The sequence below is a fragment of the Deltaproteobacteria bacterium genome (assembly GCA_028818775.1).
GTDB lineage: Bacteria > Desulfobacterota > Binatia > UBA9968 > JAJDTQ01 > JAJDTQ01.
Genome location: JAPPNE010000054.1, coordinates 1 through 56,952 on the forward strand (window position 1 = coordinate 1; position 56,952 = coordinate 56,952).

Annotated in this window: 55 protein-coding genes and 1 pseudogene (1 of these 56 only partly in view); 39 read left to right on the forward strand and 17 right to left on the reverse strand. The window is 67.0% G+C overall.

Going from position 1 to position 56,952, the window contains the following annotated elements; all coding sequences use genetic code 11:
* From sufB to OXU42_06705, 21 genes are all read left to right on the forward strand, one after another.
* Positions 1–1,100 (forward strand): Fe-S cluster assembly protein SufB (gene sufB, locus OXU42_06605; GenBank protein MDE0029050.1); only part of this gene is annotated, 1,100 nt, incomplete at its 5' end.
* Between the two features lie 30 nt (positions 1,101–1,130).
* Entirely contained in the window at positions 1,131–1,895 is a 765-nt protein-coding gene (sufC, locus tag OXU42_06610) for a Fe-S cluster assembly ATPase SufC (GenBank protein MDE0029051.1), read from the forward strand.
* Positions 1,892–3,289: a Fe-S cluster assembly protein SufD gene (gene sufD, locus OXU42_06615; GenBank protein MDE0029052.1), complete on the forward strand. Its 1,398-nt coding sequence runs from the start codon at positions 1,892–1,894 to the stop codon at positions 3,287–3,289. Before sufC ends, sufD begins: the two co-directional genes overlap by 4 nt.
* 143 nt (positions 3,290–3,432) lie before the next feature.
* Positions 3,433–4,698: a cysteine desulfurase gene (locus tag OXU42_06620; GenBank protein MDE0029053.1), complete on the forward strand. Its 1,266-nt coding sequence runs from the start codon at positions 3,433–3,435 to the stop codon at positions 4,696–4,698.
* Positions 4,691–5,143, forward strand: coding sequence for an SUF system NifU family Fe-S cluster assembly protein (locus OXU42_06625; protein MDE0029054.1), 453 nt, complete (start codon positions 4,691–4,693; stop codon positions 5,141–5,143). The genes OXU42_06620 and OXU42_06625 overlap by 8 nt, the downstream gene beginning before the upstream one ends.
* A gap of 29 nt (positions 5,144–5,172) precedes the next feature.
* Positions 5,173–5,496, forward strand: a complete 324-nt coding sequence (locus tag OXU42_06630; GenBank protein MDE0029055.1) for a DUF59 domain-containing protein — start codon at positions 5,173–5,175, stop codon at positions 5,494–5,496.
* A gap of 39 nt (positions 5,497–5,535) precedes the next feature.
* The gene (gene lysS, locus OXU42_06635) at positions 5,536–7,011 is read left to right on the forward strand and encodes a lysine--tRNA ligase (GenBank protein MDE0029056.1); all 1,476 of its coding nucleotides are present in this window, start codon (positions 5,536–5,538) and stop codon (positions 7,009–7,011) included.
* A gap of 2 nt (positions 7,012–7,013) precedes the next feature.
* Positions 7,014–8,258: an ABC transporter permease gene (locus tag OXU42_06640; GenBank protein MDE0029057.1), complete on the forward strand. Its 1,245-nt coding sequence runs from the start codon at positions 7,014–7,016 to the stop codon at positions 8,256–8,258.
* 6 nt (positions 8,259–8,264) lie between these two features.
* Positions 8,265–8,948 carry an ABC transporter ATP-binding protein gene (locus OXU42_06645; protein MDE0029058.1) on the forward strand — a complete coding sequence of 228 codons (684 nt, stop codon included), beginning with the start codon at positions 8,265–8,267 and terminating at the stop codon, positions 8,946–8,948.
* A gap of 203 nt (positions 8,949–9,151) precedes the next feature.
* Positions 9,152–11,455, forward strand: a complete 2,304-nt coding sequence (bamA, locus tag OXU42_06650) for an outer membrane protein assembly factor BamA (GenBank protein ID MDE0029059.1) — start codon at positions 9,152–9,154, stop codon at positions 11,453–11,455.
* A gap of 50 nt (positions 11,456–11,505) precedes the next feature.
* Positions 11,506–12,033 carry an OmpH family outer membrane protein gene (locus OXU42_06655; GenBank protein ID MDE0029060.1) on the forward strand — a complete coding sequence of 176 codons (528 nt, stop codon included), beginning with the start codon at positions 11,506–11,508 and terminating at the stop codon, positions 12,031–12,033.
* Complete coding sequence (gene lpxD / locus OXU42_06660; GenBank protein MDE0029061.1) at positions 12,030–13,085, forward strand: UDP-3-O-(3-hydroxymyristoyl)glucosamine N-acyltransferase; 1,056 nt, start codon at positions 12,030–12,032, stop codon at positions 13,083–13,085. The genes OXU42_06655 and lpxD overlap by 4 nt, the downstream gene beginning before the upstream one ends.
* A 4-nt stretch (positions 13,086–13,089) precedes the next feature.
* Positions 13,090–13,533 (forward strand): 3-hydroxyacyl-ACP dehydratase FabZ, encoded by a 444-nt coding sequence (gene fabZ / locus OXU42_06665; GenBank protein MDE0029062.1) that lies wholly within the window; start codon positions 13,090–13,092, stop codon positions 13,531–13,533.
* The gene (gene lpxI, locus OXU42_06670) at positions 13,530–14,366 is read left to right on the forward strand and encodes a UDP-2,3-diacylglucosamine diphosphatase LpxI (GenBank protein MDE0029063.1); all 837 of its coding nucleotides are present in this window, start codon (positions 13,530–13,532) and stop codon (positions 14,364–14,366) included. Before fabZ ends, lpxI begins: the two co-directional genes overlap by 4 nt.
* A complete protein-coding gene (locus OXU42_06675) occupies positions 14,363–15,295 on the forward strand; it encodes a Gfo/Idh/MocA family oxidoreductase (GenBank protein MDE0029064.1) in 933 nt (310 codons plus the stop codon). The genes lpxI and OXU42_06675 overlap by 4 nt, the downstream gene beginning before the upstream one ends.
* Complete coding sequence (gene lpxB, locus OXU42_06680; protein ID MDE0029065.1) at positions 15,295–16,476, forward strand: lipid-A-disaccharide synthase; 1,182 nt, start codon at positions 15,295–15,297, stop codon at positions 16,474–16,476. Before OXU42_06675 ends, lpxB begins: the two co-directional genes overlap by 1 nt.
* Positions 16,473–18,224 (forward strand): ABC transporter transmembrane domain-containing protein, encoded by a 1,752-nt coding sequence (locus OXU42_06685; GenBank protein ID MDE0029066.1) that lies wholly within the window; start codon positions 16,473–16,475, stop codon positions 18,222–18,224. The genes lpxB and OXU42_06685 overlap by 4 nt, the downstream gene beginning before the upstream one ends.
* A gap of 54 nt (positions 18,225–18,278) precedes the next feature.
* Entirely contained in the window at positions 18,279–19,571 is a 1,293-nt protein-coding gene (locus OXU42_06690; GenBank protein MDE0029067.1) for a 3-deoxy-D-manno-octulosonic acid transferase, read from the forward strand.
* A 16-nt stretch (positions 19,572–19,587) separates the two neighbouring features.
* The gene (gene lpxK / locus OXU42_06695; protein ID MDE0029068.1) at positions 19,588–20,655 is read left to right on the forward strand and encodes a tetraacyldisaccharide 4'-kinase; all 1,068 of its coding nucleotides are present in this window, start codon (positions 19,588–19,590) and stop codon (positions 20,653–20,655) included.
* A 110-nt stretch (positions 20,656–20,765) separates the two neighbouring features.
* The gene (locus OXU42_06700) at positions 20,766–21,029 is read left to right on the forward strand and encodes an RNA-binding protein (GenBank protein ID MDE0029069.1); all 264 of its coding nucleotides are present in this window, start codon (positions 20,766–20,768) and stop codon (positions 21,027–21,029) included.
* Positions 21,030–21,099: 70 nt separating this feature from the next.
* Complete coding sequence (locus OXU42_06705) at positions 21,100–22,449, forward strand: amidohydrolase (protein ID MDE0029070.1); 1,350 nt, start codon at positions 21,100–21,102, stop codon at positions 22,447–22,449.
* 63 nt (positions 22,450–22,512) lie between these two features.
* Here the strand turns inward: OXU42_06705 and infA are convergent, their stop codons facing one another.
* Positions 22,513–22,734: a translation initiation factor IF-1 gene (gene infA / locus OXU42_06710; protein MDE0029071.1), complete on the reverse strand. Its 222-nt coding sequence runs from the start codon at positions 22,732–22,734 to the stop codon at positions 22,513–22,515.
* A gap of 170 nt (positions 22,735–22,904) precedes the next feature.
* Between infA and OXU42_06715 the strand changes: the two genes are divergently transcribed.
* The 4 genes and pseudogenes from OXU42_06715 (at position 22,905) to OXU42_06730 (ending at position 26,161) form a co-directional block, all read left to right on the forward strand.
* Positions 22,905–23,279 carry a DUF423 domain-containing protein gene (locus OXU42_06715; protein ID MDE0029072.1) on the forward strand — a complete coding sequence of 125 codons (375 nt, stop codon included), beginning with the start codon at positions 22,905–22,907 and terminating at the stop codon, positions 23,277–23,279.
* 23 nt (positions 23,280–23,302) lie between these two features.
* Positions 23,303–24,439, forward strand: coding sequence for an amidohydrolase family protein (locus tag OXU42_06720; protein MDE0029073.1), 1,137 nt, complete (start codon positions 23,303–23,305; stop codon positions 24,437–24,439).
* A gap of 16 nt (positions 24,440–24,455) precedes the next feature.
* Positions 24,456–25,634: pseudogene (locus tag OXU42_06725) on the forward strand (MFS transporter).
* A 224-nt stretch (positions 25,635–25,858) separates the two neighbouring features.
* Positions 25,859–26,161, forward strand: coding sequence for an RNA-binding protein (locus tag OXU42_06730; protein ID MDE0029074.1), 303 nt, complete (start codon positions 25,859–25,861; stop codon positions 26,159–26,161).
* 9 nt (positions 26,162–26,170) lie between these two features.
* Here OXU42_06730 and rpiA read toward each other — a convergent pair whose 3' ends face one another.
* Positions 26,171–26,863, reverse strand: coding sequence for a ribose-5-phosphate isomerase RpiA (rpiA, locus tag OXU42_06735; GenBank protein ID MDE0029075.1), 693 nt, complete (start codon positions 26,861–26,863; stop codon positions 26,171–26,173).
* Between the two features lie 132 nt (positions 26,864–26,995).
* On the opposite strand from rpiA, the gene OXU42_06740 reads away from it, so the two are divergent.
* The 3 genes from OXU42_06740 to OXU42_06750 all read left to right on the forward strand — a co-directional run bounded on the left by OXU42_06740 (position 26,996) and on the right by OXU42_06750 (position 31,334).
* Entirely contained in the window at positions 26,996–27,814 is an 819-nt protein-coding gene (locus tag OXU42_06740) for a M48 family metallopeptidase (GenBank protein ID MDE0029076.1), read from the forward strand.
* Positions 27,815–27,931: 117 nt separating this feature from the next.
* Entirely contained in the window at positions 27,932–29,044 is a 1,113-nt protein-coding gene (locus OXU42_06745; GenBank protein ID MDE0029077.1) for an S-(hydroxymethyl)glutathione dehydrogenase/class III alcohol dehydrogenase, read from the forward strand.
* Positions 29,037–31,334: a xanthine dehydrogenase family protein molybdopterin-binding subunit gene (locus OXU42_06750; GenBank protein MDE0029078.1), complete on the forward strand. Its 2,298-nt coding sequence runs from the start codon at positions 29,037–29,039 to the stop codon at positions 31,332–31,334. Before OXU42_06745 ends, OXU42_06750 begins: the two co-directional genes overlap by 8 nt.
* A gap of 332 nt (positions 31,335–31,666) precedes the next feature.
* Here the strand turns inward: OXU42_06750 and OXU42_06755 are convergent, their stop codons facing one another.
* The 5 genes from OXU42_06755 to OXU42_06775 form a co-directional block, all read right to left on the reverse strand.
* Positions 31,667–32,101 carry a DoxX family protein gene (locus OXU42_06755; protein ID MDE0029079.1) on the reverse strand — a complete coding sequence of 145 codons (435 nt, stop codon included), beginning with the start codon at positions 32,099–32,101 and terminating at the stop codon, positions 31,667–31,669.
* A 23-nt stretch (positions 32,102–32,124) separates the two neighbouring features.
* The gene (locus tag OXU42_06760) at positions 32,125–32,928 is read right to left on the reverse strand and encodes an alpha/beta fold hydrolase (GenBank protein MDE0029080.1); all 804 of its coding nucleotides are present in this window, start codon (positions 32,926–32,928) and stop codon (positions 32,125–32,127) included.
* A 19-nt stretch (positions 32,929–32,947) separates the two neighbouring features.
* Entirely contained in the window at positions 32,948–34,396 is a 1,449-nt protein-coding gene (locus OXU42_06765; protein ID MDE0029081.1) for a chlorohydrolase family protein, read from the reverse strand.
* Positions 34,397–34,491: 95 nt separating this feature from the next.
* Positions 34,492–36,729 carry an ATP-dependent RecD-like DNA helicase gene (locus OXU42_06770; GenBank protein ID MDE0029082.1) on the reverse strand — a complete coding sequence of 746 codons (2,238 nt, stop codon included), beginning with the start codon at positions 36,727–36,729 and terminating at the stop codon, positions 34,492–34,494.
* Between the two features lie 37 nt (positions 36,730–36,766).
* Positions 36,767–37,975, reverse strand: a complete 1,209-nt coding sequence (locus tag OXU42_06775; protein ID MDE0029083.1) for an AsmA family protein — start codon at positions 37,973–37,975, stop codon at positions 36,767–36,769.
* A gap of 126 nt (positions 37,976–38,101) precedes the next feature.
* On the opposite strand from OXU42_06775, the gene OXU42_06780 reads away from it, so the two are divergent.
* A complete protein-coding gene (locus OXU42_06780; GenBank protein ID MDE0029084.1) occupies positions 38,102–38,515 on the forward strand; it encodes a thioesterase family protein in 414 nt (137 codons plus the stop codon).
* Entirely contained in the window at positions 38,515–39,717 is a 1,203-nt protein-coding gene (locus OXU42_06785; protein MDE0029085.1) for an MFS transporter, read from the forward strand. Before OXU42_06780 ends, OXU42_06785 begins: the two co-directional genes overlap by 1 nt.
* Positions 39,718–39,722: 5 nt before the next feature.
* Here OXU42_06785 and OXU42_06790 read toward each other — a convergent pair whose 3' ends face one another.
* The 3 genes from OXU42_06790 to OXU42_06800 form a co-directional block, all read right to left on the reverse strand.
* Entirely contained in the window at positions 39,723–40,664 is a 942-nt protein-coding gene (locus OXU42_06790; protein MDE0029086.1) for an LLM class flavin-dependent oxidoreductase, read from the reverse strand.
* Positions 40,665–40,668: 4 nt separating this feature from the next.
* The gene (locus tag OXU42_06795; GenBank protein MDE0029087.1) at positions 40,669–41,637 is read right to left on the reverse strand and encodes an alpha-ketoacid dehydrogenase subunit beta; all 969 of its coding nucleotides are present in this window, start codon (positions 41,635–41,637) and stop codon (positions 40,669–40,671) included.
* An 84-nt stretch (positions 41,638–41,721) separates the two neighbouring features.
* The gene (locus tag OXU42_06800; protein ID MDE0029088.1) at positions 41,722–42,741 is read right to left on the reverse strand and encodes a thiamine pyrophosphate-dependent dehydrogenase E1 component subunit alpha; all 1,020 of its coding nucleotides are present in this window, start codon (positions 42,739–42,741) and stop codon (positions 41,722–41,724) included.
* A 144-nt stretch (positions 42,742–42,885) separates the two neighbouring features.
* Here OXU42_06800 and OXU42_06805 point away from each other — a divergent pair, with 144 nt between their 5' ends.
* The 5 genes from OXU42_06805 to grxC all read left to right on the forward strand — a co-directional run bounded on the left by OXU42_06805 (position 42,886) and on the right by grxC (position 45,960).
* Entirely contained in the window at positions 42,886–43,632 is a 747-nt protein-coding gene (locus tag OXU42_06805; GenBank protein ID MDE0029089.1) for a 3-oxoacyl-ACP reductase FabG, read from the forward strand.
* A gap of 47 nt (positions 43,633–43,679) precedes the next feature.
* Positions 43,680–44,831 (forward strand): thiolase family protein, encoded by a 1,152-nt coding sequence (locus tag OXU42_06810; GenBank protein ID MDE0029090.1) that lies wholly within the window; start codon positions 43,680–43,682, stop codon positions 44,829–44,831.
* Positions 44,831–45,238 carry an OB-fold domain-containing protein gene (locus tag OXU42_06815; GenBank protein ID MDE0029091.1) on the forward strand — a complete coding sequence of 136 codons (408 nt, stop codon included), beginning with the start codon at positions 44,831–44,833 and terminating at the stop codon, positions 45,236–45,238. Before OXU42_06810 ends, OXU42_06815 begins: the two co-directional genes overlap by 1 nt.
* Positions 45,235–45,639, forward strand: coding sequence for a DUF805 domain-containing protein (locus OXU42_06820; GenBank protein MDE0029092.1), 405 nt, complete (start codon positions 45,235–45,237; stop codon positions 45,637–45,639). Before OXU42_06815 ends, OXU42_06820 begins: the two co-directional genes overlap by 4 nt.
* Positions 45,640–45,702: 63 nt before the next feature.
* Entirely contained in the window at positions 45,703–45,960 is a 258-nt protein-coding gene (grxC, locus tag OXU42_06825) for a glutaredoxin 3 (protein MDE0029093.1), read from the forward strand.
* A gap of 79 nt (positions 45,961–46,039) precedes the next feature.
* Here the strand turns inward: grxC and OXU42_06830 are convergent, their stop codons facing one another.
* From OXU42_06830 to OXU42_06845, 4 genes are all read right to left on the reverse strand, one after another.
* Positions 46,040–46,558 (reverse strand): nuclear transport factor 2 family protein, encoded by a 519-nt coding sequence (locus tag OXU42_06830; GenBank protein ID MDE0029094.1) that lies wholly within the window; start codon positions 46,556–46,558, stop codon positions 46,040–46,042.
* A 77-nt stretch (positions 46,559–46,635) separates the two neighbouring features.
* Positions 46,636–47,592: an alpha/beta hydrolase gene (locus tag OXU42_06835; protein MDE0029095.1), complete on the reverse strand. Its 957-nt coding sequence runs from the start codon at positions 47,590–47,592 to the stop codon at positions 46,636–46,638.
* A 107-nt stretch (positions 47,593–47,699) separates the two neighbouring features.
* Positions 47,700–48,458 carry an AraC family transcriptional regulator gene (locus OXU42_06840; GenBank protein MDE0029096.1) on the reverse strand — a complete coding sequence of 253 codons (759 nt, stop codon included), beginning with the start codon at positions 48,456–48,458 and terminating at the stop codon, positions 47,700–47,702.
* Positions 48,459–48,512: 54 nt separating this feature from the next.
* Entirely contained in the window at positions 48,513–50,018 is a 1,506-nt protein-coding gene (locus OXU42_06845; GenBank protein MDE0029097.1) for a GMC family oxidoreductase N-terminal domain-containing protein, read from the reverse strand.
* 529 nt (positions 50,019–50,547) lie between these two features.
* Here OXU42_06845 and OXU42_06850 point away from each other — a divergent pair.
* Positions 50,548–50,889, forward strand: coding sequence for a 4,5-dioxygenase (locus tag OXU42_06850; GenBank protein ID MDE0029098.1), 342 nt, complete (start codon positions 50,548–50,550; stop codon positions 50,887–50,889).
* A gap of 17 nt (positions 50,890–50,906) precedes the next feature.
* Here OXU42_06850 and OXU42_06855 read toward each other — a convergent pair whose 3' ends face one another.
* Both OXU42_06855 and OXU42_06860 read right to left on the reverse strand, forming a co-directional pair.
* Positions 50,907–51,371, reverse strand: coding sequence for a TerB family tellurite resistance protein (locus OXU42_06855; protein MDE0029099.1), 465 nt, complete (start codon positions 51,369–51,371; stop codon positions 50,907–50,909).
* On the reverse strand, positions 51,371–51,955 hold the full coding sequence (locus OXU42_06860) for an NUDIX hydrolase (protein ID MDE0029100.1): 585 nt from the start codon (positions 51,953–51,955) through the stop codon (positions 51,371–51,373). Before OXU42_06860 ends, OXU42_06855 begins: the two co-directional genes overlap by 1 nt.
* Before the next feature lie 153 nt (positions 51,956–52,108).
* Between OXU42_06860 and OXU42_06865 the strand changes: the two genes are divergently transcribed.
* The 3 genes from OXU42_06865 (at position 52,109) to OXU42_06875 (ending at position 55,923) form a co-directional block, all read left to right on the forward strand.
* The gene (locus OXU42_06865) at positions 52,109–53,557 is read left to right on the forward strand and encodes a TldD/PmbA family protein (protein MDE0029101.1); all 1,449 of its coding nucleotides are present in this window, start codon (positions 52,109–52,111) and stop codon (positions 53,555–53,557) included.
* Between the two features lie 64 nt (positions 53,558–53,621).
* Positions 53,622–54,947, forward strand: a complete 1,326-nt coding sequence (locus OXU42_06870) for a metallopeptidase TldD-related protein (protein MDE0029102.1) — start codon at positions 53,622–53,624, stop codon at positions 54,945–54,947.
* A gap of 124 nt (positions 54,948–55,071) precedes the next feature.
* Complete coding sequence (locus OXU42_06875; GenBank protein MDE0029103.1) at positions 55,072–55,923, forward strand: VOC family protein; 852 nt, start codon at positions 55,072–55,074, stop codon at positions 55,921–55,923.
* Positions 55,924–55,938: 15 nt separating this feature from the next.
* On the opposite strand, the gene ligD is transcribed toward OXU42_06875, so the two are convergent.
* Positions 55,939–56,952: the 3' portion of a DNA ligase D gene (gene ligD, locus OXU42_06880; GenBank protein MDE0029104.1), read on the reverse strand. It continues 1,527 nt past the right edge of the window; the window shows 1,014 of its 2,541 coding nt (coding positions 1,528–2,541); its start codon lies off the right edge, out of view — the gene reads right to left on this strand; it ends in the stop codon at positions 55,939–55,941.

A 56,952-nucleotide genomic window follows, 5' to 3' on the forward strand; every position in this document is an offset into this window, starting at 1 on the left:
TGCACGAGCGCGAGGCGTTGGCCGGGGTGGCGGTGGACGCCGTGTTCGACAGCGTGTCGGTGGCCACCACCTTCAAGGACAAGCTGGCGGAGATGGGCATCATCTTCTGCTCGTTCTCCGAGGCGGTGCGGGAGCATCCGGAGCTGGTGCGGCAGTACCTGGGCTCGGTGGTGCCCTACAGCGACAACTTCTTCGCATCGCTCAACTCCGCGGTCTTCAGCGACGGGTCGTTCTGCTACGTGCCCAAGGGCGTGCGTTGTCCCATGGAATTGTCCACCTACTTCCGCATCAACGCGGCGCAGACGGGGCAGTTCGAGCGCACCCTCATCGTCGCCGACGCCGGAAGCTACGTGAGCTACCTGGAGGGGTGCACCGCGCCCATGCGCGACGAGAACCAGCTTCACGCCGCGGTGGTGGAGCTGGTGGCGTTGGAGGACGCGCAGATCAAGTACTCGACGGTGCAGAACTGGTACCCGGGCGACAAGGACGGCAAGGGCGGGATCTACAACTTCGTCACCAAGCGCGGCAAGTGTGCCGGGCGGAACTCGAAGATCTCGTGGACCCAGGTGGAAACGGGCTCGGCCATTACCTGGAAGTATCCGAGCTGCATCCTGCAGGGAGACGACTCGGTGGGCGAGTTCTACTCGGTGGCCGTGACCAACAACCGCCAGCAGGCGGACACCGGCACCAAGATGCTCCACGTGGGCCGCAACACCCGCAGCACCATCATCTCCAAGGGCATCTCGGCCGGTCACGGCCAGAACAGCTACCGGGGCCTGGTGAAGGTGCTCAAGGGCGCGGACAACGCGCGCAACTACTCCCAGTGCGACTCCCTGCTCATGGGCAGTGAGTGCGGCGCGCACACGTTCCCGTACCTGGAGGTGAAGAACAACTCGGCGCACATCGAGCACGAGGCCTCCACCTCCAAGATCGGCGAGGACCAGATCTTCTATTGCCGGCAGCGCGGCATCAAGGAAGAGGACGCGGTCTCGATGATCGTCAACGGCTTCTGCCGCGAGGTCTTCCGCGAGCTGCCCATGGAGTTTGCCGTGGAGGCCCAGCGCCTGCTGGACGTGAGCCTCGAGGGCAGCGTCGGCTGAAGCCGGCACAGACCATTTCGGATGTAGAGAATGCTTGAAGTACGCAACCTGCATGCGCGCGTGGAGGGGAAGGAGATCCTCCGCGGCATCGACCTGACGGTGAAGGCGGGCGAGGTGCACGCCATCATGGGTCCCAACGGCTCGGGCAAGAGCACCCTGGCCCAGGTGCTGGCAGGGCGGGACACCTACGAGGTCACCGAGGGAGAAGTCCTTTACAAGGGCGAGGACCTGCTGGAGATGGCGCCGGAGCTGCGCGCGGTCGAGGGCGTGTTCCTGGGCTTCCAGTATCCGGTGGAGATTCCGGGCCTCAACAGCCTCTATTTCCTTCGGGCGGCGGTGAACGCGGCGCGCGCCCACCGCGGCGAGGAGGAGCTGGACGCGGTGGACTTCATGGCCCTGGCCAAGGAGAAGATGAAGGCGGTGGAGATGGGCGAGGACCTGCTGCGGCGCCCGGTCAACGCGGGCTTCTCCGGGGGCGAGAAGAAGCGCGCCGAGATCTTCCAGATGACCGTCCTGGAGCCCACCCTGGCGATCCTGGACGAGACCGATTCCGGTCTCGACATCGACGCGCTGAAGGTCGTGTCCCAAGGCATCAACCTGTTCCGCGGCCCGGAACGCGCCATCATCCTGGTGACCCACTACCAGCGGCTGCTCAACTACGTGGTGCCCGACGTGGTCCACGTGATCCACAACGGGCGGCTGGTGAAGTCCGGCGGCAAGGAGCTGGCGCGGGAGTTGGAGGACACGGGCTACTCCTGGGTGGAGGAGACGGCCGGCCGGGGGACCGGAACATGAACGGGGCGGCGTCCGACCAGCAGGGCTACCTCGAGGACTACGAGAAGCTCGCGGCGCGGGCCTCGCGCAACGGCGGCGCCTGGGTCGGCGACCTGCGCCGCAGGGCCATGGACCGCTTCCGCTCCCTGGGGTTTCCCACGACTCGCGACGAGGAGTGGAAGTACACGAGCCTGGAGGGGCTGCGGCGGGCGCGTCTGCGTACCATCGACACGGCGACGGGCGGGGCTCGAGGGCGCGATCCGTTCGAATCGGGCGACTGGGAGCGCTACGAGTTGATGTTCCCGTGGACCGGCGAAGGAAAAACCGGCCCGGGAGTGCGTGAGGGGCGTGAACGAGGCAGCGACGCCGGGAACGCGAACGTGGCTGAGAAGGGGTCGAACCGGGTCGCCGCGGCCGCGGGTGCGCGCGATGGGGATGTCTTCATCGGCCGTCTGGCGGACGCCGTGGAACTGGGTTTGCCTTGGGTGAAAGCCAACCTCGGGCGTCACGCCGACTATGATGGACACGCGCTCCGTGCGCTCAACACGGCCTTCGTGGAGGATGGCGGCGCGGTCCGGCTGGGACGCGGAGTCGACCTCGACCGGCCCGTCCACATGGTCTTCCTCGCCGACGCCGGGCAGGAATCCAACCGCATCGTGCATCCGCGCACCCTGGTGGTGGTGGGCGCCGGCAGCCGGCTGACGCTGGTGGAGGCCTACGCGGGCTCCGGCGACGCGGTCCACTGCACCAACGCCGTCACCGAGATCGTGCTGGAGGACGACGCCGAGCTGGACCACTACCGTCTGGTGCGCGAGGGCGGCGGGACGTTCCACCTCGGCACGGTGCAGGTGCACCAGTCGCGCAACAGCCGCTACCGTTCGCATTCGGTGACCACGGGCGGCGCCATGACGCGCGTGGAACTGAACGCGCTGTTCGACGGCGAGGGCGCCGACTGCCTGCTCCAGGGACTCTACGTGGCCGGCGGCTCGCAGCACGTGGACAGCCGCACGGCCATCGAGCACGCAAAGCCCCACGGCACCAGCAGCGAGCTGTACAAGGGCGTGCTCAACGACCGGGCGCGGGCGGTGTTCAACGGCAAGATCGTGGTGCGCAAGGACGCACAGAAGACCGACGCGCGGCAGTCCAACCGGAACCTGATGCTGTCCAGGGACGCGGAGATCGACAGCAAGCCGCAATTGGAGATCCTGGCCGACGACGTGCGTTGCGCCCACGGCACCACCATCGGCCAACTGGAAGAGGACGAGATGTTCTACCTGCGCTCCCGCGGGCTGGACGCGGCGCTGGCCCGGAAGCTGCTGGTGCACGGCTTCGCCAGCGAGATCCTCGACGGCGTCGCCATCGAGCCCCTGCGGGACGGACTGACGAGCCGGGTGCTGGCGGAGTTGGGAGCATGATGGCAATGGAGCTGGCGTCCTTCGACTTCGCTTCGCTACGCTCAGGACGAACGTTTTTCGGTCCCCTTTCCCGTTCGTCCTGAGCGTAGCGAAGCGAAGTCGAAGGACGCCAGCACAATCGATCAGACTCTTCGAGAAGGACGATGGGACAGGTCAGGACCACAGGTTGGAACGGGACGGAGAACGGCTTCGACGTGGCGCGGGTGCGCGAGGATTTCCCGATCCTCGGCGAGAGCGTCCACGGCAAGCCCTTGGTGTACCTCGACAACGCCGCCACGGCGCAGAAGCCGCGCTCCGTCATCGAGCGCGTGGCGGGCTACTATGAGACCGAGAACTCCAACATCCATCGAGGCGTGCACCGCCTGAGCGAGCTGGCCACCCGGGCCTACGAGGATGCGCGCGGCGCCGTGCGGCGGTTCCTCAACGCGGCGCAGGACCGGGAGATCGTGTTCGTGCGCGGTGCCACCGAGGCCATCAACCTCGTGGCCCGGTGCTACGGCGGTGTTCACCTCGAGGCGGGGGACGAGGTGGTGATCTCCGCCATGGAGCACCACTCCAACATCGTGCCGTGGCAGCTCATCTGCCAGGAGAAGGGCGCGGTGCTCCGGGTCATTCCGGTGGACGACCGCGGCGACGTCGTCATGGAGGCCTATCACCGGCTGCTGGGACCGCGCACCCGCATCGTGGCGTTGCCGCACGTGTCCAACGCCCTGGGCACGGTGAACCCCATCAAGGAGATGATCGCGGACGCGCACCGGGCAGGCATCCCGGTGCTCATCGACGGCGCCCAAGGGGCGCCCCACGCCGCCGTGGACGTGCAGGACCTGGACTGCGACTTCTACGCCTTCTCCAGCCACAAGCTCTACGGCCCCACCGGCGTCGGCGTGCTCTACGGAAAGGCCGGGCTGCTGGAGGCCATGCCGCCCTACCAAGGGGGCGGCGACATGATCCTCACGGTTAGCTTCGAGGCCACCGAGTACAACGATCTGCCGTACAAGTTCGAGGCCGGCACCCCGAACATTGCCGGGGTCATCGGCCTGGGCGCGGCCGTCGAGTACCTCGCCGGTCTCGGCATCGAGGCGGTGGCGGCCCACGAGGACCGGGTGCTCGCCTATGCGGTGGAACGGCTCACGCACGTTCCCGGCCTGCGGCTCATCGGCACCCCGGCTCGCCGGGCATCGCTGGTCTCGTTCATCTTCGGAGACGTGCACGCCCACGACATCGGCACCATCCTGGACCAGGAGGGCATCGCCGTGCGCACCGGACACCACTGTGCCATGCCCGTGATGGACCGGTTCGGGGTGCCGGCCACCGTGCGCGCCTCGTTCGCGTGCTACAACACCGAGGCCGAGGTGGACGTGCTGGCGGAGGGACTCGAAAGGGTAAGGAGGCTGTTCGACGGTGTCTGACCTGAGGGACCTTTACCAGGAGCTGATCCTGGACCATAACCGCAAGCCGCGGAACTTCGGGCCGCTGGCCGGTGCCAACCGCAGCGCCCGGGGTGTCAACCCGCTGTGCGGCGACAAGGTCACGGTCCACCTGCACGTGGAGGACGACCGCGTGACGGGCGTGAGCTTCGAGGGCACGGGCTGCGCCATCTCCATCGCCTCCGCCTCGGTCATGACCGAGAGCCTGAAGGCGCGGAGTTGCGACGACGCCCGGGAGATGTTCGAGCGGTTTCACCAGATGGTGGCGGCCGACGACGGCGGTGGCAACAACGGCGCCGGCATGGGCAAACTGGCGGCCTTCGCGGGCGTGCGCGACTATCCGGCGCGGGTGAAGTGCGCTACCCTGGCATGGCACACGTTGCGCGCGGCCTTGGACGGCGACGGCAAGGCCGTGAGCACCGAGTAGGGCCGCGAAGACGGACCGGGAGACATTCCGTGGAAAGCGTTGCGGAGCAGAAGGACATCGAACGGCGCGCCATCGAGGCGATACAAACCTGCTACGACCCCGAGGTGCCGGTGAACATCCACGAAATGGGCCTGATCTACGGGGTGGAGGTGGACCCCCTCGGCCTGGTGACGGTCACTATGACCCTCACCGCCCCCAACTGTCCGGCGGCCCAGTCGCTTCCCGCGGAGGTGGAGGAGAAGGTCCGGGCGGTGGACGGCGTCACGGACGTGCACGTGGACATCGTCTGGGAGCCGCCCTGGGACCCCAGCCGCATGTCGGACGCGGCCAAGCTGCAGCTCGGCATGCTGTAGCCGTTCCGATCATCGTCATACGCACCCGACCGAAGACACATGGATGAAGCCAACGAGCAGATGGCGGTGCGCCGCCAGAAGGTGGCGCAGCTCCAGGCGCAGGGTCTCCCTGTCTACCCCAACGACTTTCGTCCCAGTCACACGGCGGAGGACATCCGCGAACGCCACGGCGACCTCGACCCAGACGGGCTGGAAGCGTTGACGGAAGAGTTCGCGCTGGCGGGCCGCATCCGCGCGCACCGGCCCCACGGCAAGGCGGCCTTCTTCGAACTGGAGGACCGGAGCGGCCGGCTCCAGGTCTACGCGCGCAAGGACAAGCTGGGGGACGAGGCCTACGCGCGCGTGCGCGCGGCGGACGTGGGCGACATCGTCGGCGTGGCCGGCCGTCTGTTCCGCACCCGCACCAACGAGCTGACCATCGAGGCTCGTGAAGTCCGCCTGCTGAGCAAGTGCATCCGCCCGCTGCCGGAGAAGTGGCATGGCTTGAAGGATGTGGAGACCCGCTACCGGCAGCGCTACGTGGACCTGATGGTGAACCCGGAGGTGCGCGAGGTTTTCCGCCACCGCTCGCGCATCATCTCGCTCATCCGCCGCTTCCTGGAGCAGCGCGGCTTCCTCGAGGTCGAGACCCCCATGATGCAGCCCATGGCGGGTGGCGCGGCGGCCAAGCCCTTCGTGACGCACCACAACGCCCTGGACCTGGACCTCTACCTGCGGGTGGCGCCGGAGCTGTTCCTCAAGCGCCTACTGGTGGGAGGGCTGGAGCGTGTCTTCGAATTGAACCGCAACTTCCGCAACGAAGGGCTGTCCACGCGCCACAATCCCGAGTTCACCATGGTGGAGTTCTACCAGGCCTACGCTGACTACCGTGACATGATGGAGCTCACCGAGGAGCTGTTCGTGGAGTTGGCCCAGGCGGTGCGCGGGAGCCTGCGCATCCCGTGGGGCGAGCACGAGGTGAACCTGGGGCGGCCCTGGCAACGGCTCTCCCTGGTCGAAGGCGTGGCGCGCCACGCCGGCGTGGACGAGTCGGAGCTGGGCAACGCGGAGTCCCTGCGCAAGCTCGCCGAGCGGCACTCCCTCAAGGTCGACCCCAAGCTCGGCCGCGGCAAACTCCTGGTGGAGTTGTTCGAGCATCTGGTGGAGCCCGGCCTGATCCAACCCACGTTCGTCACCGGCTATCCCCTGGAAGTATCGCCGCTGGCGCGCCGGAACGATGCGAACCCCGCATTCGTCGACCGCTTCGAGCTTTTCATCGGCGGCAGGGAGCTGGCCAACGCCTTCTCCGAGCTCAACGACCCGGCCGACCAGCGGCGTCGCTTCGAGGAACAGGCGGCGGCGCGGCGCGCCGGCGACGACACCGCCTGCGAGGTGGACGAGGACTATGTGCGCGCCCTGGAGTACGCCATGCCGCCGGCGGCGGGGGAGGGCATCGGCATCGACCGCCTGGTGATGCTCCTGACCGATTCCCCCTCGATCCGCGACGTCATCCTCTTCCCGTTGCTGCGTTCCTGACCATGCCGTACGAGTTGTTCGTAGGGCTGCGCTATCTGCGCGCCCGGCGCAGCGAGCGGTTCATCTCCCTGCTCACCGTCATCTCCGTGCTCGGAGTGATGATCGCGGTGGTTACCCTCAACGTGGTGATCGCGGTGATGACCGGCTTCGAAGAGGTGCTGCGCGACCGCCTCCTGGGCCTCAACGCCCACGTGCTCCTGGTCCGGCCGGCCAGCTACCTGCGGGGTTACGACGACCTCGCCCGGCGCGTCGGCGAGCGCGAGGACGTGGTCTCGGCCGCGCCCATGCTCACGGGGCATATCATCCTCACCTCCCGAAGCCGGGTCTCGGGCGTGGTCGTACGCGGCATCGACCCGGACCGTTCCAGCGTGGAACTCCAGGAACATCTTCGGGAGGGACGCCTGGACGGTCTCAAGACGCGCACCCCGGCGACCGTGGACGGCCGGGAACTGCATCTCCCGGGCATCATCATCGGCGACAGGCTCGCGGAGCAGCTCCGGGTGGGCCTGGGCGATGCGCTACAGGCGGTGTCCCCCATCGGCAGCCCCACCGCCGTCGGCATCATCCCGCGCATCCGGCGTTTCGCGGTGGTCGGCATCTTCGATTCGGGCATGCGCGAGTACGACAGCGGGTTGGCGTTCCTCGGTCTCCCGGCGGCCCAGGACTTCTTCGGCGTGGGCAAGGTCGCCACCAGCATCGAGGTCACCGTCACCGACGTGGGCGACGCCCAAGCCATCGCCGCGGGCATCCAGGAGGACGTCGGCGACCGTTACCGGGTGGAGGACTGGACGCGCCTGTGGCCCAACCTCTTCGCCGCGCTGCGCCTGGAGAAGACGGTGTATTTCCTGGTGCTCCTGCTCATGGTGCTCATCGCGGCTTTCAACATCGTCTCGACCCTGATCATGGTGGTGATGGAGAAGCGCAAGGACATCGCCGTGCTGCGCTCCATGGGGGCGTCCCGCGGCAGCATCCGCTGGATCTTCCTGCTGAAGGGGTGGATCATCGGCGCCGCCGGCACCCTGTTGGGCGTGGTGTTCGGCTACGTGCTCGCACGGCTCATCGAGCGGTACCAGTTCATCGATCTGCCCGAGGACGTCTTCGTGGTCTCCACCGTGCCTGTGAGCATCTCGCCGCTCTACTTCGCCCTGGTGGCGCTGGCCTCCCTGGTCATCTGCTGTCTCGCCAGCATCTACCCGGCGCGGCAGGCGGCGCGGCTCCATCCGGTGGACGTCATCCGTTACGAGTAGGCGGACATGGCGGCGCTCATCGAGATACGCGGGCTCGTCAAGTCCTACATCGCCGGCGACCGGCGCGTGGACGTGCTCGCGGACCTGGATCTGGCACTGGAGCAAGGCGAGCGGCTCGCCATCATCGGCGACTCCGGGGTGGGCAAGAGCACACTGTTGTACATCATCGGTACTCTCGACCGGGCCGACGGCGGTACGCTGCGTTACGAGGGACGGGACGTCACCGGCTGGAGCGACGACGAGATCTCCGCGCTGCGCAACCGCACCATCGGCTTCGTCTTCCAGTTCCACCACCTGCTCCCCGACTTCAACGCCCTGGAGAACGTCATGATGCCGGCCCTGATCGCGCGCTGGGACCGGCCCCGCGCGCGGGAGTCCGCCTTGGAGTTGCTGGACATCGTGGGTCTGGCGCACCGGCTGACGCACCGGCCCGGGGAGTTGTCCGGCGGGGAGCAGCAGCGGGTGGCCATCGCGCGCGCGCTGATCCTCGGCCCGCGGCTCATGCTGGCCGACGAACCCACGGGCAACCTGGATCCGGGGACCGCGGGCGAGATCGAGGACCTGCTCTGCGGCCTCAACGAGGAGCGCGGTTTGGGTCTGATCGTCACGACCCACAACCGGCACCTCGCGGGCCGCATGAATCGCCGGCTCGAACTGCGCGAGGGGCGCCTGTTCGCGTTCGCGGAATAACCGGTAAGGAACCGTACGTAGGGGTACCCGCGCGTGCGCGGAACGGGTTTCGGCTGTTTCGATACGCTTTACAACGGCGTGTGAACTTGGTAGCAATACCTTCCTTTTCAGCGTATTGACTCATGCGAGCTACAATTTGCCGAAGAATCGCCGCGGTTCTTCTGACCGGGATGTGCTGTATTGTCGGTTGGCATGGTCTGGCCGTGGCACAGTCGCTGGTCAGCGAGGTTCGCGTCGCGGGCAACCTGAGGGTGGAGGAGGATGCCATCCGGTTGAGCATCCAGGCCCAGCCGGGGGAACCGTTCGACGCCGAGATGGTGAACCGTGACGTCAAGGCCATCTACCGCATGGGTCTCTTCGATGACGTCAGCGCGGACTTCTCCGCCACCGGCGTTCTGACCTACACGGTCAAGGAACGCCCGTACGTGAGGGAGGTCCGGATCGCGGGCAACGACAAGGTGTCCACGGAGGACATCGAAGCGGCCCTGGGGGTCCAGTTGCGCACGGCTCTGGACACCGCGCGTTTGCAGGAAGGATTGCAGCGGGTGCTGCGCCTCTACGGCGAGGCCGGCCACGTCAATACCCGGGTCGACTACAACCTGACCCCGGCCGAGAACAACCAGACCATCGTGACCCTGAGCGTCTTCGAGGGCGAGACGCTGCTGATCCACAGGATTGCCTTCGAAGGCAACCGCGCCTTCTCCGACGACGAGTTGAAGGACGTCATGGATACGAAGGAGCGGTGGTTCATTCCCTTCACCAGCCGCGGCCGCCTGGATCCGGACGTCCTTACCAACGACACCGCGCAGTTGTCGTCGTTGTACTACGACAACGGGTTCGTGGACCACAAGATCGACGAGCCCATCGTCCTGCCGCGGGGCGAAGGCCTGGAGGTCGTGATCCGCATCCAGGAAGGCGAACGCTACCGCGTCGGAGAGGTGAAGGTCGGCGGGGATATCGGCCGGACGCCGGAGCGGCTGCTGGAACGGGTCAGCCTCACCTCGGGGCAGGTTTTTCGCCGGAGCCGTCTGCTCAACGACGTGAACGCGCTGCAGGAACGCTACGCGGACCGCGGCTACGCCTTCGTCGAGGTGACCCCTCGGACACGCTTCAACGTCGAAGAGCGGCTGGTGAACGTCAGCTACGTGGTCAAGCAGGGGCCGCTGGTCTACTTCGACGAGGTGAGGATCGCCGGCAACGTCAAGACCCGGGACAAGGTGATCCGGCGGGAGCTCGAAGTGGCGGAGGAGGCACGGTTCTCCTCGGCGAGAGTCCGGGAGAGCCGCAACGCCTTGTTGCGCACGGGCTTCTTCAAGGACGTGACCGTGTCCACGGAGAAGGCCGACCGGGATGACCGGATCAACCTGGTGGTGAACGTGGAGGAAGCGCCCACCGGTACCTTCAGCGTCGGCGCGGGCTACAGCACCGCCAGCGGGTTCTCCTTCCGAACCTCCCTGGAAGAACGCAACCTCTTCGGCACCGGACGGCGGGTGTCCGCGGACCTCACGCTGAGCAAAACCGACCAGGACATCGTCCTGGGCTTCGTGGAACCGCGCATTTTCGATACCCGCGCGGATCTCGGTTTCGACGTTTTCCACACCACCGCGGAGTACGCCACGTGGACGAACCGGCGCAGCGGTTTCTCCACCCGGATCAGCGTTCCGTTGCGATACCTTCGCCTGCCGTACCTCGGACGCCGCGCCGATGTCTGGCGCAGCGATGATCCGGACCTGGAGCCCGGGTTCTCCATCCTGGATCACCTTAACGGCGGCATCGGCTACACCTTTTTTCGTTCCAAGGTAACGGACGTGGACAACGACGCGCCGCTGAGTATCGAGCCGGGAGCATCCACCACGAGCGCGGTCACGCCGAGGCTTTCCTACGACACGCGCAATCACTTCTTCTCCCCCACCGCGGGCACGCGCTCCACGCTGTCCGTCAAGCTGGCCGGGCTTGGGGGAGACAACCGCTTCATGCGCAGCGACTTCTCCATAGCCTGGTACTATCCCATTCTCGCGAATTTCGACTGGGGCAAGAGCTTTGCCCTGATGCTCGGAGGCCGGATCGGCTACGCGGACTCCTGGACGGAACGGCAATTGCCGCTGTTCGAACGCTACTTCGCCGGCGGCATCAACTCGGTGCGCGGGTACGAGTATCGTACCCTGGGTCCGCGGGAATGCCCGCGGGACGATCCCGATTGCGACGACCCCGCGGCCGACGGCGAGGCCGTGGGCGGCAACAAGCAGCTCATCCTCAAGACCGAGCTGCACTTTCCGATCGCGAATCAATGGGGTTTCCGGGGCTCCCTCTTCTTCGACCAGGGACAGGCGTTCGGCCCTGCCGAGAACATCCGTATCGAGGAGCTGAAGCGTTCGGTGGGGCTGGCGATGCAGTGGCAGTCGCCCATCGGACCGGTCAGACTGAGTTGGGCTTACCCGGTGAACGCGGAGCCGACCGATCAGAAGGAGCTTCTCGGGTTCGCGTTCGGAGCGCTGGGCGGTTTTTGACGGCGCTGGTTGCCGGGCGGTATAATTGAGCTATATTCTTGTTGGAGGTTATGGTGACCCGAGTCTGTGCGGTTCTCTTGTTGACGCTGCTGCTGACCCCCGCGTGGGGCCAGGAGCTCAAGGTCGGGTTCGTCAATCTACAGAGGGCCATAAGCTTGTCCGAGCGCGGCAAGAGCGCGCGCGCCCAGTTCCAGGCCTCGGTCAAGGACAAGCAGGATGCATTGCGGAAGGAGCAGCAGGCCATCGAGAAGGAGCAGCGGGACCTGCAGAAGCAAGGCGTCCTGATGAAGGAGAGCGAGCGGGCCAAGGCACAGCTCCGCTTCCAGCGGCGCGTGCGCGATTACGAGCGCGACAAGCGCGACATGCAGGAGGAATTGGCTCTCAGGGAACGCGAGATCACCGACGGTATCCTGAAGGACCTGCAAAAGATCATCGCGGAGCTGGGCAAGACCGGGAAGTTCACCATGATCCTTGAACGAAGCCAGCTTCTCTACACGGACAAGGGTACCGACGTCACCGATGACGTGATCAAGCTTTACGACGAGCGCTTCAAGAAGACGGCCGACAAGGACAGGTGACCACCTCAGGCAAATCGCTCGCGGAACTCGCCGAGCTCGTCGGCGGACGGGTGGCCGGTGACGCGGACGTGACCATCCAGAGGGTGTCTTCCATAGAGGACGCCGGCCCGGACGACATCACTTTTCTGGCCCATCCGCGCTACCGGGCGCATCTGGCCGCGTGCAACGCCGGCGCTGTCATCGTGGCCCACGATCTGCGCGCGGACGTCGCGCTCAACTTTCTTCACGTCGACGATCCCCACCGGGCGTTCGCGCAAATACACGCGTTGTTCAATCCCCCGGCCGTGCACGCGCCGGGCGTCAGCCCCTTGGCCGCCGTCGATCCGTCCGCCGTCGTGGAACCGGGCGCCAGCCTCTACCCTCAATGCTGCGTGGGAAAAGACGCCCGGATCGGCGAGAGGACGGTGCTCATGCCTGGCGTGTCCGTCGGCGCCGGAGCGCGGCTCGGCCGTGATTGCGTGCTGCATCCCAACGTGACGGTGGCGGATGGCTGCCAGGTCGGCGACGGCGTCGTTCTTCACGCGGGCGTGGTCATCGGCAGCGACGGCTTCGGCTACGCGGGCCACGGTCCGGGGCGTCTCAAGGTGCCGCAGGCCGGGATCGTGGAGATCGGCGATCACGTCGAGATCGGCGCCAACACCGCCATCGATCGGGCCACCATCGGCAGCACCCGCATAGGGGCGGGCACGAAGATCGATAATCTCGTGCAGATAGGGCACAATGTGGTGGTCGGCGAACGGTGCCTGATCATCGCCCAGACGGGCATTGCCGGCAGCGCGGTGGTGGGTGACGACGTGGTGCTGGCCGGACAGGTGGGCGTCAAGGACCACGTGGAGATCGGCTCCCGGTCGGTGATCGGGCCCAAGAGCACCATCGTGCAATCGGTCCCGCCCGGCTCCGTGCTCTCCGGCCTGATCTCGGCCGCGCCGCACAAGGAGTGGCTCAGGGTGATACGGCTCCTGCCGAAACTGCCCGCGCTTTGGCGGCGGGTGGCCGAGATCGAGAGAGCCTTGCGCCTGACGGCCTCTACGGAGGACAAGGAGGTCCGGTAGCGAAATGATGGACGTAATCGAGATACGCAAGCTGATCCCGCATCGCTATCCGTTCCTTCTGGTGGATCGAATCGTGGAGCTCGAGCCCAACAAGCGCATCGTGGGCATCAAGAACGTCAGCATCAACGAGACCTTCTTCCAGGGCCACTTCCCGGACAAGCCCGTCATGCCGGGCGTGCTGATCTGCGAGGCCATGGCGCAGGTAGGCGCGGTCTTCGCGCGGTGCAGCGACCCATCTCCGGACAACGACCCGTGGGACAAGGTTTTCGTCCTTACGGGTCTCGACCGGGTGAAGTTCAAGCACCTGGTGGTGCCGGGCGATCAGTTGCGCATCGAGTTGGAAATCACGCGGCGACGCAAGAACTATTGGCGCCTCGCCGGGCATGCGACGGTGGACGGACGGCGCGTGGCGGAGGCGGAATTGTCCGCCATGGAGATGCCTGCGTGACGCCGGACGTGCCCGCGGACCGGGTCGGCCTGATCGCCGGCAGCGGCCGCTTTCCATTAATATTCGCCCGCAACGCGCGACAGGCCGGGGTACGCGTCATCGCGGTGGCTCACCACGGGGAAACGGACCCGGAGATCGAGCAGTTCGCCGCGGAGGTCACCTGGATCCGGGTGGGCCAGTTGGGGCGGATCATCCGGACCTTCCACAAGGCCGAGGTCCGTCACGCCGTCATGGCGGGCGGCATCCGCAAGGTGCGCATGTTCTCGAACTTCAGGCCCGATCCCAGAGGCTTGGCACTGTTGGCGCGGATGCGGCGCCGCGACGACGACCACCTGTTGCGCGGGGTCGCCGGGGAGCTCGAGGGCGAGGGCATCCGGGTGGTGCCTTCAACGATTTTCCTCGAACGCATCATTCCCGGAACGCCGGGCGTGTTGACCCGCACCGAGCCGAGCGAACAGCAATGGCGGGACGTGCGTCAGGGAATCCCCATGGTGAAGACGCTCGGACGCATGGGCATCGGTCAAACCCTGGTGCTGAAGGAGGGGGTCGTCTTGGCCGTCGAGGCCATCGAGGGCACGGATGCCGCCATCCGTCGCGGTGGCGACGCTGTGGAAGGCTCCATCGTGGTGGTCAAGATGAGCAAGCCGGACCAGGACCTGCGCTTCGACGTGCCCGCCATCGGCCCGGGGACCATCGAGGTCCTGCGGGAAGTCGGGGGCGGCGTGCTCGCGGTGGAGTGCGGGCGGTCGATTCTGCTGGACAAGGAGGAGTTGCTGGCGGCCGCCGACGATGCGGGCATCGCGGTAGTGGCGGCGGCTTCGGAGCCGGAATGAGCGAGCGGGACCCCATCGCGGTGGGCGTGATCGGCGTGGGCTACGCCGGCAGCCTCCATGCGACCAAGTACGCGTCCTTGCCCGCGGCCGAGCTTGTGGCCGTGGCCGACATCGACGAACGGCGCGCGCAAGAGGCCGGGGCACGTTACCAGGTGCACGCGGTCACCGATTTCCGGCGGATGCTGGAACGCGTGCGCTGCGTGAGCGTTGCCGTGCCGACGCAGCAGCACTACTCGGTCGCCCGCGCTTGCCTGGAGGCGGGAGTCGACGTGCTCGTGGAAAAGCCCATCACTGCGACGGTGTCCGACGGTTGCGAGCTGGTGAAGGCCGCGCGGCGCCACGGACGCGTCCTTCAGGTGGGGCACCTGGAGCGCTTCAATCCGGTGGTGCGCGCACTCTCCTCGGTGATCTCGGCGCCGCGGTTCGTGGAGTGTCACCGGCTGGCGCCGTTCATTGCCCGGGGCACGGACGTCGACGTGGTGCTGGACCTGATGATTCACGACATCGACGTGATCTCCAGCCTGGTGCACGCGCCCGTGGCCCAGATCGACGCCACCGGCGTCACCGTGCTCACGGAAAGGCCCGATATCGCCAACGCGCGCATTCGTTTCGAGGACGGATGCGTCGCCAACGTAACCGCGAGCCGGGTGTCGATGAAGCGCGAGCGCAAGATCCGCTTCTTTCAGCACGACGCGTACATATCGCTGGACTACGACGCCAAAAAGGCGCAGGTGTACCGCATGGAGGACCGGAGCCGCGGCTGGGACGGCATCTCGGGACAGACCATCGTGACCGAGAACGGCGACGCCCTCCGGGACCAGATCGAATCGTTTCTGGAGTCGGTGGCGACCCGCGGGGATCCGGTGGTGAGCGGGGAGGACGGGTTGCACGCCCTGCGGATCGCCTCCGCGATCAGCGAGCGCTTGTGATGACGGACCAGGCGTGCCCGGACGAGCGGCCGGCAGAGGTGATGCTGGTGTGCGGGGAAGCCTCGGGCGACGCCCGTGGGGCCGAGTTGGTACGGAGCCTGAGGCAGCGCAACCCGACGGTGGAGCTTTTCGGCATGGGCGGCGCCGGCCTGCGCCAGGCGGGGATGAAGGTGGTCCACGACTTCGCCAAGGTATCAGGCGTCGGGCTGTCGGAAGTGCTGGGCAGCCTGCGCCACGTCTGGCTGGCTTACCGGCTCCTGCGGCGCCTGCTGCTGCGCACGCGCCCGGCCCTGCTCATCCTCATCGACTTTCCCGAGTTCAACATGCGCCTGGCGCGCCTCGCCCGGCGCCACGGCATCACCGTGCTCTACTACATCAGTCCGCAGGTGTGGGCCTGGCGCCGCTACCGCATCCGCCAGCTCGCCGCTTGCGTGGACGCCATGGCCGTGGTGTTCCCGTTCGAGGAGGACCTGTACAAGTCCTCGGGGGTGCGAACGGTGCACTTCGTCGGACACCCCCTGGTGGACGCCGTCCAGCCCAGCCGGGATCGCGAGACCAGCCTTCACGGGTTGGGGCTGGAAGGCGCGAAGCTCACCGTGGCGCTCATGCCCGGCAGCCGGCACAAGGAAGTGGCCTCGCTCATCGGTCCCATGCTGGAGGCGGCGCGGGGTCTGGCGCGTGAGCGCGAGGTCCAGTTCGTTCTGATACGGGCCAGCACCATCGAACCCGGCGCGTTGGAGCAGGCCGTGGCCGAAGCCCCCTTCACCGTGCGCATCGCCGACGGCGACGCCTACAACATGCTGGCGGCGGCGGACCTCGTGTGGGTGGCCTCCGGGACCGCGACCCTGGAGGCGGGCCTGCTCAGGAAGCCCATGGTCATCACCTACCGTCTGTCGCCGCTGAGCTATTGGCTCGGGCGTCTGCTCATTCGGGTGGAGCATATCGGCATGGTGAACATCATCGCGGGCGAACGGGTGGTGCCCGAGTTGATCCAGAGCGAGGTCACGGCCGAGAGGATTCTGGCCGAAACACGGCGTCTGCTCCGGCCCGAGGTTCACCGGGCGGTGGTGGCGAAGCTCGAGGCGGTGCGCCGGCGCCTGGGTCCTCCGGGTGCTCCCGGACGGGTCGCGGACATGGCCATGCGGTTGCTGGCACGCGAGGGCACGGGAGCGCCGTCATGACACCCTACCGGCGTTTGCTCGGATACCTGCGGCCTTACTCGTGGCCGCACTTCTGCGCCGCGATCGCGTGCATGCTGCTGTTCAGCGCATCCACGGCCGCGCTCCCCTTCGTCGTGCGGGACATGGTGGACCGGATGTTCGTCAGCAAGGACCCCGGGATGCTGATCTACATTCCCCTCATGGTGGTGCTGGTCTTCGCTGTTCGCGGCGCGTCCAACTTCGGCCAGATCTACCTGATGGACTACGTCGGCCATCGGATCATTCGCGACCTGCGTTCCGCGCTGTGCGAGAAGCTCCAATGGCTCTCGCTGGCCTATATCCATCGCAATCCAACGGGCACGCTTCTCTCCCGTGTCACCAGCGATGTGGGTTTGGTTCGGGTCGCGCTCACCAGCGCCGTCGCATCGCTGGCGCGCAACACGACCTCCGTGACCGCGCTGACCCTGGTGGCCTTCTACATGGACTGGGTGCTCGCGTCCATCGCCTTCGTGGCCTTTCCCGGCGCCGTCCTCCCCGTGCGGCGGCTCACGAGGCGTGTCCGCACGGCCACCCGGCAAAGCCAGGCCAGCACCGGAACCCTTGCCGCGATCCTCCAGGAGAGCCTCCAGGGGAGCCCCATCGTGAAGGCCTTCGGCATGGAGCGATACGAGCTGGAGCGCTTCAACCGCGAGAACCGGGAGGTCCTGCGCCACAGCATGAAGGCGAGTCGCGCCCGCGCCATCATTCCCTCGGTCATGGAAGTGCTGGCGGCCATCGGCATCGCCGGCGTGCTGTGGTACGGGGGCGCCTCGGTCATGGCCGGCGGGCGCACCGCCGGCGAATTCTTCGCCTTCATCACCGCCATGCTGCTGGTCTACGAACCCTTCAAGCACCTGAGCCGCACGCTGCCGGAGATCCATCAGGGCATTGCCGGGGGCGAGCGGATCTTCGACGTGCTGGACGCGCCGCTGGACATCGCGGACGATCCGGACGCGGTTCCCGCCGAACCGTTTGCCGATCGCATCTCGTTCCGGCAAGTGAGCTTTGGGTATCGCGAGGGGCCCGTCCTCAAGGGCATCGACCTGGAGATACGGCGCGGCGAGACGGTGGCTCTGGTGGGCACAAGCGGCGCGGGCAAGACGACGCTCTCGGCCTTGCTGCCGCGTTTCTACGACGTCACCTCGGGCGGCATCGCCCTCGACGGAACGGACGTGCGCAAGCTCACCCTCGCGTCGCTCCGGCGCCAGATCGCCATCGTCACCCAGCATACCTTCCTGTTCAATGACAGCGTGCGCAACAACATCTCCTACGGCGATCCCTCCAAGGACATGGAAGAGGTGGTCCGCGCCGCCAAGGCGGCTCATGCCCACGACTTCATCATGGAGTTGCCCATGGGGTACGATACCGTCATCGGAGAGTTGGGAATGAAGCTGTCCGGAGGACAGCGGCAGCGCATCGCCATCGCCCGGGCGGTGCTCAAGAACGCGCCGATCCTGATCCTCGACGAAGCCACTTCCGCGTTGGACTCCGAGTCGGAGCGGCTCGTGCAGGATGCCCTCGACGCGCTCATGGAGAACCGCACCAGCCTCGTGATCGCCCACCGCCTGTCGACCATTCGCAACGCCACTCGCATCGTGGTCCTCGCCAAGGGCGCCGTCGTGGAGGAGGGCACCCACAAGGACCTGCTGGCCCGACGGAAGGAATACAGCCGCCTCTATCATTTGCAGGCCATGGAAGGCAGTGCGACGGAAAGGAAGTACCTGCACTGACGCCGGCCGCTCTCCCACGTAGACCGGCGGCGATCGACGGAGCCGGAACGGGTGTTGAGTCTCTACAATACGGTGTGGCACGCAGGCCTCATGCTCGCGCTCTTGGCGTGGCCCCTGCTGTTGATCCTCCCGCGGCGTCCGTACCGGGGCCTGCGCGAGCGTTTCGCCGCCTATCCGGGTGCGCTGCGCGACTCACTCGCCGGTTCCCGCCCCATCTGGGTTCATGCCGCTTCCGTGGGCGAGGTACGTTCAGCCGCCGCGCTGCTTCGGCGCATCAAGGCGCGCTGGCCGGAACGCAAGCTGCTGCTCTCCACGGTCACCGCCACCGGCCGTCAGACCGGATGGGAAAACCTTCCCCACGTGGACGCCGTCACCTACCTGCCGCTGGACCTGCCGTGGCTGGTCTCGCGCAGCCTTCGGTGCCTCCGTCCGGAGGTGATCATCGTGCTGGAAACGGAGATCTGGCCCAACTTCATCCACGCGGCGCACCGGCAGCGCATCCCGCTGGTGGTGCTCAGCGGCCGTCTGTCGCCGCGCGGCGCGGCCCTCTTCAAACGGTTCCAGGGACTCTTCCGCCCCGCGCTGGAGCGGGTGTCCGCCTTCGGCATGCAGGACGACGAGAATGCCGCGCGCCTGCTGGATCTGGGAGTGGACCCTGCCAGGGTGACGGTTACCGGCTCCCTTAAGCACGCGCCGGACGCGGCGGCGGAGGAGCCGCCCGCGGACCTGTCAGGCTTCGGCCCGGGCCCCGTGGTGGTGGCGGGCAGCACGCACCGGGGAGAGGAAGAGGTGCTGCTGGATGTCCTGCCTGGCTTGCGCCGCCGTTTCCCGGGCCTGTTGATGGTCCTCGCTCCGAGGCATCCCGAGCGGTTCGCCGAGGTGGAACGCCTGCTGCGGCAACGCGAGCTGCGTTACCAGAAGCGGACTGAATTCACCGGCGTCGGGTCCGAGGAGGTCGGCGTGCTGCTGCTGGATACGCTGGGCGAGCTGCCGCGCGTGTACGGCCGCGCGGACGTCGCGTTCGTGGGCGGCACCCTGGTCCCGGCGGGAGGACACAATCTCCTGGAACCGGCGCGTTGCGCCAAACCGGTGCTGTTCGGTCCCCATCACGCCAACGTCGCCGGCATCGCCCGCGCTCTCCTGGAAGGAGGCGGCGGCGTCGAGGTGCGCGGCCCCGAGGACCTCCAGGCGGAGATCAGCGGCCTGTTGGAAGATCCCGGTCGGGCGGCGGCGGTGGGCCGCGCCGCCGCCCGGGCCGCGGCGGCGGACGCGGACGTCCTGCCGCGGAGCCTGAAACTGGTGTGCCGCCAAATTCGGCACGCCGCCTCCCGGGGTGCCCTTGGCTAGTGGGCCGGCACGATGGGTGCGCGACGCCTGGCAAGGGCGCGGCGCGGCGGCCCGCATCCTGTGGCTGCTGCTGTGGCCGTGGAGCCTGGTCTACCGTGCCGTGATTGGGCTGCGAAACCTGCTGTACGACGTCGGGGTGCTGCGTTCCCGGAGACTCCCGGTTCCGGTGGTGTGCGTGGGCAACCTCACCGTGGGCGGCACCGGCAAGACCCCCACGGTCCTGTGGCTGTCCCAGGCCCTGCGGCAGCGCGGCCTCGGGACGACGATCCTGACCCGAGGTTACGGCGGCGCCGGCACGGCCGCCGTGATCGAGCCCGAGGATGCCGGGAAATGGCTTGACGAGGCCGCCGGCAGGCTTCTGGTCTACGGCGACGAACCGGCCATGATGAGCGCCCTGTACGGCCAGAGGGTGGGTGTGGGCGCGGACCGCTACCGTGTCGGCCTGGAGTCGGGCCGGGACCCGCTGAAAGCGCACCTCTTCGTGCTGGACGATGGATTCCAGCACCGGCGGCTCGAGCGGGACCTCGACATCGTCCTCGTGGGGTCCGACTGCGAGGGGTCGCTCCTGCCGGCGGGGCCGTTTCGAGAGCCGGTCCGGGCGTTGCGCCGCGCCCGTGTCGTCGTGGTGACCGGGGCGCACGACCGCTGGCGGAAACGGCTCGAGCGCCGTTTCGACTCTTCCAGGGTCTTCTTTGGAAACCGGCGGCCGCGCGCCGTGCTCATGCGCACCGAGAGCGGCCACCGGGAGCTGACGCTGGCCGCTCTCGCCGGCGCCCGGGTCCTGGCGGTGGCCGCGATAGGCGACCCGGCGCCTTTCTACGCCATGCTCCGCGAGTGCGAGGCGGTCGTGGTGGACACGCTGGAGTATCCCGATCACCACACGTACACGGAAGGAGACTGGCGCGAGATCAACCGCCGCCCGGCGGAGAAGATCGTCACGACCGAGAAGGACTACGTCAAGTTGGCGCGGTTCCCCTTTTCCACCGGACGTTTGCTGGCCCTGAGAATCGAAATGGTCGTGGACCGGCCGGAGGAATTGCTGGATTACGTCGTCGAGGCGGTGCGTCCGGCGGCGCATGAATGACCGTGCGTACCACGTTTGCATTGCAGGGTGCATGAAGATAAGATCGGGCCGGTTGCCGTGCTGATGTCACGTTCGAACGCCGTGTTCGGACCTCGAAGAGGGGGTGTGCCATGGGTGACAGACTTTACGTGAGTGGACTGCCCTACGCCGTGACCGAAGCCCAGTTGCAGGAGCTTTTCGCGGCACACGGCACGGTTGCTTCGGCCAGGATCGTGACCGACCGCTTTACCGGCCGGTCGCGCGGTTTCGGGTTCGTCGAGATGGGCTCGGACGCCGAGGCCCAGGCAGCCATGGAAGCCTTGAACGGAACGGAGCTTCAGGGGCGTGTGCTCAAGGTGAACGAGGCGCACGAACGGCGGACACGGGACTCCTGAACGGCCCTTGCCGGCAAGACTGCAACCACGAAGGGGCGGCGGATGCGCCGCCCCTTCGTTTTGGAGAGCCATGGAAACAACAACGATCACGGACTGTACGATCCTGCCCATGACCGGTCGCGGCGCGGTCATCGAATCAGGTTACGTGACCGCCGTGGACGGCAACATCACCGCGGTGGACAAGGGCGAAGCGCCGGCAAGGGAAGGGGAGACACGCATCGACGGCCACGGCAAGGTGCTCCTGCCCGGGCTGGTCAATGCCCACACGCATCTCTACCAGGTGCTCCTGCGGGCGGTGTGGGAGGACATGCCGTTTCTCGACTGGCTTGAGCGCATCTACGGCGTGGCGCGTGTGCTGAACCCGGAGCATGCGGCGGCGGGCGCCCTGCTGGGCTGTCTCGAGAATCTCAAGGGCGGCGTCACTACCGTCTGCGAGCACAATTTCCTGAACCCCGGTCCGGAGTGCGCCGTGGCCACGGTGGACGCCATCACCGGGTCGGGTCTGCGCGGCGTGTTCGCGCGCACGGTCATGGACACCGGGGAGATCGTACCGGACTGCACCAAGGAGACCCCCGAGACCGCCTTCGGGCGCATCGAGGATCTAATGGCGCGTCAGGGCGGCGGCGACCCGCGGTTGACCTTCCGCACCGGACCCAACACGCCGCCCATCAACGCCTCCCCCGACCTCCTGCGGGAGATCCGCCGGTTCGCGGACGCCCATTCCATCGGCATCAGCGCCCACGTGGCGGAATCGGCCTCCGTGGTGGAGGTGACGCGCCGGACGCTGGACCGCGCCGGCGTGGTCGAGCACCTGAAGGACTTCGGCATTCCCGGCGAGGACGCGATCTTCGCCCACAGCGTCCACCTGTCCGCCGACGAGATCCGCCATCTGGCGGGGACCCGCACGGCGGTGTCGCACAACCCCGTGAGCAACATGATGCTTGGGGACGGCATCGCGCCCGTGGTGGAGATGCTGGAGGCCGGCGTCCGGGTCGGCCTGGGCACGGACGGCGCGGCGAGCAACCACGGCCAGGACCTGTTCGAGACCATGAAGGCCGCGTCGCTGCTGCAGAAAGTCAAGCACCAGGACGCCGGCGTCATCGATCCTTACAGCGTTCTGTGCATGGGCACGATCGACGGCGCCCACGCGCTGGGCCTCGGGTCGGTCTGCGGCACGGTGGAGGTTGGCAAGCGCGCGGACCTGATCCTGGTGGACGTGGACAAGCCGCATTTCCAGCCGGTGAACGACCTGGTGAGCCAGTTGGTGCATTGCGCCAAGGCCACCGACGTGGACACGGTGGTGGCCGACGGCAAGGTGCTGATGCGCGAGCGCCGCTGCACCCTGTTCGACGAGGAGGCCGTGGTACGGCGCGCGCAGGCCGCGCGCCGCGACCTCATGGTGCGCATGTCCGCCGCTTGAGGCTGTTCCTTTTCCGGTCGCGCACGCGGGACGCCGGCGCGGGCGTTCGTGTGCGCCGATGGGTCAGTTGCGGTGCCGGTAGGTAATCCGGCCTCGGGTCAGGTCATAGGGCGACAGCTCGAGCGTCACCCGGTCTCCGGGCAGGATCTTGATGTAGAACTTGCGCATCTTGCCCGCGGTGTACGCAAGGACGTTGTGCTTGTTGTCCAGTTCGACCTTGAACATGGCGTTGGGAAGGCTCTCCATCACCGTGCCCGTAACCTCGATATTGTCCTGCTTGCTCATAGCTCTCGTGCTGGTTGCACCGAACCTCCTTTCGCGAAGCCCTCGTGGGCTCCCCTCACTGTTGCGATAGAGTAGCCCAAGGGGGGCGAATTGTCCATCCCGGCCGCGTCCGTGCCTGCCCGCGGCTACACGTTGCATTCGCGCAGTCCGTGTGAAAGACTACGCGGGTCGTGGGCGCCGATCGTCTTTTCCTGCTTCTGGGTTCCCTGTCCGGGTTTGCCGGGGTCGCGCTGGGTGCGTTCGCCGCTCACGGTCTGCGCGGCAGACTGTCGCCGGAGATGCTCGACATCTTCGAGGTGGGCGTGCGCTATCAGATGTACCATGCCTTGGGGCTGGTGGCGGTGGCGCTGGCATTCGAGCGCTGGCCCCGCCCCGAGTTCCTGGTGGCGGGCTGGTTCTTCGTCGCCGGCACGCTGGTGTTCTCGGGGAGCCTTTACCTCCTGAGCCTTTCGGGCATCCGTTGGCTGGGCGCGATCACCCCCATCGGAGGGCTCGCGTTCCTGTTGGGGTGGCTCAGCCTGGCGTGGGGCGCCTGGAAGGGATAGTCCGAGTCCCGCGGGAGAAACAGATGGCCAAGAACGGATACCGAATTCTCGACAGCGACATGCACATCATGGAGCCGCCGGACTTGTGGGAGACGTACCTGGAGCCCGAGTTCAGGCCGCAGGCCCCGCGCGGGGTCACCAGCGAGAACGTGCGCGACCTGCGCATGGTCCATCCGGACGGGAGGCTCTGGGGTCTTCCCGAGATCCATGCCGGCAACGTCACGCAAGGGCACAACTTCAAGAAGAACCAGGGTATCTACGGCACCCACGCGGAGCGGGGCTGGACCCCGGAGGTGCAACTGGAAGCCATGGATATCGAGGGCATCGACGTGGCGGTGCTCTATCCCACGCGCGGGCTCCAGGCCCTGAGCGAGGCGGACATGGAGCCGCGTTTCGCCGCCGCCGTGGCGCGGGCCTACAACAACTGGCTTCACGATTTCTGCGCCGCCGACCCCGCCCGCCTGCTGGGCGCGGGCATGCTGTCTCCCTTCGACGTCGACGCTGCGGTCGAAGAGGCTACCCGTTGCGCCCGCGAACTCGGGTTCCGGGGCATCTTCATGCGCTCGAATCCCGTCAACGACCGCAACTTTCACGACCCCTGCTACGAGCCCCTGTGGAGCGCCCTGGAGGAACTTCACATGCCCCTGGGGCTGCACGAATCCTCGTCTTCCGGCGTACGCCAGGTGGGTGATCAGTTCGAGCCCAACTTCATGCTGCGGCGGGTGTTCGCCCAGCCGGTGGAGCAGATGCTCGCCATGGGCAGCCTGTGCGCGGGCGGCGTGCTGGCGCGGCATCCGAATCTGAGGGTGGCCTTTCTGGAGGCCAACTGCGGCTGGTTGCCGTGGCTCCTCTGGCGCATGGACGAGGCATGCGAGAGGGAGGCCGACGTCTGGTCGCCGGACTTGGCGATGCTGCCGAGCGAGTACTTCAAGCGGCAGTGTTTCGTGTCCGTGGAACCGGATGAGGAGCCGGTGAAGTACGTCATCGACTACCTCGGGAACGAGCGCATCGTGTTCTCCACGGACTATCCCCACGGCGACTCCAAGTTTCCCCACGCGGTGGAAAGCTTCCTCGAACTCGCCACCATCAGCGCGGAAGACAAGCACAAGATCCTGTGGGACAACTGCGCCGCCTACTACGCCCTGGACCGGGACGCATGAGGGCGCGGCGGATTCCCGCACGCTCCCCCTCTCGATGAACGATACGGGCCGCATCCGACCGGCGCGCGGGATTCTCTTCGCGGGCGCGCTGCTGTGGAACATGTGCAACGGCATGTTGTTCGTGCTCACGCCGCTTTTCGGCGTGACCCTGGGGCTTTCCGTGCTCGACATCGGCTCCCTGGTGGGGCTTCCGTACCTGCTGACCATCGTCATGCGCTTCGTCGGCGGCGCCCTGGCCGACCGCTACGGCGAGCACCGCATGCTCCAGGCGTGCTATTCGCTGAACGTGCTCGCCGCCGTCACGCTGGCCCTGGCGGGCGGGTTCCTCTCGCTGATGCTGTCCAGTACCCTGGCGAACCTGTCGCGCAGCATGTTCTGGGTGCCGGCCCAGTCCATGGCGAGCCAGCTTTCCAGCCGCTATCCCGGCAGGATGCTCGGGCAGTTGTCGGCGGCCAACTACACCGGCCAGCTTTTGGGCCTGGCACTGGGCGGCGTTCTCGCGGGGTGGCTGGGATACGGCTACACGTTCGCCCTCGTGACCGCGGCGTCGGTCGCCGGCATGTTGCTGGGCTTCGTCCTCCCGCCCATCCGCGTGCATGGCGGACGCACCGTGTGGGAGACCACCGTGGGGATGAGCCGCCGCCTGCTCCGGGGACGCACCTGGCTGCTCATTTCCAGTTCGTGCGCGGCGGCCGTCCCCTTCGGCATCACCCAGTCCATCTACCCTGTCTACATGAGCGACCTTGCCTTTCCCGAGGGCTGGATCAGCGTGATCATCGCCGTGCGCTCCATCGGTCCGGTGGCCATCGGACTGGCCATGGGCTCGGAGATCACCATCGAACGCGAGAAGGGGTTCTACGCGCTCAGCATGGCGGGGTTGGGCCTCTGTATCCTGGCCAGCACATGGACGCAGGGGTGGCTGCTTCTGGGGCTCTGCATCGCCGGCCTGGGCATGGCCGGGGCGGTGGCGGACCTGCTCAACCAGGTCCAGGCGGTGGACCTCAGCCGCGCCAGCGACCGGTCGGCGGTCATGGCCGCGACCGGACTCGGCTGGAACATCTCGCCCATGGCCCTTCCGCTGGTCCTGGGCTGGGCGGCGGACACGTGGGGTTTCGCGCTGATGTTCGCCGGAGCCGGCGTCTTCTTCCTGCTCGTGGCCCTGGGGACGCCCATTTGGTACCGCTTGTTGCGTTAATGACATCAGCGGTTATCGATTCGCGAATATTAGGTAAGCCAGTTGACAAAGAGGCCAGCGGGTCAATATAAGGGAGTCCGGGTCTACAATTGAACGATATCTTTTTTGCCTTCTGAGAGACCGCGTAAGACCCAAGCCGGTTCGAGAGCCTCGATCGTCCCGCATGCGTTCGGCTTTCACCGTGTACTGTCGCGGGGTTGAAAAGAAGAAGGACGGAGGAAAGCATGAACGAAAAGCTGTACGTGGGCGGTCTGCCCTATGCGACAACGGAAGATCAACTACAGGACGTGTTTGCCGAGCACGGCACCGTCGTGTCCGCCAGGATCATCACCGACAAGTTCACGGGCCGTTCGCGCGGATTCGGTTTCGTGGAGATGGGGTCGGCGGACGAGGCGCAACGGGCCATCGACGCCCTGCACGAAACGGAACTGGGCGGCCGCAAGCTCACGGTCAGCGAGGCCCGACCTCAGGAACGCCGTGGGGGATTCGGAGACAACCGCGGCGGCGGAAACCGGAACCGCTGGTAGCCGGTCCCGTCAGGCGAGCATCTCCGGCTCCGCCCGCTCCTCCAGGCTCCCGTCGGACTTGCCGATGATGATCCGGGTGGCGAGCCCGCTGAAGATCCCGCAATCCACGACACCGCAGGTCCCGACGATCTCGCGCTCCAGCGCGGGCGGATCCTCGATGACGCCGAACGAGCAGTCCAGGATGTAGTTGCCGTTATCGGTCACGAAGGGGGTGCTGTCCGACGAGCGGAAGCGCGCGTCGCAGCCGAGGTCCCGCAGGCGCTCGCGTGTCATCTGCCAGCCGAACGGCACCACCTCCACGGGCAGGGGAAAGGCGCCGAGGCGCTGCTTCAGCTTGCTCTCATCGACGATGATCAACTCGGTGTCGCTCGCGGAGGCGACGAACTTCTCGCGCAGCAGCGCCCCGCCGCCGCCCTTGATGAGGTTGAACGCGGGATCCACCTCGTCGGCGCCGTCGATGGTCACATCGACGTGAAGCACCTCCGCGAAGCTGGTGAGGGGAATGCCCAGTTCCCGCGCCAGTGTGGCCGAACGCTCGGACGTGGAGATGCAGCGGATACGCAGCGACTCTTCGCGGATCCTCTCGGCCAGCCGGACGATGGCGAAATAGGCCGTCGAGCCCGTTCCCAGACCTACGATCATGTCGTGCGCGACATAATCCGTGGCGCGCTCACCGGCGATCTTCTTTGGATTGGGTGCCATGAGGGTGGATTGTAACGCACCAAAGGGCCCTGAGAAACCGCTTGGCGGCGAGCCGCCCGGCCCCCTCCGATCCCGAGCCGCGCCGGCGCCGCAACGCTTGAAAGGGAAGGTGGCGACGGCTAATCTTAGGCGATGCGTTTCCCCGGTTTTCTCCGGTCGGCCGCGGGCGCGCTGCTGCTGGCGGCCCTGGGGGCTTGCGCTCCCTTGAGCGTCGATGACGAGCGCAGCCTGGGCGCCGACTTCGCACGCAACTTCGAGCACCGCACCGAATTGGTTCGCGACCCCACCGTTACCCGGTACGTATCCGCCATCGGTACGAGGCTTCTTGAACGGGTCGGCCCCCAGCCCTTCACCTACTATTTCAAGGTCATCCCCAACAACGACGTCAATGCGTTCGCCGCGCCCGCGGGCCACATCTACCTTTACACCGGCACCATTCTCAGGGCGCGCAATGTGAGCGAGCTGGCCGGGGTCATCGCCCACGAGATCGGGCATGTGGTCAAGCGCCACGTCGCCCGCAACTTCAACCGCGCCATCGCCACCAACATCCTGCGTCAGGCGGGCACGGCCGCCGCCGAGATTGCCGTGGGCACCGACGCCGGGCGGGCTACCGCGGTTCTCGGGGGGATTGCGGCCATGGGGTACCTCAACACCTTCAGCCGCGAAGCCGAGCATGAAGCCGACGCCTTTGCCGTAGGACTCATGTACCGGGCGGGCTATGATCCGCGCGGGCTTGTCAGCTTCTTCGAAACGCTGCAAAGAGAGAAGGGCCGCTCCACGCCGACCTTTCTGTCGAGCCACCCGAAGACCACGGTCCGTATCGCCAATGCGCGGAAGCTGATCGAGCGGCTGCCCCAGGGAGTTCGCCTTGAAGCCGAGGACGGGGGCCGGCTGCGGGAGGTCCAGCGCATTCTGCGCCAAGGCGCCGGGAAACGAGGGAGAAACTCGTGAAACAGATCGGCATCACCTGCGAGGTCTTTTCTATTCCGTGCGGGCGGAAGGAAGCCCGCTGACCATTGGACCGGGCGCCCGGGATTGCCCTGGCGGGCAAGCAGAAAGGAGCCGAACATGAAGTCACGCGCGGCCGTTGCGTTTGAAGCCGGCAAGCCGCTGGAAGTGGTCGAAGTCGACGTCGAAGGACCCCGGGAAGGGGAGGTGCTCCTGCGTATCGTCGCCACCGGCGTCTGCCACACCGACGAGTTCACCCTGTCGGGCGCCGATCCCGAAGGCCTGTTCCCCGCCATTCTCGGGCACGAGGGCGGCGCGGTGGTGGAGGAGGTGGGCGCGGGCGTCACCACGGTGAAGCCCGGCGACCACGTGATTCCCCTTTACGTGCCCGAATGCCGCGCGTGCGATTACTGCCGCTCGGGCAAGACCAACCTGTGCCAGGCCATCCGCGTGACCCAGGGCCAGGGCGTCATGCCCGACGGCACCGGCCGGTTCATCCTGGGCGGCAAGCCCATCTTCCACTACATGGGAACGTCCACGTTCAGCGAGTATACGGTGCTGCCGGAGATCTCCGTGGCGAAGATCGACGCCAACGCGCCGCTGGACAAGGTCTGCCTGCTGGCGTGCGGCGTCACCACGGGCATCGGCGCGGTGCTCAACACCGCCAAGGTGGAGGCCGGCGCCACGGTGGCGGTGTTCGGCCTCGGCGGCATCGGCCTCAGCGTGATCCAGGGATCGGTGATGGCCAAGGCCGGGCGCATCATCGGCATCGACACCAACCCGGCCAAGTTCGACATGGCGCAACGCCTGGGCGCCACCGACGTGTTGAACCCCAAGGACTCCGACCGTCCCGTCCAGGAGGTGCTGGTGGACATGACCGACGGCGGCGCGGACTACTCCTTCGAGTGCATCGGCAACGTCGAGACCATGCGCGCGGCCCTGGAGTGCTGCCACAAGGGCTGGGGCGAGTCCACCATCATCGGCGTGGCGGGCGCCGGCAAGGAGATCAGCACGCGGCCGTTCCAGCTCGTCACCGGGCGGGTGTGGCGCGGCACCGCCTTCGGCGGCGTCAAGGGGCGCTCGCAGCTTCCGGGCTACGTTGACCGCTACACCGCCGGCGAGATCAACCTCGACGACATGATCACCCACACCATGCCGCTGGAGGACATCAACAGCGCCTTCGACCTCATGCACGAGGGCAAGAGCATCCGCTCGGTGGTTGTCTATGGCTAGGGCCGGACGCGCATCCACGGCCATGGAGGTCGTCGGCACGCCACGGAACCGCATCGAGGGCGTCGACAAGGTCACGGGCGCGGCCCGATACGCGGGCGACCTGGACATCCCCGGCGCCCTCGAGGCGCGGGTGCTGCGCAGCACCCATGCCCACGCCCGGCTTCGTTCCATCGACGTGAGCGCGGCGCTGCGCGTGCCCGGCGTGGTGGCGGTGTTGTCCCGGGAAGACCTGCGCGACATGGACCCCTACTACGGCCACTGCCTGCGCGACCGTCCGATCGTGGCCATGGAGCGGGTGCGCCACGTGGGCGAACCCGTGGCCGCGGTGGCCGCGCACAGCGCGCTGGCGGCCGAGGAGGCGGTCTCGCGCATCGAGGTCGAGTACGAAGAGCTGCCCTGCGTCACCTCGCTGGACGAGGCACTGGCGGACGGCGCGCCGGTGCTGCACGAGCGCGCGGCGGGTTCGGGCGACTTCCACGACGTGAACCTCTCGGACGCGCGCGAGCACCCCAACATCTGCCACCACGAGCACATCGAGCTGGGCGACGCGGAGCGGGGCTTCGCGCGGTCCGACGAAATCTTCGAGGACGTGTTCCATTTCCCCATGGTGTGCCACTACTCCATGGAGCCCCACGCCACCACCGCGCTGGTACAGGGCAGGCAGGTCATGCTGTGGTCCGCCTCGGCGCATCCCTTCCTCATCCGCTCGGAACTGGCGAAGCTCTTCGGCCTTTCCATGACCGACGTGCAGGTGGTGGTGCCCTACGTCGGCGGCGCCTTCGGCGGAAAATCGTATCTCAAGATCGAACCCTTGGTGGTGGCGCTGGCGCGGAAGACCCGGGGGCAGCCGGTGCGCCTGCAGCACTCCGTCACCGAGTCCATGCTCACCGCCCGGCGCCATTCGGCACGCTGTCACATCAAGACCGGCGTGAAGCGCGACGGCACCATCATGGCGCGCGAAGTGAAGATGTACCTGGACACGGGCGCCTATGCCGACAACGGGCCCCGGGTGGTGGCGCGGGCGGTCCTTCGTGTGCACGGCGCCTACCGCTGCGCCAACTTCCGCTCCGACAGCTACGGCATCTACACCAACTCCGTGCCGGCCGGTTCCATGCGCTCCATCGGCGGCCCCCAGTCGGTCTGGCCGGTGGAGGCGCAGATGGACCGCATCGCCGAAGCGCTGGGACTGGATCCTTTGCAGTACCGCCTGCGCCACCTGCTGGGCCGTGACGAGGCAATCCGCCCGAACTCCCGCGGTGTCGACGGCGACCTGCGCGAGGGGCTTACCCGGGTGGCGGAAATGGTCCGGCAGGCGGGAGCGCCCGCGGCCGGCAGCGGCACTGGTTACGCCGTGGGGATTACCGACAGCGAGGCCAACCCGGTGTCCACGGCCATCGTGCGTCTGCTGAGCGACGGCGACGTCGTGGTCATGGCCGGCAGCACCGAGGTGGGGCAGGGCGCGCGCACGGTGCTGAGCCAGATCGTGGCCGAGGAGTTGTGCGTCCCGTTCGAGCGGGTGATGCTGCGCGGCACCGATACCCACACGACGCCGTTCGACCGCTCCACCGGCGCCAGCCGCTCCACCACGGTGATGGGCACCGCGGTCAAGTTCGCCGCCGCCGACGTCCACCGCCAGGTCAAGGCCATTGCCGCGGAGCAGTTCGGGGTCGATCCGGAGCGGGTGATGCTCAAGGGTGGCGCGGCCTGGTGCGGCGAGGCCCGGCGGGATTTCTCGGAGGTGGTGTCAGGCTACTTCGGCATGCCCGGCGGCGAGCTCATCGGCCGCGGCTACGTGCGCGCCGGCGGCGGCATCTCGCCGATCCTGCCGATCTTCTGGGAGGTGGGCATCGGCGGCGCCGTGGTGGCGGTGGACCGGGACACCGGCGAGCTGACGGTGGAGCGCTACAGCAGCGTCGCGGACGTGGGCCGCGCCATCAACCCGCGTCAGGCCGAGGGCCAGGACGAGGGCGCCGCGGTCATGGCCATGGGCCACACCCTGTTCGAGTCGTTGATCTACGCGGACGGACAGCCGCTCAATCCCAACCTCGTGGACTACCGGGTGCCGGGCTTTCGGGACATTCCCGCGACCTTCGAGTCGTGCCTGCTGGAGAACGGCGACGGCCCCGGTCCCTACGGCGCCAAGGGCATGGGCGAGGGCGGCATCATCCCGGTGGCGCCGGCCATCTGCAACGCCCTGGCCCAGGCCACGGGCGTGCGTATCCACGAGTTGCCGCTGACGCCGGAACGCGTGTGGCGCGCGCTCCGGAAGGCGGACGCCGAACCGGCCTGAAAGCGAAGGCCGGTCCCTCCCTCTCCAAGCCCATGCGCTCCGCCATCGTGCTCCTGTGGCTCAGCCTCGGCTGGACCGTGCTCTGTTTCCTGCTTTACCGCGACCGGGAAGTGATCCTCCAGGCCAGCGCCCCGGTGTGGATCGCCGCCGTGGCCGGATGGATCGTCTACAGGACGGGCAGGGCTCTGGTGCGGCGGCGGCGCACCGCAGGCAAACCCCGGACAAGGAAGCGCGCCACATCCGCGACCGACTCCCGTGTCGGCGGCGCACGCCGAACTACGCGATCAACCACGCCCAGACCGCGAAAACGGACATCGTAACGGACGTCGATACTACCGGCTGATCATCCCGTCGATGGACAGCGCCCCCGCGCCGCCTATCAGCAGTGCAAATGCCATCAGGAACAGGGCGAGGCAGTATTCGATGCCCATGCCCTTGCGGCCGCCGCCGGAGAGGAAGAAGCCGAACTCCACGTGGCTCTTCCAGGTGGCCACCGCGAGAAAGATCATCAACCCCAGCGCCAGCGGGCGGGTGAAGAAGCCCAGGATCATTCCGGGCACGCTGAGCGCTTCCGTGAGGATGCCGATGACGCCGATCCAGACGGGGATGTTGTACTTGTCGCGCCAGTTGCCCGTCTGCCCCTTGATGCCCCTGCCTCCGAACCAGCCGAAGAGGTGCATTGAAGCGTGGGCGAAAAAGGTCACCGCCAGCCCCAGGCGCAGGACGATGAAGGCCATGTTCGGTTCCGTTTGAAAGATCGCGTTCATCCTTGTCCTCCTTCGGGCCGCGTTCAACAGGCCAGAAACCTCCGGACCGCGGCGTGGGCCGCGTCGGGGTTCACGAAAAAGTAGCTGTGCCTCTCAGCCTTGAGCTCGACGAATTCCGCTCCCGGGATTCCGCCGGCCAGCACGTCCGCGGCTTGCCGCAGCGAGGTGTCGCTGGTGACGTTGTGCTCGTCCGAGCCCACCAGGATCAGCGCGGGCATGCGGATCTCTCCGAGGCGATCCTTCACGTCGTGCGCCTGGCGTGCGATGACGTGCCGGAAATACTGTTCCACCGGGTTGAGGTGTGCCATCCGCACCGCCAGGTAGCCTTCCACGCGATGGGGATGCTTCTTGACGAACGCGTCGGTGAAGCCCACGAGGATGCCGTGGTCGCGCAGGTACTTCTTGTAGCCCCATTCCACCATCTCCTTGGCGATGCGCAGGGGGATGCCCGGCGTCGGGTTGACGGCGCGTCCCGAGGCGCAGATCATGGCGGAGACCCGGTCGGAATGATCAAGGGCCATGACCTGGGCCACCGAGCCGCCCATGGAATGGCCGCATACCACCGCGTCGCGCGCACCCAGGTGCTCCAGGATCGCCGCCGCGTCGTCTGCGAAGTCCTTGATACCGTAAGGCTCGGAGGGCCAGGTCGAACGCCCGGTGCCGCGGTAGTCGTACAGGATCACCTGGTGGTCCCGGGAGAACTCTGGCACTTGATGGAGCTTCCAAACGTCGCAGTGGCACGCCGTCTCGCTCAGGAACAGGAACGGACGCCCGGTGCCGTGGGTCTCGTAGTAGAGGGTAACGCCTTGTCTCTGGATGGTCGGCACGGCGGCCTCCGCGGACGCTTCAACGCGGCCGCACCGGGTAGCTCATGGGAGCCACGTCATCGATGGTTTCCCCCAGGGCGCGCCATTCGGGGACCGAGTCCCACAGGGGCCGGGCGCCTTCCTGGATCTGCGCCAGCAGCTCGGCTTCATCGAAACGCGTGGGACGGCCGCCTTCCAGCAGCGTCTCTCCGTCCACGATGATGGTCTCGATGTCGCTGCCGCTGCCGCCTTCCACCAGGGACTTGATGGGGTCGCGCACGGCGCCGAAGTGGGTGCGGCGCAGGTCCACGAGGATCATGTCGGCCTTGGCGCCCGGCGCCAGCCGTCCCAGGTCGTCGCGCCGCAGGGCCTTGGCGGCTCCCAGGGTGGCGGCGTTGTACACGTCGTAGGGTTTGCCGGCGCGGAAGCTTCCTTCCACAAGACGGCAGGCGAGGCCGGCCAGGCGCATCTCGTGCACCATGTCCTGCGGAAACGTGTCCGTCCCCAGCACCACGTTGATGCCGCGCTGCCGGTAGGCGTCGAAGGACTCCAGCGCGATGCCCATCTTGGCGTACTTGTACGGGGCGTGGGCTACCGAGGCGCCGCTGTCCGCCAGCATCGCCAGATCGTCGACGTATGGGTAGTGGCACCACGAGTGCCGGCCGTGAAAGACGCAGTGCCCCAGGATCACTTCCTCGCCCAGGAAACCCAGGTCGTGCAGGTACTGGATCGGCGTCACCCCGCGCTGGCGCAAGGTCGACTGGAACTCCACGATGTTCATGGCCGTGTGGAGCTGAATGCCGATGCCGAGCTCTCCAGCGGCGCGCTTCGTGGCCTGGAGCAGCTCGGTCGTGCAGGTGTCCAGTTGGCCTGGGTACAGCATGGCGCGGATGCGGCCGTTGTGGGCGCCGTCGTGCTTCTTGGCGTACTCCACGGCCTGCGCCAGTCCCTGCTCGCCGTTGGCCTCGTTCCAGTCCCACTGAATGCGTCCCTGGTCGTCGAGCACATAGGCGGCGCTGCGATAGCCGGCGCCGAGGTAGGCGCGCGCACCCAGTTCGCCGATCATATCCGTGAAGCCCTCGATCATGGTGCCACGGGTGCCCACGTCCAGGATGGTGGTGGCGCCGCCGCGCATGGCGGCCCACACGCCGAACTTCCCTTCGACCCCGGCCCGCGGCGGCGGCCCCATGCCCTTGGCGCCGCGTCGCATGGCCCCGTAGGAGAGGAAGTTCATCCCCAGGTAGTCACTCTTGCTGGCGTCGTTCAGCATGACGTGACGGGCGTTGGTGCCGGCGTGGATGTGGCAGTTGATGAGTCCCGGGCCGATCAGCCGGCCGCGCGCGTTGATGGTGCGGTCCACCGGTCCGTCAAAGGCGTAGCCCACGTGGACGATGCGGTTGTCCTCGTAGACCACCACGCCGTCGGGCAGCAGTTCATGGCCGCGGCCGTCGTAACCGACGACCCAGCCGCCCTGAATGAGTGTTTTCATGGTTGGTTCACCTCGTGATGCCGTCCCGTTGTGCTGTACTCAAAAGACCCGCGGACTGTCAAATACAGTGTTCCGGCCGACGTGTACCCGCCGCCTCACCCGGCTTCGTCCCCGAAAAGGGAAGGGGGCGGAGGGGGAGCGGCGCTGCCGGCGAGCCGGGCCGCGAGGTTCGTGAGGCGGCGGGTGGAGCGGGCGTTCCTCACCGCCATGCCCAGGGCGCGGGGCTGGCCGATGATGACCACCAGGCGCTTGCCGCGTGTCACCGCCGTGTAGATCAGGTTGCGCTGCAGCAGCAGGTAGTGCTGCATGGCCAGCGGAATCACCACCGCCGGGTACTCGGAGCCCTGGCTCTTGTGCACCGAGGTGGCGTAGGCCAGGGCGATCTCGTCCAGCTCGGTGAAGTCGTAGGATACGGTGCGTTCGTCGAAGACAACATGAAGCTGGCCCTCGTCCAGGTCCACCCGCGCCACCTGCCCGATGTCGCCGTTGAAGACCTCCTTGTCGTAGTTGTTGACGGTCTGGATGACCTTGTCCCGCGGCGCGTAGCTCCAGCCGAAGCGGCTTACCTGGGGTTCGGCGCCGGCGTTCAGGCGTTTCTGCAGCTCCACGTTGAGCGAGCGCGTGCCCAGACTGCCGCGGTTCATGGGGGTCAGCACCTGGATGTCCCGGATGGGGCTCAGGCCGAAACGCTTGGGAATGCGCTCGGTGACCACCTGGAACAGCTTGTCGTGAATCTCTTCCGGGGACTCGGCCGGAATGAAGTAAAAGTCCTGCAGCTCGCCGCTCCCGTCCGGGCTCTCGATGGGCAGGCCGTCGTTGATGCGGTGGGCGTTGACCACGATGCTGGAGGATGCTGCCTGCCGGAAGATCTCCGTGAGCCGCACCGTCGGCACTTGTCCCGACTCGATGACGTCCTGCAGCACCGCGCCCGGCCCCACCGAGGGGAGCTGGTCCACATCGCCTACGAACAGCACCGCGGCGTGGGCGGGCACGGCCTTGAGAAGCTGGTTCATCAGCAGCACGTCGACCATGGATGCTTCGTCCACCACCAGCAGGTCCACGTCCAGGGGGTCGGCTTCATCCTTGCGAAAGCCCATTTGCCTGGGATCGAACTCCAGCAGCCGGTGGATGGTCCGCGCTTCGGCCCCGGCGGACTCCGACAGGCGCTTGGCCGCGCGCCCGGTGGGCGCGCACAGCAGCACCTGAGCGCGCCGCGCCTCCACCAGCTTGAGGATGCTGTTGACGATGGTCGTCTTGCCCACCCCCGGGCCGCCGGTCAGCACCGTGACCTTGCCGTCGAGCACGGTTTCCACGGCTCGGCGCTGCGACTCCGACAGGCTCAGGCCGGTGGCCTGTTCCACCCATGGAATCGCCCGTGCGCAGTCGATCCTGCCCCAGGGCGGGGTGCCGCGCACAAGCCGCTGCAGGTGTCCGGCCACTCCGGCCTCGGCGCGGTAGAGCGGAGCAAGAAAGAGCGCCGGCTCGCCATTCACCGGCTCCGCCACGAGGTTCTCCGCCGCCACCTCAAGCCCGATGGCCTGCTCCACCAGCGCGGGCGCCACTTCGAGAAGCTCCACCGTGCGCTCCATCAGCTCCGGCCGGGCGCCCGCGCAATGGCCTTCGGCCGATAGCTCCCAGAGCACGTGGCGCAGGGCCGCGCGGATGCGGATCACCGAATCCTGCGGGATGCCCAGCTTGCGCGCGATGACGTCCGCGGTGAGGAAGCCGATGCCGTGGATGTCCAGGGCCAGGCGGTAAGGGTTCTCGCGGATGTGCTCGATGGCGTCGTCGCCGTACACCCGGTAGATGCGCGCAGCGCGCGCGTTGCCGATGCCGTGGGAGTGCAGGAAGACCATGATCTCCCGGATGGCCTTCTGCTCGCGCCACGCCTCGACCACGCGCTCCTGCCGTTTGGCGCCGATGCCCTCCAGCGTGCGCAGCCGGTCCGGGTCCTGCTCGATGACGTCGAACACCTCGGCGCCGAACTCCTTGACGAGCTGGTGAGCGAAATGCGGGCCGATGCCCTTGATCAGCCCGGAGCTCAGGTATTTCTCGACTCCTTCGAGGGTGGTGGGGGGAATGACTCGCAGGGTCGCCGCGCGGAACTGGAGGCCGTAGGTGGCGTCGTTCACCCAGCCCCCCTGGCAGTCGATCTCCTCGCCCGCGTTCACCGCCCCCGCGTTGCCCACCACGGTCACCAGGTCCCTTTGGCCGCGGGCCTTTACCTGCAGGACGCAGAAGCCGCTGTCCTCGCTATGGAAGGTGACCCGCTCGACGAACCCCTGGAGCTGCTCGGTGGTGGTCGGGGGCTGCCTGACTGCCTTGTCCCACATCGGGTCGATTCCGGACCTTGCGCCTCTGCTCGCGCGCTCAATCGTTGCCGCGGAATATCCTGAGTCCGCGGTTGATGAGCTGCTCGATCGGGTCGTCGTCCAGCAGCCTTCCCAGGCGCGCGCCCCCGCCTCCCTGAAGCAGGCGGGCCACGAGTTGGCTCCCCGGCCTCACCCGGACATCCGGCAACGTGCCGTCGACGGCGAAGGGCAACTCGACCTCGCCTTTGCCGTTGGTGAGGATGCCGAGCCGGGAAGGGGGCACCACGTCGGCGGACAGTTCCCGCGAGAGGGTCAGTACCCCGTTGCCCTCGGTGACGCCGTCGAGGTCCACCGAGCCCCGACCCACCACGCCGTAGTCCTTGGTCCTGAGGGTGATGCGCCCGATTGTCGCTTTGCCGTCCTTGGCTTCGAATTCCCCGTCGAGTTGCTCCAGGGCGGTGGTGCCGCGCGCGAAGATGTGCGGATAGCGGTCTTTCAGGCCGCGACTGAAGAGCCCGCTCAGGCCCTGGATCCCGGTAATGCCTTCGAGTGCCCGTTCGGCCAGATTGAACTCCAGCACCCGACCGCCAACGACCGCGGCCTTGCCGGTTCCGGCGAGCGTGGGCTTGACGGCGTCCCAGGTGCGCCCTTCTCCGGTGACGCTCAGATCACCGTCCAGAGTCCCCTCCACCGGAGGGATGCCTGCGGCGCCTTCAAGGTAGGCGCCGATGTCGATGCCGCGCACACGCAACGCCGCCTCGAACGGGAAAGGGGCGTCCCGCAGTTGCGCGCGTCCATTGGCTTCCACCGTACCGTCGAGAGTCTTGAGGCGCAGGGATTTCAATACGAGCCACGGTTCCGCCGCCTCGACGGTGGCCGCGAGATCGGTGAAATCGAGTCCCGGAAGCTTTCCCCGCGACCGGTAGTGAAGAACGGCGCCGGCAACCTCGACGCGCGTGACGGTGACCTCCCGGCGCAGAAGATGGAGCTTGAGCGCGACTTGCACCTCCGGAGCCTCGAAAAAGCGTCCGGAGCCCGAGGCGGTGTCTTCGGAAACGGCGAGGCCGAGGATGCGAACACGAATGCCGCCTCTCAGCTTGACGTGCACACGATCAAAGTCGACGGTGCGGCCGGTGCGCCGTGCGGCCGCGGCGATGATCCGGTCCTTGTTCCAGGCGATGATCGTGTCGATATTGTAAAGCGCCCAACCTAGCAATGCGGCGGCAACTATAATAAGGACCATCAACGCGATGATGAGTCTGCGCATGAACGGCGTCCGGTTTCTTGGACGGGCAATCTACACCATCGCGCCGCGGAACTGAAGGCAGGTTTTTCGGCGCGTAGCCGGAACACTCATGATGCCGCGTGGTTGCGCCGGGACGGAGGCTGGCCCTTGAAACGCTTTGTATCCGAACGCCGGGTGGAGTTCGCCGACTGTGACTCCGCGCGAATCGTGTTCTATCCCAACTTCTACAAGTGGTTCGATCGCGCCACGGAACGGCTGTTCGCCTCGGTGGGACTGACGTACCGCGCCATGGAAGAGCGCCACAGCGTCATCGGCCTGCCCCTCCTGGAAACCGGCGCCAAGTACCTGCGTCCCTGCCGGCATGGAGAGCGGGTGCGGTTGGAGAGCTGGGTGGACTCCTGGCGCGAGAAGGTGTTCGTGGTCCAGCACCGCATCGAGTGCGAGGGCGAGTTGGCGGTGGAGGGCTACGAGACCCGCGCCTGGGCGGCCCTCGCCGAGACCGAGCCTCGGTCCATGCGCGCCGTCGCCATCCCCGCGTCCGTCCGGGAACTGTTTTTGTAGTGGAACCCAGCGGCTCCCGGAGCAGTGAGCGTTGGGCGCGGCGGCTCAACTATCTGGCCGGTGCCTGCGTCTCCAGTTCCATGAGCGCGGCCGTCACCTACGTGCCGCTCTACATGAAGAGCCTGGGCTCTTCGTACTTCCTCAGCGGGCTCCCCCTGGGAGTGCGGGCCATCGGCCGCTTCGCCTTCGACGCCGCGGCCATCGTCGTGGCCGGGCGAGGGGTTCGCCCGCAGATGGTCCTTGCGCTGGGGGTCACCTTCACCGGTCTGGCGCTGCTGGCTTGTGCTTTGTTCCCCAGCGCCTATCCCGTCACCGCGGCGTTCTTTTTCATCGGCGCCGGCGTGGCGTGGGTGCAGATTGCGCTGCGGCAGATCGTGTTCGAGGGCGCGCCGGCGGGCCGGCGAGGACGCGCCCTTGGAATTCTGAGCCTCTTCCTCGCCTCGGGCCCCATCGTGGGCATAGCGCTCGGCGGCTTCGTCTCCGAGCATCTGGGATACCGCGTGCTGTTCGCCTTGGGGGCGGGTGCCGTTCTGTGGCTGCCGCTGCTGCTGGTGCGGCTCACGCCGCGCGAGAAGAAGCCCGAAGGCCGGGAGGGGTCGCTGCACGGGCGCGTGATCCGGGAGATCCTGCGCACCCCCGGCGCGGGGCTGCTGTGCGCCTCGAGTTTCTTCTCCCTCTTCTACCAGCCGGCGCGGGCGCTGGCGCTGGCGTTCTACGCCACCGAGTCCCTGGGCCTGTCGCTCAGCTCCTACGGCATCATGCGCGGCATCAGCCAGCTCGGCAACGTGAACGGGCGTTTCTTCGGCGGACTGTGGACCGACCGCTCGGGCGTCGGCGCGTGCCTGGCCGCCGGCTACTTCATCTCGGCGGCGGGCTACGCGCTGGTGCCGTGGACGACGGACTTCTGGTCGCTCCTGGTCGTGCACACCGCCGTGGGTGCCGGCGCCGGCATGGTGAACCTCGCGGGCCAGGTGGGGATACTGTCGCTGTTCCCGTCTTCCATGCGCGGGCAGGCCATGGCGCTCCACCGCGCGGTGGGGGACGTGGGACTGTTCCTGGGCCCCATGGTCGTCACCGCCGGCCTGGACGCCTTCGGCTTCTTCCCGGTGTTCATGGGCCTGGCGGCGGCGCCGCTGGTGTTCGGACTGTGGACGGTGCTGGGAAGGGCGCTGCCGCGCGCGAATGCGTTGCCGGACCCTTAAGGCGGCTAGCCGAGGTGGGGCACCACGTCTTCGGCGAGCAGGTCCAGGTGCTCCATCTCGTCGAAGGCGGGGTTCAGCAGCAGGTGCCGGGCGCCGTATCCCACCACCTCGTTGAGCTTGTCGATGACCTCCTGGCGCCCGCCCCACACACACACCTGGGAAGCCATGTCGGCGTTGCGGTAGCGTACGCCAAAGAACTCGCGCAGGCGCCGTTCCGCCCGGTCGCGGTCGTCGTCCACGGCGAGGTAGACGCGCTTGGAGATGGCGAAGGTGGCCGGGTCCCGCTTGGCCTCGTCCAGCAGGCGCACGATGCGTCCGTGCTCCTTGACGAAGCGGTCGGTGCCCGAGGACCCCGCGCCCATCCAGCCGGCGCCGTAGGTCACGGCCCGGCGCAGCGCGGGCTCGGCGTGGCCGCCGAACCAGAGCGGAAAGGGCTGCTGCAGCGGCTTGGGCTCCATGGCCACGTCGGTGAAGTTCCAGAACCGCCCTTCGAAGGTGACCCGCTCCTGGCTCCACAGCGCCTGCATGACCTTGATGCCTTCCACGAAGCGGGTGACGCGGTGCTCGGAAGGGTAGCCGAAGACCGTCTCGGGCTCCGGCCACATGCGCCCGCGCACCCCTCCGAGGCCGATGCCGGGCACGATGCGCCCGCCGCTCAACTGGTCCAGGCTCGCCAGGCTCTTGGCGAGCTGCAACGGGTTGCGCAGCACGGTGAGCAGCACCGAGGCGCCGATCCTGAGGCGGGAGGTGGCCGCGGCCACATAGGTCATCAGGGTGACCGGCTCCAGCATGGAGAAGTTGCTGAGGATGCGCTCCTGGGTCCACAGGCTGTCGTAGTCCAGTTGCTCCGCCCGGGCCACGAACTTCTTGATGTGGTCGGTGTCCACGGGGCCGCCGATGAACACCTGGGGGATCTCGATGCCGCAGGGGATGTGGCCGTCTGCCATGTCGTTACCTCGCGGCTTCCCGGATGGCGCGGGCGATACGGTCTTCCGATGGGCCGATGTATTCCTCGAGCGGTTGACTGTAGGGGACCGGCACGTCCAGCGTCGCCACCCGGCGAATCGGTCCCTTGAGCTTGTCGAAGCCGCTCTCGGCGATGCGCGCGGCGATCTCCGCGGCCACACCGCAACTCTGATGGGTCTCGTCCGCGATCACCACGCGGCCGGTCTTCTCCACCGAGACCATGACGGTGTCGAGGTCGAAAGGCACCAGGGTGCGCGGGTCCACCACCTCCACGTCGATGCCCTCGGTTGCAAGAGCTTCGGCCACGGCGAGGGCGCGCTGGACCGTGAAGGAAGTGGCGATCAGGGTCACGTCGGCGCCGGGTCGCTTCACGTCCGCCTGCCCGAGGGGCATGCGTTCGCCCTCCGGTACCGGTCCTTCCGTCTCGAAGAGGTTCGAGTGGTCGACGAAGACCGTGGGGTTGTCGCTGGCCACCGCGGCCTTGAGGAGGCCCTTCACGTCGCGCGGGGACGACGGCAGCACGATCTCCAGGCCGGGACAGTTCCACAGCATCGCCTGGGGGCTGGCGGAGTGCTGCGCCGCGCCGCCGCCTCTGAGGCCGTGCAGCATGTGGAACACGACGGGCGCGCGCACCTGGCCGCCGGACATGTACAGGACGTTGGCCGCCTCGTTCACCACCTGGGGCCAGGCTTCGAAAAGGAAGCTGCCCGTGGTCACGTCCACCACCGGCCGCAGCCCGGCCATGGCCGCACCGGTGGCCAGCCCGCAGAAGCCGAGCTCGGAGATGGGCGGCGCCGCCACGCGATCGGGCCAGGCCTTCTCGATGGCCGCGAACTTGAGCCGGTGCGGACTCAGGCTGAAAAACGTTCCGCCGATGAGGTGGACGCGCTCGTCCTCCTCCATCAGCTCGCGCAGAGCTTCGAGTTTCGCCTCGTGGTACTTCAGGTTTCGCATTTCCCTAATTCCGGTTCCTTTACCCGTCATTCCCGCGAAAGCGGGAATCCATGGCGGGGTGGGGAGGGGAATCGTCGTCGTGATTTACACGAACACGTCGGTCTCGGCTTCAGCAAGATCGGGGTAGGGGCTGTCGAAAGCGAAGTCCACGGCCTCGGCGATCTGCTCTACCACCGACCGGTTGATTGCCTCCAGTTCATCCCGGCTCGCCTGCCCGTTCTCCACCAGTTCGCGCATGAACCGGAGCACAGGATCGCTGTCTCGATACCAGCCGCGCACGTCCTCGGGCGCGCCGGACACGTCCCAGGCCAAATCCACCGTGGTGGGTGCCTTCACCACCGGCCAGTTGGTCTCGCTGCCCGGCCAGCGCACCGTCAGGGTCTCGATGAAGCGCGGGCCCTCGCCGGAACGGATCGCGTCGATGTTCTCGCGCAGTGTTTCGTGCACCACGCCGGCGTCGGTGCCATCCACCTGTACCGCGGGAATCTTGTAGGCCTTGGGCAGATCGGTGAGCGGGTAGGCCGCCATGGTGGACGACTGGGCCGCGCCCACGGCGTTGCCCGCGCCGTACTTGCCGTTGTTCTCGCACAGGAACAGCACCGGCAGTTTCCACAACGACGCCAGGTTGAAGGTTTCCGGGATGGCGCCTTCCTCCAGCGCGCCGTCGCCGAACAGGCACACGGCGACCTGTCCGGCGCCCCGGCTCTTGGCCGCGTAGGCGGCACCGGCCCCCAGCGGCAGGATGCCGCCCACCACTCCCGAACACTGGAGGAATCCCAACTCGCGCGGGCTCGTGTGGAACGAGCCGCCTTTGCCCCGGTTGTAGCCGTCGCGCCGTCCCAGGATCTCCGCCAGGAGCCGCCCGGGGTCGCCGCCCCGCGCCAGGATGTGGCCGTGGTTCCGGTGGGTGGAGAACAAGAGGTCGTCGGCTCGGAGCAGCGATATCGCCGGCACCCCGGTGGCTTCCTGGCCGATGTAGACGTGGTAGTGGCCGCGGAAGCGCCCCTCGTGGTGCAGTCCGATGAGCCGTTCCTCGAAGTGCCGGATGAGCAGCATCCTCCGGCACTGGTCCAACAATGGTTCCTTGGGTATGGCGGGGAGCATTTCGGCAACCGGTATAGGCCATCGGGCGGCGTATGCCAACCCCTCTTCAACACGGCGTGAGAAGGGTCGCCCACGGCGGCGGCGCTGTTTGACAAGCCTACCGGGGCGGGCTAATCACGGTGCGAGCAGCGAGAGGAACGCATTATGACGCTTGAGGAGAAGGTCGCCGTCATTACGGGCGGCGGACAGGGCCTGGGCCGGGCCATCACTCTGGCGCTGGCGCGCGCGGGTGCGAAGGCGGTCGTGGCCGACATGAACCCGGACACCGCCGAGGCGGTTGCCGCCGAGGTCGCGGACGCCGGCGGTCAGGCGCTGGCGGTACAGGTGGACGTGGCCGACGAAAGCTCGGTGGCCGCGTTGCGGGAACGCGCCCTGGACCGCTTCGGACGCGTGGACATCCTGGCGGCCAACGCCGGCCTGTATCCGCGTTCCATGGTGGTGGACATGCCCGAGGAAGAGTGGGACCGGGTGCTGGACGTCAACGTGGGCGGTCAGTTCCTGTGCGCCCGGGCGTTCGCGCCGGGGATGAAGCAGCAGGGCAGCGGGCGGATCATCTGCACGGCGTCGTCCATCGCCTACAAGGGCGCCGCCGGCCACTCCCACTACGCCGCGTCCAAGGCCGCCACGCTCGGTTTCGTGCGCGGGCTGGCCCGTGAGCTGGCGCCCCACGGCATCACCGTGAACGCGGTGGCGCCGGGGACCGCCAACACCGCCATGCCGCGCCAGCACCGCTCCGAGGAATCACTGCGGCAGCGGGGCGCCCAAACGCCGCTGGGCCGCATCGCGGAACCGGAGGACATCGCCAACACGGTAGCTTTTCTCGCAAGCGACGCGGCCGCCTACATCACCGGACAGACCCTGGTCGTCAACGGCGGAGACTTCATGATTTGATCTCCGGACCTGCCTCCGGAGCACCCTGACCTGGAAGGAACGCCCCTATGCTGAGAAGGAAGGTATGTCTCGTCGGCTACGGCTCGACGGAATACTCGCGCAAGTCCGACCGGCCGCTGTTGTCGTACTACGCCGAGGCCATGCAGAACGCCATGGCCCAGACCGGTGTCACCAAGAAGGAGATCCACGGCTTCTCCATGGTGACCCAGGCGAGTCCCGACTACTCGCCGTACGTGGCCGAGCAGTTGGGTCTGGAGCTCGACTGGGTGCTCAATGGCGACTGCGGCGGCGCCGGCGCCGTGTGCGCCATCCGGCGCGCGGCGGACGCCATCGAGGCCGGTTACCTGGATCTGGCTTTCATCGTCGCCGGCAACGCCTTCGACAAGAACGTCGCCCATCAGCGGGTGCTGGAATACCAGCGGGCCAACTACGTGGACGTGTACGGCTACGGCGGCCCCAACACGCTGTTCGCGCTGGTGCAGCGCCGCCACATGGAGGAATACGGCACCACCCTGGAGCAGATCGGCAAGATCGCCGTGAGCCAGCGCTTCAACGCCGGCCCCAATCCCCAAGCGCTCCTGCGCACTCCCATGACCATCGAGGACTACCTGAACTCGCGCCTGATCTCCGATCCCATACGGCTGTTCGATTGCGTGATGCCGTGCTCCGGCGGCGAGTGCGTCGTGGTTGCTTCCGAGGAGCGCGCCAAGCAGATCACCGACAAGCCGGTGTACCTGGTGACGGACGCCGAGAAGATCGGCTTTCAGGCCTCGAACATGCTGCCGGACAAGACCGTCACCGGCATGAGCGTGGTGGGCGAGCGCCTGTTCTCGGAGATGAGCCGGGACAACATCGACCTCCTGGCCATCTACGACGACTATCCCATCGCGGTCATGATGCAGCTCGAGGACCTGGGCTACTGCGCCAAGGGGCAGGGCGGCCCGTTCGTCGACGATCACGACCTCACCTTCGCCGGCGACTTTCCCGTCAACACCGGCGGCGGCGAGATCTCGGTGGGGCAGGCGGGGTTGGCCGGCGGCATGCTGCACGTGGTGGAAGCGCTGCGGCAGTTGCGCGGCGAGGCCGGCGACCGGCAGGTCAACGCGGCGCAGACCGCGCTGGTCACGGGCATCGGCTGGCTGTCCTACGCGCGCAATCTCAACACCACCGCGGCGCTGATCCTGGAGAGGAGGTCCTGATGGCCGGCAAGAGTCTTCCCGCCGTAAACTCCATTGACCGCGAGTTCTGGGAGGGGGCCGCCAAGGGCGAGTTGCGCCTCCAGAAATGCCGCGCCTGTGGCAAGATGCAGTTCTTCCCGCGCATCGCCTGCACAGGCTGCCTCGGTGGCGACCTGGAGTGGGTGCCGGTGAGCGGCAGGGGCAAGGTGCACACCTTCTCCCTCTGCCGGGTGCCCCGGAACCGCGCCTTCATGGACGAGGTGCCCATCTACGTGGCCGAGGTGGAGCTGGAGGAGGGCGTGCGCATGATCACGCGCATCGTCGGCGACAACCGCGACCAGGTGACCCTGGGCGCCCCGGTCACGGTTTCCTTCCTGGAGACCGAAGACCCCGACATCAAGCTGCCGGTATTCGAACTCGTATCATGAGCAAACCCGTACTCGAGGATCTGTTTGCATTCTCGGGTCGCAGGAACAGGAAGAGTTACAACCTGTACCAAGTCGCTATGGCGTTGATCGGCGGCCTCGGCGAGTTGATGGTGGCGTCGGGCGAGGTCGCTTTGGTAGTTATAGGCGTACTCGTTCTCTTTGCTCTCGGGTTATCGCAGATTGCCGTGGTAACTCAGAGGTTCAGGGATTTCGGCTGGACGGGTTGGACTATCCTTGTTTTCCCTGGACTCGTTCTCCTCGTTGTCCTTGCGTTTTCGTTCGACTGGGGTATCGGTTTGGTGTGGCTGGCTATTGCGGCGAGCATCGTTGTCACACTGGCGCTCATGTGCGTACCGGGCAATCGGGGCGACAACGACTACGGTCCTGATCCGCTCAGATGAGACACGGCAGCGCGCCGTGGAATGGTCACGGGAGTAGGCGCGCAGGTCGAACGTATATCCCGTATGGCAACCATCGAAATCTATAGCAAGTCCTGGTGCCCGTTCTGCCGCATGGCCAAGCGGCTGCTGGAGGAGAAGGGGCAGGAGTTCGTCGAGTTCGACGTGGAGTTGGACGCCGGCAAATACGACGAGATGCTGGAGCGCTCCCAAGGCAGATGGACCGTCCCGGAAGTCTTCATCGACGGCGAACTGATCGGCGGCTTCGACGAGTTGCGGGCGCTGGAAGCCAGCGGCGAGCTCGATGAGATGCTTGGGTCGTGAAACGATTGTCGCCGTCCGTCGTGTTCGTGTCCTACTAGTCGCCTGCAACAACCCTGACGTGGCACCGCCGGTATCCGGCCTATTTCTTTGCCTTGACGCGTTCGACTGCCTGGCCGATCAGGGTGGCGCGGTCTCCGGTTTCCCAGAGGGCGTGCATGGACAGCGAGGTGACGATCCACCCCGAGTCGGATTTGCCGAGTCGATAACTGTAGCGACCGCCGAGAACCCAGAGGGCGTCGCCGATCCGATGTGTCGCGGTGAAATCCGCCTCGGCGGTTGCCGTGCCGGCGGCGGCGCTGGTGACGGTGTGGTTCGTGACCATGTGATGGGTGCTGTCGAATCCGGGCAGGAAACCGGCCCAACTCTTGACCAGAGCATCCGCCGGCTGGGTCACCGGCTCGCCGCCGAAGAGGCTCGTATAGTCGGTGGTGATCTCGTCGGCCATCGCCGAGCGGACACGGCCCCAGTCATGCCGGTCCGCGCCGGCGGCGATGCTGGTGATCGCCTTGACGATCTCGACATGGAGCGTGGGTTCCGCGGCGGCGACGGTAGTGGCCATCAGAAAGCCTCCGAATGCCAGTGCGAGTAGATTTTTCATGATCTCTCTCCCTTCCGGCCCAGACCTGGCGGAAGCGCCGGCGGAAGGTCCGCTGGTGCATCCGCCGGTGCCGGGTATCAGCCCTTGCTGAAATGCTCGGCAACGACGTCGGCGGCGCGCCGGACGTCCTCGGGATTGTCATAGAAGTCGAACTGCGTGACGGCCTCGAGCCATTGCATCGTCGCCTCGCCGGTGAACCCCTTGATGAAGGTCTTGACGCCATCGGGGATCGCGGCGGCCTCGGAATGGACGACGGCCAGCGGCTTGTCCAGACGCTGGGGATTGTCGGCCGGATGATAGGTCAGCCAGCCTTCCCAGGACGCCTGATTCCACTTGTTGTCGTATTCGGGAATGGCGCCGCGCTTGGGATCGTAGTAGTAGCCGCCGATGGGCATCAGGACGCCCTCCGCGCCTTCGGGACCTGCCGCCCCAATGATCTCGCCACCCTTGGCCTCGGCCGCGCGGCTCATCGAGATCAATCCCGCGACACCCTTGGGGCCCCCATAGACGGCCTTGACCAGGGTGTCATTCTGCAGCCAGGGCGCGACCAGGCCGACGCGGTTGACCAGCGGATTGCCCGAGGCGGCATCGACCATGTAGCCCGAGGAGGCGCAGATGCCGAGCCCGTTGATATTCGCGGCATCGACTTCGGGCAGCCTCGAAACGAACCGGAAGGCCGCGCGTATGTCCGAGATCTTGGCGTCGGGATCTTCCTTGTAGCGGACCTGGTTGGCCAAGTCGCCGGACTTGCCCCAGCCGCGGAAGTCGAAGGTGAAAGCGGCAAAGCCCCGCTCGACCATCTCCCGGGCATAGACCCGCGGCATCTGTTCCTGGACGCTGGTCCAGGCGCCGGTCACGACCACCATCGGCAGAGGCTTGCCGGGTGCCGCCGCCGGCAGATAGAGCGTGCCGGACAGAGTTGCGCCCTCGTTCTCGAAGGTGACGGCGCGCGTCGTGATGTCGGCCAACGCCTGCGAGGCGGCCAGGCTTGCGGCGACCGTGATCGCTGTCAGAATTGCCGTAAGAATTTTCATTTTGCGGTCCTCCTGTCTTGATTCGTTGACAGGAAGATAGCGCCCCGCCGGAAGGATTACACCGGCGATTCTTGCGCAATGAGAGGTGATTCGTGCGGTTTTTCGGGTCAGCCCTGGCGAAACGCGCCTGGCGTCACCCCGACCCGATTCCTGAAGTGCCGGCCGAAGCAGCCGGGATCCGCGTATCCCGTGCGAAAGGCGATCTCGGAAACGGTCAGCCTGGTAGTCTTGAGCAGAACCTTGGCCCGGTCGATTCTGGCGTTGATCACGTATTGCAAAGGCGACGCACCCGTGGCCGCCTTGAACGCCCGGGCGAAATGGTAAGGGCTCATTGCCGCGACACGGGCCAGGTCCTTCAAGGACAGATCTTCACCAAGATTGTCCTCGAGATGGGCAATCACCCGCTTCAGACGCCGGTCCTCGATATCCGCCACCGCTGATCGCTCGGGGTTGAGCGATCGCGCCAACTGGGCGGCCAGCGCCCGCGACATCGTCTCTCGGTAGAGTGTTCCCGCCGCAAGGAAAGTCTCGGCACCCAGGATCAGCTGCAGGGTGAGCGGATCGAACGATCCGGTGGTCGGCTCGATAAGTTCCGGTCTTTCCAGGCCGACCTCGGCGAGCAGCGTTTCCTCGAACGCGATCGTCATCACATCGAGCGCCTCGTCGTACTCGCAGATGCCCGCGCTGCCCGCGGGGAGCACCCAGCCCTGGTGCGTCGTCAGCGGGCGATGGGATCGGCGGTCCGAGCCGACAGCAATCCGGTGCGTCGGCTGGTCGTTCAGGAACACGCCCAGCGTGAGACGCGGAAGATGGAAGCCTCCTCCGCCCGCCGCCAGTGACAACTTTTCCAGGAGGACGTCGGGCATTGCGTTACCCCGGGTTCAGTGTCCGGCTCCGGTGTCGTGTCCGGCAAATTGGCGTCAGCTCCCCTTGATGAAATCCGCCACTCGCTCGCCGATCATCATGCAGGTGACGTTGGTGTTTGCATGGGTGACCGTGGGCATGATGGAGGCGTCGGCCACCCGCAGGTTGTCGATGCCGTGAACCCGTAGCTGCTCGTCCACCACGGTCATGGGGTCGGACGCGGGACCCATGAGACAGGTGCCGGCGGCGTGGTGGTAGCTGTCGAGCGTCGAGCGCGCCCACCGGCCCCAGTCCTCGCCGCGCTTGGGTTGAATCGGCGGACCGTAGAACTCGGGCATGTCGCCGGTCTGGGTCAGCAAGTCCAGGAACTCCATGGTCGCCACCACGGCCGCGACATCGTCCGGATGCTCCAGCATCCGTGCGTCCACCCCCGGCAACTCATGCGGGTCCGCGCTCTGGAGGAAGACCCGGCCGCGGTTGCGCTGCTCCAGCAACGCCGCGGAGATGTTCACCGTCCGGCCCACACCCTCCAGCACGGTGGGCGGCCGCATGAAGACGTGGAAATCGCCGGTCTCCCGTGACGGGTCGCTCTTGGTGATCAGCCGGAAGGGCGGCACCACCCAGTCCACGTCGAAGCCGCCGCGCCCCTCGAAGCTCATGTGCAGCATGGCGTGGTCCTGGTAGTTCTCGCCCACGCCGGGGCGGTCGTGGAGCACCTCGATGCCGTGCCGCTCCAGCTCCGCCGCCGGTCCGATGCCGGAGAGCATCATGATGTGGGGGCTGTGGAACGCGCCGGCGGTAAGCACCACCTCGGTGCCCGCCGCGGTGTGCCGCTGTCCGTCCTTCTCGTAGTTCACCCCCGTGACGCGGTTGCCCGACAGGGAAAGCGAGACCACCGGAGCCTCGGCGATGACGGTGAGATTGGGCCGGCCCCGGGCTGCCTCCAGGTATGCAACCGTGGTGGACTGCCGCATGCCGTCCTTGATGTTGTAGGGGGACGTGCAAAGTCCCCAGGGATTGGGGTCGTTGACGTCGCCTTGCGGCAGCCCGAGTTCGCGGGCCGCATCCATGAACACCTGCACCGCCCTGGGGACCTCCTGGCCGAAGAGGTAGTGTCGCTCGAAGTAGAGCGGCCCGCCGTGACCGTGATCGGAGCTGTCCGGGTTGTCCTGGTCGTTCTCGAGGCGTTTCAGGACCGGCAGGACGTGCTCCCACGACCACGAAGGGTTCCCGGCCGCGGCCCACGCGTCCATGTCCGCCTTGATGGGGCGGATGACCGACATCACGTTCACCGAGGAACCGCCGCCCATGATCTTCCCGGCCAGGGAATAGAAGGTGCTGCCGTCGACCCTGCGTTCCGAGGGATACATGTTGATGTAGGGCGTCTCCAGCAGCAGCCGCACCCTCCCGGCCGCCTGCGCCACCAACTCCGGGATGGGCAGCGGATCGGGACCCGCTTCCAGCAGGAGCACCTTCCGGTTCGGATCCTCCGAAAGACGCGCCGCCGCCGCACAGCCCGCCGAGCCGCCGCCTACCAGAATCACATCGTATTCGTTTGCCATGACATTCCCTTCCCGTTCCGCGCCGTTGATCCCTTTCCGTATCAACTCCGCGGTTGCCGTTCAACAACACGTGTTGCGCGTCTTTTTTCTTGACACCGGCTCGCGGCGGACCTAGACTCGTATTGTCTCGTTCGCGAACGGACAAGAGCCCGAAACCCCGCGCGACGGTTGCGGGCTCGGTCATCAAACCACCAGGAGGTGTCAGATGACGAAAAACAATCCGCCCGACACGGGACGCCCGCTCTAAGCGGGCAGGCGGGGTTTCCCCGGAGGTTTGCCGAAAACGGCTACCGGCTGACCGTCCCGACTCAGGTGTTGGACAACACGGCTTTAACGCCGTAATACGTGAGGGGAAAAGGCAGCACAGGACAGCAATCCCGGAAGCCCGGCAACGGCAACCCGCGGCAGGGGAGCCGGACAAGAATGATACGCATCGACCGGCGTGGATGAACGCCGGGAGCGGGCTCTCTCGGGAGGGGAGCCCGCTTTTCTTTGTGAGGTGGGTTCAGGACTTCAACGAGGCAGAAACATGGCGCAAGAGGCAACCGAAATCTCCGGCTATCACGCCCACGTCTACTACGACCCCGACACCAGGGAGGTGGCGGGGCGTGTCCGCGAAGGGCTTGGCGACCGTTTCGACGTCGTCCTGGGCCGCTGGCACGACGTCCCCGTGGGTCCCCATCCCAAGGCCATGTACCAGGTCGCCTTCGCCCCCGGCGAGTTCGCCAGGGTGGTCCCGTGGCTCTTGCTCAACCGCGAAGGCCTCGACATCCTGATCCACCCCAGCACCGGCGAGCACGTGGGCGACCACCGTGACAGGTCGCTGTGGCTGGGAACACGGCTGCCGCTGCGGCTGGGGAAGCTGAGCTGAACGAAGAGAACGCGCGGCTACTGGAGTCCGCCGTCCCGCACCCGCAGCTTCGCTTCGATGAATTCCTTGTGCGAGACGCCGATGAGGTTGGCGATCTTGCGGACCAGGTACTCCTCGTGCTTGTCGACGTTGGCGTCGGCGTAGGCGACGGCCCAGAGGTACTCCACGACCTTCCGCTTCTGCTCCTCGGAGAAGCCGGTCTTGATGAGCGAGGTGAACTGGTAGTGGTCGATGGCGTCGTCGGCCTCCGCCTCGGCCAGTTCCATCAACTGGCGGGTTTCCTCTTCGGTGAGATCGAATTTGTCCCGGAGGGCGCCGAGAACGACGGCGCGCTCGCCCTCCGTGCACTCGACGTCGGTGCGCATCATCTCCACGAGAAGGGCGCCGGTGGCCACCTGGAGCCGGTGCTGGTCCGACTCGCGCACATCGCGGTGCCCTGGGTCGATCTGGTTCACGAAGAACCGCTGGATGGCCGCGAGCATCAGCCGCCGTTCCCGTTGAGATACCGCACCTGGTAGTCCCTCCACTTGTTCGCCGGACGGGTGATGTCGCCCGTGTAGGTGCCGAAGCGGCCGCGCCGGCGGTCGCGGAAATAGAGCTTCAGGGTCTGCTCGACCACGGGAAACGCGATCTCGTCCCAGGGAATGTCTTCCTCCCGGCACAGGCGCACCTCGAGGCTCTCTTCGCCGGCGCCGAACTTGCGCTCCCGCAGGCTGCCGCGGAACATCACGTAGACCTGGTTGATCTGGGGCAGGTTGATGAGGGTGTAGAGTTCCGCGATGTCGACGTCCGCCAACGCTTCCTCGCGGGTCTCGCGGGCGGCGCCCTCGATGGTGGTCTCGTAGTCCTCGAGGAAGCCCGCGGGCAGGGTCCAGTAGCCGTAGCGGGGCTCGATGGCGCGCCGGCACAGCAGGATGGTGTCGCCCCACTCGGGGATGCAGCCCACCACGATTTTCGGATTCGTGTAATGGATGGTGTTGCAGGAGCCGCACACGTGACGGGGCATGTTGTCCCCATCCGGAATGCGGAACTCCACGGGGGCGGCACAGGCACTGCAATAGTTCATCACCCACCCTCTCGCCGGCTTTGCCGGCAGACGCCGCGGGGCTGGTGTCCGCGCGGGTTGCCGGCACCCGGTTACTATAGGGTCATACCCCGGCAGCGTCAAACTTCGGCAGAGCAGCGCTTTCGTGCTATACACGGTCCCACGGGAGACGCCGTGTCCACTTCGATTGAACGCCTTGAAGCATGGTTCCGGGAGGCCGCGCCCGCGGTGAGTTTCTGCTCGCTGCGCTACGTGAGCGAACGTTCCGAGCACGTTTCCGTGCGGCGCGGGGTGGTGGAGCCCATCGCGTCGGGAGATGACGCCGGCGTCATGATCACGGTGGCGGACGGCGGGGGCCTGGGCTACGCGGGCACGTGCGACCTGAGCCGCGCGGGGCTCCAACGCGCCCTGGAACGAGCCCGCGAATGGGCGCGGCGGACCGAGGCATGCGCCGTGACGGACTTCTCCGCCGCGACGCTTCAGGAGGTGCGCCGCGGTGAGTACCGCACGCCGGTGGCGTTTCCCTGGGACTCCATGCCGTTGCCCGAAAAGATCGATCTTTTGCGCGAACAAAGCGAGCGGCTGCACGCGGACCCGCGCATCGTCGACTGGGACGCCTCCCTGTGGCACACGGAGACCGAGACCCTTTACCTGACCGCGGACGGAACGCGCGTGCACCAGGTCCTGAGCCACATGATCCCGGGCCTGGGCTGCACGGCCAACGACGGCTCGGAGACCGCCAGCCGCACTTTCGGCGGCCGGGGCTTCTGCCGCCAGGGCGGCCTGGAGGTGCTGGAGCAGACGGGTTTCTCCGAGGCCGCGCCGGTGCTGGCGCGGGAAGCCCTGGAGTTGCTGGCGGCGCCCAACTGTCCCACGGACACCATGGACCTCCTGCTGGCCCCCGACCAGCTCATCCTCCAGATCCACGAGTCCATCGGCCATCCCCTGGAACTGGACCGCATCCTGGGCGACGAGCGCAACTACGCGGGCACGAGCTTCGTCACCCCGGACATGTTCGGGCGCTACCGCTACGGCTCGGATCTGTTGAACGTCACCTACGACCCCAGCGATCCGGGACAGTTCGCGAGCTACGGCTTCGACGACGAAGGGCTCGCGGCGCGGCGCGAGCACATCATCAAGGACGGCATCCTCATGCGTGGCCTGGGCGGCCACCTGTCCCAGCAGCGCACCGGGCTTGCGGGCGTGGCCAACTCCCGCGCCACGAGCTGGAACCGCCCGCCCATCGACCGCATGGCCAATCTCAACCTGGAGCCCGGTGACGCGACCTTCGACGACATGGTGCGTTCCATCGAGCACGGCGTCTACATGCAGACCAACTGTTCGTGGTCCATCGACGACTCGCGCAACAAGTTCCAGTTCGGCTGCGAGCGCGGCACCCTGATCCGTGACGGCGAACTGCGCGAGGTGGTGAAGAAGCCCAACTACCGCGGCATCTCCGCCACGTTCTGGCGCAACCTCACCCACGTGGGCCGGCCCGAGACCCGCGAGGTGCTGGGAACGCCGTTCTGCGGCAAAGGGGAGCCCAACCAGGTGATCCGGGTGGGCCATGCCGCGCCCGCGTGCGTGTTCGCCGGCGTGCAGGTGTTCGGCGGCGAAGGCTGAACGGTGGCGCGGCTGTTCGTGCGGGTCTGAAACGCGTTCCGGCGACAGGACGCTCTCATTCGCGATGCAGGATTACTTCTACGAACTGGCGGATTTCGCCGAAACGCTGCTGCCGGCCCAGGAGGTGCTGCTCCTGGGTTTCTCCGGGGAGGAGTCGAGCTTCGTGCGCTTCAACCGGAGCGCGGTGCGCCAGGCCGGAGCAGTGGAACAGCGCCAGCTTGCGCTCCATCTGATCGGCGAGGGACGGAGAGTCGGCACGCACCTTACGGCGTCCGGCGACGCCGCGCTTGACCGGGAACGCGTGCGCAAGGCGCTGGACGCCGCGCGCGAGCGGCTGGCCGTCGTTCCGGAAGATCCCTACCTGCACTACGCGACGAAGGTCCGTTCCACGGAGAGCGTGCAGCCCAACCGCCTGCCCGAGGACGAGGGGCAGGTGGTGGACGCCATCGTGAAGGCGGGGGAGGGGCGGGACCTGGTGGGCATCTACATGGCCGGGGGGATTCACCGGGGTTTCGCCAACTCGTTGGGCCAGCGCAACTGGTTCTCCACCTACAGCCATCACTTCGACTGGAGCTTCCATCTGGACGGCGACAAGGCTGTCAAGTGCGCCTACGCCGGGTTCGTGTGGAATCCCGCGGAGTTCGAGGAAAAGATGGCGCAGGCCAAGGCCGAGCTGGAGGCCTTGCGCCGGCCCCCGCGGACTCTGGAGCCCGGACGCTACCGCGTGTACCTGGCGCCCCAGGCACTGGAGGAGGTGGTCGGCCTGCTGCGCTGGGGCGGTTTCGGGCTGGGCGCCCGGCGCACGCGCCGGACGCCGCTGTTGCGCATGGTCACGGACGGCGCCGTCCTCGACCCTTCGGTGCGCATGGTGGAGGACACGCGCGGAGGACTGAGCGCGGGGTTCGACGAGGCCGGCTTCCTCAAGCCGGACCGGGTGACCCTCATCGAGGGGGGAGAGCTGCGCGATCCGCTGGTGTCGGCGCGGGCGGCGAAAGAATACGACGTTCCGGCCAATGGAGCGAGCCGGCGCGAGTCGCCGGAGTCCCTGGCCATGGCAGGCGGCACGATCCCGCGCCGGGACGTGCTCGCCGCGCTGGGCACCGGCATCTTCATCAACAACCTGTGGTACCTGAACTACTCCGACAGGGACGCCTGCCGCATGACCGGCATGACCCGCTTCGCCGCCTTCTGGGTGGAGAACGGGGAACTGCGGGCCCCGGTCAATGTCATGCGTTTCGACGAGACGCTTTACCGGATGCTGGGCGACAACCTCGTGGGCCTGACCCGTGAAGTGGAGTTGCTTCCCGATGTCAACTCCTACGGCGGCCGCTCCACCCGGAGCCTGCGCCTGCCCGGGGCGGTGGTGGACGACTTCGCGTTGACGCTGTAGGCGGCCGGAAGACGGAGGGTGGCCCGGTCGTGCTTGCGGTGGCTCACTCGCCTGTGCTTCGAGGCGTTGCAGCCGTCGAAGCCAAGTGTTTTATTGATCCGAAGCGACTCGCAGGGAGGTAAAGATGAAGAGCAACGGTTACGATCGCAAGGCGGACGACCTCGGCAACATCGTCGGGCTTGAACACGTGAACGTTACCATACCCGACCAGTCCACGGCCGTGACGTTCTACGTCCTGGGCCTCGGCCTGACCCGCGACCCCTACATGAACGTCGGTCTGAACAACATGTGGGTCAACGTCGGCGGCCAGCAGTTCCATCTGCCCACCCGCGGGACCCAGAAGATTCCCGGCTACATCGGACTGGTCCTCTCCGACCTGGAGGCGCTGAAGCGCCGCCTGGCTGTGGTGGAGCCGGACCTCAAGGGGACCCGCTTCAAGTGGCGCGAGGCTGCCGACCACGTGGCGGTGACCGGTCCTTGGGGCAACCGGTTCCGTTGCCATGCCCCCGGACCGGAGTTCGGCGACATGACCATCGGCATGCCCTACTTGGAGTTTCTCACCCGCCCGGGCACCGCCCGCTCCATCGGCAAGTTCTACAAGACCGTGCTGCAGGCCCCGGTGGTCTACAAGACCGGCAGGGCGCGGGTGAAAGTAGGCCGCAACCAGAGCCTGATCTTCACCGAGACCGACGGCAGGATCCCCAAGTTCGACGGCCACCACATCGCCATCTACATCGCGAACCATTCTCGCGCCCATGAGTTCCTGCTGCGACGGGACCTCATCATGGAAGAGAGCAACGCGCACCAGTACCGCTTCAAGGACATCGTCGACCCGACGACGGGCGAGAAGGCCTTCGAGCTGGAGCACGAAGTGCGGAGCCTCTACCACCCCATGGTCGGCCGCGTCATGGTGAACCGGAACGCCGGGCAGACCCAGCGGAACTACATGCCCGGACAGGACGCGTATTACCCATAGGCGGCGTCCGTTTTCCTACGCCTTCTTGCCAAAAAGCTTTTCCATGCGTCCGAGGGCTGCGGCGATGTCGATCCCGGGTCCGTCCACTACCGGCAGAAGCGGGTCGGCTTTGCGCGCGAATCGTTGTACTGCCGTCTTGATCGTGAAGCGTCCGGGATCGAGCCTTGCGGTCACCTCGGTCCAACGGAGCGGGCAGGAGACGGGCGCGCCCGGCAGCGGCCGCAGCGAGAACGGCGCGGCGATGGTGCGGCCGTAGCCGTTCTGGCCGAAGTCGATGTAGACCTTGCCGTCGCGGGCGCGGAGCGGCCTTTGCACGGTGGCGATGTCGGGGAGCGCCTGCTCGCCGGCCATGGCCAGGAGGCGGGCGAAGGTGCGGCATTGCTCGTAGAGGTACCGCCGTCCCATGGGCACCAGCAGATGGAGCCCGGTGGCGCCCGATGTCTTGACCCACGCGCTCACTCCCAGTCTGTCCAGGATGCGTTTGATCTCGCGCGCGACCCGCACCACGTGTGTGAACGGGGCTCCCTTGGGGTCCAGGTCCAGTACCAGCCAGTCGGGGTATTCGAGTGAATCGAGCCGGCTGCCCCAGATATGCAGCGGGATCGTGCCGAGGTTGGCCACGTAGCGCAGGCTGTCCGTGTCGTTGACGATGAAGAAGTCGATGTCGCGCTCGGCGTCCTTGGAGTAGATGCGACGGGTGGCGATCCAGTCGGGCACGAAATCGGGCGCGTCCTTCTGGAAGAACGACTTGCCGTGAATGCCGTCCGGGAAACGCGTCAGCACCAGCGGACGGTCCCGGAGGTACGGCAGCAGCAACGGCGCGATGGCCGTGTAATAGTCGATGAGGTCGCTCTTGGTGTAGCCGTCCTCGGGCCAGAACACCTTGTCCGGGTTGGTGAGAGCCAGTTTGGGCGGGGCGGGACGGCGCCGCGGAGCGGTGGTTGCCGCCGGCGCTTCGGCCGGTCGTTCGGCGGGCGCGCCGGCCGGTGTTTCCGGCGGGTCTTCCCGGCGGCAATCCTCCGGCGCCTT

Bases quoted from the DNA above. Each gene is read 5' to 3' on its own strand.
- OXU42_06790 (MDE0029086.1), bottom strand. From the start codon at position 40,664: ATGGCAGACGGCCACATCCCCTGCGGCATCGAGATCCCCCAGGTGTTC.
- sufD (MDE0029052.1), top strand. From the start codon at position 1,892: ATGAACGGGGCGGCGTCCGACCAGCAGGGCTACCTCGAGGACTACGAG.
- fabZ (MDE0029062.1), top strand. From the start codon at position 13,090: ATGATGGACGTAATCGAGATACGCAAGCTGATCCCGCATCGCTATCCG.
- lysS (MDE0029056.1), top strand. From the start codon at position 5,536: ATGGATGAAGCCAACGAGCAGATGGCGGTGCGCCGCCAGAAGGTGGCG.
- OXU42_06775 (MDE0029083.1), bottom strand. From the start codon at position 37,975: ATGCGCAGACTCATCATCGCGTTGATGGTCCTTATTATAGTTGCCGCC.
- OXU42_06810 (MDE0029090.1), top strand. From the start codon at position 43,680: ATGCTGAGAAGGAAGGTATGTCTCGTCGGCTACGGCTCGACGGAATAC.
- OXU42_06700 (MDE0029069.1), top strand. From the start codon at position 20,766: ATGGGTGACAGACTTTACGTGAGTGGACTGCCCTACGCCGTGACCGAA.
- OXU42_06875 (MDE0029103.1), top strand. From the start codon at position 55,072: ATGAAGAGCAACGGTTACGATCGCAAGGCGGACGACCTCGGCAACATC.
- OXU42_06765 (MDE0029081.1), bottom strand. From the start codon at position 34,396: ATGAAAACACTCATTCAGGGCGGCTGGGTCGTCGGTTACGACGGCCGC.
- OXU42_06655 (MDE0029060.1), top strand. From the start codon at position 11,506: ATGGTGACCCGAGTCTGTGCGGTTCTCTTGTTGACGCTGCTGCTGACC.
- OXU42_06845 (MDE0029097.1), bottom strand. From the start codon at position 50,018: ATGGCAAACGAATACGATGTGATTCTGGTAGGCGGCGGCTCGGCGGGC.
- OXU42_06620 (MDE0029053.1), top strand. From the start codon at position 3,433: ATGGGACAGGTCAGGACCACAGGTTGGAACGGGACGGAGAACGGCTTC.
- sufC (MDE0029051.1), top strand. From the start codon at position 1,131: ATGCTTGAAGTACGCAACCTGCATGCGCGCGTGGAGGGGAAGGAGATC.
- OXU42_06720 (MDE0029073.1), top strand. From the start codon at position 23,303: ATGGCCAAGAACGGATACCGAATTCTCGACAGCGACATGCACATCATG.
- OXU42_06770 (MDE0029082.1), bottom strand. From the start codon at position 36,729: ATGTGGGACAAGGCAGTCAGGCAGCCCCCGACCACCACCGAGCAGCTC.
- OXU42_06745 (MDE0029077.1), top strand. From the start codon at position 27,932: ATGAAGTCACGCGCGGCCGTTGCGTTTGAAGCCGGCAAGCCGCTGGAA.
- OXU42_06805 (MDE0029089.1), top strand. From the start codon at position 42,886: ATGACGCTTGAGGAGAAGGTCGCCGTCATTACGGGCGGCGGACAGGGC.
- OXU42_06870 (MDE0029102.1), top strand. From the start codon at position 53,622: ATGCAGGATTACTTCTACGAACTGGCGGATTTCGCCGAAACGCTGCTG.
- OXU42_06730 (MDE0029074.1), top strand. From the start codon at position 25,859: ATGAACGAAAAGCTGTACGTGGGCGGTCTGCCCTATGCGACAACGGAA.
- OXU42_06685 (MDE0029066.1), top strand. From the start codon at position 16,473: ATGACACCCTACCGGCGTTTGCTCGGATACCTGCGGCCTTACTCGTGG.
- OXU42_06645 (MDE0029058.1), top strand. From the start codon at position 8,265: ATGGCGGCGCTCATCGAGATACGCGGGCTCGTCAAGTCCTACATCGCC.
- OXU42_06850 (MDE0029098.1), top strand. From the start codon at position 50,548: ATGGCGCAAGAGGCAACCGAAATCTCCGGCTATCACGCCCACGTCTAC.
- OXU42_06705 (MDE0029070.1), top strand. From the start codon at position 21,100: ATGGAAACAACAACGATCACGGACTGTACGATCCTGCCCATGACCGGT.
- OXU42_06755 (MDE0029079.1), bottom strand. From the start codon at position 32,101: ATGAACGCGATCTTTCAAACGGAACCGAACATGGCCTTCATCGTCCTG.
- lpxB (MDE0029065.1), top strand. From the start codon at position 15,295: ATGACGGACCAGGCGTGCCCGGACGAGCGGCCGGCAGAGGTGATGCTG.
- OXU42_06800 (MDE0029088.1), bottom strand. From the start codon at position 42,741: ATGCTCCCCGCCATACCCAAGGAACCATTGTTGGACCAGTGCCGGAGG.
- infA (MDE0029071.1), bottom strand. From the start codon at position 22,734: ATGAGCAAGCAGGACAATATCGAGGTTACGGGCACGGTGATGGAGAGC.
- OXU42_06640 (MDE0029057.1), top strand. From the start codon at position 7,014: ATGCCGTACGAGTTGTTCGTAGGGCTGCGCTATCTGCGCGCCCGGCGC.
- OXU42_06860 (MDE0029100.1), bottom strand. From the start codon at position 51,955: ATGAACTATTGCAGTGCCTGTGCCGCCCCCGTGGAGTTCCGCATTCCG.
- OXU42_06750 (MDE0029078.1), top strand. From the start codon at position 29,037: ATGGCTAGGGCCGGACGCGCATCCACGGCCATGGAGGTCGTCGGCACG.
- OXU42_06820 (MDE0029092.1), top strand. From the start codon at position 45,235: ATGAGCAAACCCGTACTCGAGGATCTGTTTGCATTCTCGGGTCGCAGG.
- rpiA (MDE0029075.1), bottom strand. From the start codon at position 26,863: ATGGCACCCAATCCAAAGAAGATCGCCGGTGAGCGCGCCACGGATTAT.
- OXU42_06855 (MDE0029099.1), bottom strand. From the start codon at position 51,371: ATGCTCGCGGCCATCCAGCGGTTCTTCGTGAACCAGATCGACCCAGGG.
- OXU42_06840 (MDE0029096.1), bottom strand. From the start codon at position 48,458: ATGCCCGACGTCCTCCTGGAAAAGTTGTCACTGGCGGCGGGCGGAGGA.
- OXU42_06815 (MDE0029091.1), top strand. From the start codon at position 44,831: ATGGCCGGCAAGAGTCTTCCCGCCGTAAACTCCATTGACCGCGAGTTC.
- grxC (MDE0029093.1), top strand. From the start codon at position 45,703: ATGGCAACCATCGAAATCTATAGCAAGTCCTGGTGCCCGTTCTGCCGC.
- OXU42_06740 (MDE0029076.1), top strand. From the start codon at position 26,996: ATGCGTTTCCCCGGTTTTCTCCGGTCGGCCGCGGGCGCGCTGCTGCTG.
- OXU42_06675 (MDE0029064.1), top strand. From the start codon at position 14,363: ATGAGCGAGCGGGACCCCATCGCGGTGGGCGTGATCGGCGTGGGCTAC.
- OXU42_06795 (MDE0029087.1), bottom strand. From the start codon at position 41,637: ATGCGAAACCTGAAGTACCACGAGGCGAAACTCGAAGCTCTGCGCGAG.
- OXU42_06835 (MDE0029095.1), bottom strand. From the start codon at position 47,592: ATGAAAATTCTTACGGCAATTCTGACAGCGATCACGGTCGCCGCAAGC.
- OXU42_06830 (MDE0029094.1), bottom strand. From the start codon at position 46,558: ATGAAAAATCTACTCGCACTGGCATTCGGAGGCTTTCTGATGGCCACT.